The organism is Chryseobacterium sp. T16E-39 (assembly GCF_002216065.1).
GTDB lineage: Bacteria > Bacteroidota > Bacteroidia > Flavobacteriales > Weeksellaceae > Chryseobacterium.
On record NZ_CP022282.1, the window covers coordinates 4,497,561 to 4,555,231 of the forward strand.

The following is a 57,671-nucleotide window of genomic DNA, read 5'->3' on the forward strand; positions in this document are numbered from 1 at the left end:
AAAATGAATAAATTTATTTTAGTAACTTTGTAACTAAAAGTAACAGTAACTTTTGAGTAACAAAGTAACTTATGACAGAAATTAAATGCTCAGATAACGACACAAACAAAAAACAAATTATGGCTGTTCACGATGCAATGGACGTGTTGAATGGTAAATGGAAAATATCAATAATATCGTCAGTCTGTTATTACAACAAACGGCGTTTTTCCGATATTTTGAATGATGTGAAAGGCATTTCTAACAAAATGCTAAGCAAAGAATTGAAAGAACTGGAAATGAATCAGCTCATAAAACGTAGTGTTCTTGACACACAACCAGTGACAGTTCAATATCAACTGACTGAATATGGTATGACTTTAAAAAAAATCATCGACACTTTGGCTGATTGGGGCACTGAACATCGCAAAGTAATTGTTGGGAGATGAACAAATAGTATTTTTTTAATATTTCTTCTTTATATTATACTCAAACTTTGTAAAGGCGAGATTATTTTCGGTAATTTCTTTAAAATTTTTATTGTAGGGCTAATTTTGAAAAACATTCTGCAGAAATTGTTTTCCTATAGAACTTACTCGTCAGCAAATTGCTGATTTAACAGAATTACACATTGAAAAAGTTATTAGAATGGTTAAAAAGAATAGTTGAGGGTAATACGATTAAACTTGAAGGAAGAAAGATTTTATACTGATTTTATTAAATCAGAAACATGCTCAGCCTTATTGATGAAATTAATGTATAGTAATGTATTTTAATAATCTTCGAAATGTTTTTCACCATTAAAATGATAGGTAACTCTTCTTGTAAATATTTTTTACATTTTTCTTTAAAGCTTTAAAAAGCTCTTATTCGCACCATTATTCAACATTCATTTAATTTAAACACTCTACTTTTCTATTTTTGGTTTTTAGTCTTTAATATGCCAATGGCATTTTACATTCTGAACCTCATGTACCATTTATATGCTTAATGAATGAAAGAAATAAGCATTATAATCTATAATAAAAAATAATCTGATTTATCTATCAATAAAATCAGCCATATAGATTTTTCTTCTTAAAGATGTCGCATTTCTACTATATAAGTATTAGATAGCCAATTACTTTTATATTGGATTAGAGACATGTTCTAAAAATATCTAGTTACCATATTTAAAACTCATCAATAAAAATATTATTACTATGAAAATCACAAACTACAGATTTGATATGAGATATTTTATCATATCAGATGGCACAACAAATCACAAAAGAAGTAAATTTTTTTTTAAAGAAACAAATGCTTTTTTTTCCCAGACCATTACAGTATTACTATTCTTTTTATCTTTTCATTTGCATGCCCAAAAATTTTCAAAGGAGCCGTTAGAAAGGGATTTTAATACTCAAATAAAAACTTCAATATATGATGATGAACGGAATGAGTTATCAAAATCCATTAAGCAAAATTCAGTGACAAAAACTCTCAATATCCTTAGCGGAACTACAAAAGAAAAAAAAATATTATTGGGTCAGGACTATTTCAATTCCGAGCTTTTCTTGATGGATGATGATGGGAATAGGAAAATTCCGCAGGGGCATGAAAGTAATGTTCAACGCTATGATAGCCGAACAATTTCTTTTGATAACGAATTAAATGATAATTTAACAGTTTATGAGATAAGTGACAAATATGCTTTCCGGGAAAAAAATACAAATATCGATTATCGTTATGATAATACGTATTACCATTTCAAAGACAAAGATAATATAACTACATCGGTATATTATATTACCCGGACTGTAGGATTTTTAAAATCTCAATATAAAATTGTAAATAAAGGTAATTCTTACACCCAATATCCTCTTATTGTTTCACCTAATCCTGCTAAAGATCTTATTAATATTACATATCAAGTTGAAAGGCAGGAACAAAGTAGTCTTAGAATAATTGATATGAATGGACGTGTCGTACTTCTCATTTTTAGCAATAAACAAATACCAATTGGTCGTTATACAGTTCAACAGTTGATTACACTTCCTACAGGCAACTATATTGTGCAATTTATCACAGGTCAAAAATCCAGTACTCAAAAACTTATAGTTCAATAAAAAAACAACTAATCATGAATAAATTAATTAATATATTATTTTTTGTTGTATGTTCAATAACATACAGTTATGCGCAATGTCCTAATGGAGATGTTGAAATGAATGATTTTACTAATTGGCAAGGATATACTGGAAGTAATATAGGGGGAAATCTAAATTTGCCTACTTTTACCTCTGGTATTACACCTACACAGCATATGATTACAGGTGTTGGTAGTGATCCTATTGTTGGCCCATCACTACCAACTGTAGCAGAGGGCAGCCATGCTATTCGTTTGGGAAACACAGCAGCAGGTAGGGGGGCAGAAGTCTTATCTTACACCTTTACGGCTGGCAATTCATTATCATTTATGTATGCAGTGGTATTGCAAGGTGCACATTCTGATCCCGAAATAAATGGGTTCTTTGGTTTTTGGATTAGTACATCTAATACCCTTGCTAACAGTGCAGACCCAGGAAATCTCATATATGCACCTACCAAGATAAATGCAAATATTTTCGATTCATATTTTCGAACAATGACATATGCCGGAGAACCTCTTGCTTGGAAGGAGTGGCAGACGGCATGTATTTCTATACCTCCTCAGTATGCTGGGCAGCAGCTCACTATTTATTTTGCCACAGCAGACTGTAGAGATGGGGGTCATTTTGGATATGCGTATATTGATGGATTGTGCAAATCGATTCCTCCAACTCCTGTGATTACGGGACCTACTTCAACATGTAACATTGATGATTCTCTTCTATTTGATGGCAGTACTACCACAAATGAATCTCAATATTATTGGACAGCCCAAGAGTGTGATATTGTAGGCAATCCAATCGGTAGTGAAACTTTAGGAATTCTTACTAATGGACCAGTGCGAAACTTCAGTCTTAGGGGAAATTACACTGGCTTGAAAAGTGGACACTATTATAAGGTTAGGCTCAGGGTTCGTAACTGTGGTAGTGCCTGGATAGAAACCTATAAAATAATTAAAATAGATTATCCTGTACTTGCAGTTGGGAACAAAGTTATATGTTGTGGTTCTACAGTCAGGCTAAAGGCTTCAACAACTAGCCCAGGCAATTCAAGTGAGGCAAATTATAAGTGGTATGATGAAAATGGTAATTTCATAGGCAATGGAATGGTATCGTTTTCAGGTAATATTGGAGGACCATTTGTCTCGAATAATCAAATTCCCGTAACTCCCACAAAAAGCACTAAATATAGAGTCGTATTTGAATATAACGGTTGTAAAAATGAAGAATGGATCTATGTTACATTAGTTCAGACTACCACTAGAGGAGCATTTAGCTGTGTAAGTTACAATAATTGCACAGGATCTGGTACGGTTAAATATACTCCGCTCGTAATTATATGTGGCACTGAAAGTGAGCTTGGAGCAGATTATAATTTTCATATGCAACAAGCAATTAATTCCGTGAAGTATTCATGGAGTACAGGAAGTACTTCTGACACCTCATATGTTACAGGAAACGTTCCTAGCACTGTTACAATAACAAGTGTTTGTGGAAGCAGTACCTCAACAGTAAATCCACCTATTTTGACTGGGGCCTTTCCAAACTTGTTTATTCCAAACGCAATGTCTATGACTAATCCATTTGTAATCTACAATACCATGATGAATCAACTTGTTAGACCAGCTTATAACGCCTTTTCTTATGAATTGAGTGTTTATGATCGATGGGGAACTCGTGTATATTATAAGTATGAAGCTAATTGCTTGGGACTTTATAATGGGCAGATTTTTTGGAATGGCAGATATACACCTGATGCAAATGGTAATCCGGGCCCATATGTCAATATTCCCGGAGTTTATTCCTGGTATTTAAAACTGACTAACTGCAGTGGGGAGAAAACTTTTCAAGGAGATGTAACCTTTTTGCAGTAATAACATTTTGAGATTCCCTTTATTTCGTAAAGGGAATTTTTGATAGTATGACCTCAATAATTTAATATAAGCATATTAAAATTTAAATTACTTGCTTCATAGGTTTCGTATTCATTTTTCTATACTATAAAGAAAGCTTTACCTTAGGAAATAGATCGATAACCAATATTTTAACTTTTAAAAATGGGAAATTTGTTTCTATTGAACAAAGACAGAAATTAGAAAGCAATCCTTCAATTGTAATTCATCCCTAATCGAAATTTTGTTTTGAAAAGAAAATTGAATTATTGAACTCTCATATAAGTACATTCTTTATGAGAGTTTTGTTATTAAAATTCTCCAAACTGAGGACAATAAAAATTAAGTTATAAATTGCATTTTTACAATTTTATAATTTATGCATTTTCTATTTTTATTAATCATACAACCATAATTAATATATGAATCCGTTTACTTATCTACCAATTCATCAAGCTTTAAAACAAGTTATACAATCAATCGTTATTGTTGACATAGATTTATTGGCTTACAATCTAGATACTGAATATTGTTATCCCTGGACTGCTACTACAAGTATTTTTTTCACCTTAAGTAATGATCCTCTTTATTTGAAACAAAATAATCAATATTATTCCCTTCCGTTATGTTATGTAGTGGGGCCAAGATTAGTGAATGATGTTATCAATTTTGGAAACAAAAGACGTACACTTGGCATAACTTTTAAAGCGGGAGGTTTTCAGCGTTTAATGGGAGTACCTGTTAATTTATTAACAAAAGAAAACGTAGATCTGCACCAAATTTTTGGAAGAGAAACTCAAGAAGTTGAGGAAAGGCTTAAAGAGGCTGATAGCAATATTGAAATACTGATTATTATAGAAAGTTTTCTTTTAAAAAGATTATATCTTATGGGGAAATTTTCTTTATTTGATTTATCAATTGAACAGTGTGTTGAAGCTAACGGAAATACACAAATTAGTAAACTTGCTTCTGTTGCTGGGCTTAGTATAAGACAATTTGAAAGAAAGTGTAAAGAAAGATTGGGATTATCCCCAAAACTTTTTTCCAGGCTAACACGTTTTGGAAATGCCTACAGACTCAAAGAACTTAATCCAAATTTAAATTGGACGTACATAGCTTATGATTCCGGATACTACGACCAGATGCATCTTATACATGATTTTAAAATGTTTTCCGGTTATAGTCCTAGTATGATAAATAAGATTGAATCTTACAATATTAAAGTAATGTCATTTTTACAAGGTAAATACTAAATAGTAAATTGGAAAATTACTATTATCTTCACCATTGTAACACGGTAATTTTCCAAATAGTGGTCGTACCAATCCATTCTTTTTTTGTTTTCCAAACCAGAAATGTTTAATAATGAATCCTGCACATACATTACCTATAAAAGTAAAGATGCCAGCATTCATATTTTTACGGATTTGCTCAAAAATGGAAAATTCCCAGGATCAATAAAGATTTTGAATTATTCGGGTTGAATAATAACGAACCTTACGAATGGAAATTCATTTTTAATATGGTCACGAATAAGGTGTATGGCCTCAGTGATTTCTTCTGTATCAAGATGATCTTCGAAATCAATGATCAGCATCAATACCACTTCTTCAGGTGACTGGTAGGTAGAGAGTATAGTTTTTGTTCTAACTACAGCAGTATCTTTTTCAGCCAGTTTAGCAATCTTTTCTCTTGTTTCAGGTGCTATTCCTTCGCCCATCAGAAGGCTCCTGCTTTCCCTTGCCAGGATAAGCGAGACAAAAACCAATATTAATCCTACGATTACAGATGCCAGCCCGTCCAATTCCGGAATTTGGAAAGAGTGGCTGACCCCCATTAATATCATGACAACAAGCAGACCGGCTACTGCGGCACCATCTTCAAAAACCACAAGAAAGCTTCCCGGATCTTTGCTTTTGATGATCGCATCCCACCATCTCAACCCATTACGGGTTTTGTTAAATTCTTTTACAGCGATAAACAAAGAAGTACCCTCGAAAATAAGTGAAAGTATTAGTACAATATAATTCCAGAATGGATCTTTCATTACCTCAGGTTCCATAATGTGTAAAATTCCCTGATAGATGGATAAAGCTCCCCCTAAACCAAATATAAGAATTGAAACCACAAATGACCAGAAATACAGTTCCTTGCCATATCCAAATGGATGATACTCATCTGCAGGCTTTCTGCTCCTTTTGATTCCATACAAAAGCAGCAGTTGATTCGCGGTATCTACTGTTGAATGGATTCCTTCAGATATCATCGAAGAACTGTTTGTAAATGCTCCTGCAATAAACTTTGTTAGAGCGATTAGTAGGTTAGCGGCAAGCGCACTGTAAATTGATTTGCGATTATTGGCCATTAATGATTGATATTAATAAGAGAACAATAAAATTACCTCAATACATCTAAACATATATACTCCCTATGTGAGGTGGTGTATTTAAATCATTACTAAAATATGGTATTAGTTTCAAAATAAAAAATATCTGGATAGATACTTAGAATTGAAATTTCGAATAAAAACAATTTTATCTTTTCCATTATTATTTTATTAGTCAACTTATGGATCGTCATTAAAAGCTATTTAAAAAATAATCAGTAAAAATCTTTTCGTAACTACGAAAAAGTAGTGATTGTATATGATTTCTCTTTTCCAACTTTACATCACCAGCAATCATAAAAATTACTATTATGAATATCGAAAGAACAGAATTTATAGCCTGGATGGAGAGAGTCATGGAAAGATTTGACCTACTGAAAGAGCAAATGATTAAAAACCAATCCAGATTTATAGAAATAGATGGAGAGCAACTTCTGGATAACCAGGATGTTTTACAGCTTTTGAAAATAAGTTCCAGATCATTACAAAGGTACCGGACTGATAAAAAACTGCCTTACTATACCATCAGTGGTAAATTATACTATAAGCTTTCTGATGTCCATCAATTGATTAGGGAATGCTTAAACTCTTGACAGTAATAAAAGACATCAACAGCAAAACCATTCATCATCATTCCAATTTCTAAAAGTCTCTGACTGAGCGTTTACCTTTATTCCATTAAAATGAAATACAATGGAAGATGAATTGATAAACTCTCAGGAACCCAATGAACTCAAACCGGCAACAGACACACTCCTTGTCCTGAACATTCATACCAACCAGGTTGAGATGGTTAAAGGAATTGATCGGGAAGGAAATCTTCAAAAGGTTTCACCGCAGGATAAAAATGATAATGATCAGCTCATCACGGTGGATAAACACGGAGATGTCTTCTCCAACTTCTTTTCCAATTTTTACCGGCAGTTTAAAAATCCCACGCATTTCAACTTTTTCAAAGTTTCGGAATACGATGTTGTTACTACCGCTAACGATCTTCAAAAATATGTCGATCAGGCCTCACCCGAAGAAAAAGAAAAGCTGAAAGACTACGAAGTTTTACCTAAAAATGACAATAATCTAAAAAATCTAAATACAATGGAAAACAACACAGAAAATCAGGAATACCGTTTTCAGCCTGAACAAATAGACTGGAAGACAATGGGAAAATTCGGACTTAACCAGGAAAAGCTTGAAAAGATGAATGCCATGGATTCATTACTCAGAGGTTTTAAAACTAATACATTAATTCCGATAACCATTAATCTTGGCACTGCAGTCAGTAAAATGGATGTTCGACTATCCCTTCAAACAGGAGATACAGGACAGGTAGCTGTTTATTTGCATGGTATCCGTAAAGAACCGAATCTGAATATGAAATTCCTCGGACATGAATTTACCGATGAGGATAAAAAAAATCTTAAAGAAACAGGAAATATGGGTAGAATAGTAAACCTTGTTAATCCTAAGACAGATGAAATTATTCCATCAGTCATTAGCAAGGACCGTCTAACCAATGAGCTAGTTGCCTATAGAGCAGAGTACATAAAAGTTCCTGATGAAATCAAAGGAGTGAAACTAGACGAACACCAGAAACAAACATTATTAGAGGGGGAACCGTTGTATCTTGAAGGAATGATGTCTAAAAAAGGAGAATTTTTTAATGCCACCGTACAGTTCAATGCAGATAAGCGGTATGTAGAATTTCTGTTTGGCAATAACCAGAATCAACAACAAACTCAATCTACGGATCAAGAAGCACCCAAAGTATTCAGAGGAAAGGAGCTGGACGATTCACAGTATGAAAAGTTCAAAGCCGGACAAACCGTATACGTTGACGGTCTTACCGACGGTAAAGGTAAAGCTTATCAGGGCTATATTACCTTCAATAAAGAAACCTCCAAAACAGACTTCTCCTTCAACCATCCCGATAAATTTAAACAACAAGCTACACCTTCGGAAGAACATAAAACTCAAACTGCGGTTAATACCCAGGGTAAAACCAATGAAGCTACTAAAAATGTGAATGAGCCTTTAGAATCAAAACAGCAGCAGCCGGCCAATAAACAGCAGGAGGATCAGCAAAAAAAGGTTAGAAAACCCAGAGGACAAAAACTATAATAATCATCTATATCCATCATATGAAAGCAATCATCGCAGAAAAACCGAGTGTCGCAAGAGAAATCGCACAATTGTTAGGAGCCCATGAAAAGAAAGATGGTTATTTATCCGGTAATGGATATTGTGTCACCTGGGCATTAGGACATCTGATAGGATTAGGAATACCAGAAGATTATGGTATAAGAGGCTTTAACAAAGCCTCTTTGCCTATCTTTCCAAAACATTTTATTCTAACTCCCAAAAAACTAAAGAAATCTAACGGCTATGAACCTGACCCTTCGGCTTTAAAACAGCTCAATGTTATAAAACAAGTCATCAATCAATGCGATAGCATCATTGTAGCAACAGATGCAGGAAGAGAAGGAGAGTTGATCTTCCGCTATATCTATCACTTCATACATTGCAATAAACCTTTTGAAAGACTCTGGATCAGTTCCCTTACCGAAAAGGCAATACAGGAAGGTTTTAAGAATCTTCAGTCAGGCGATACCTTTGACAGTTTGTATGAAGCTGCTACAGCCAGAAGCGAAGCGGACTGGCTGGTAGGAATCAATGCCACCCAGGCATTAACCATTGTAGGAAACCAAGATGTTTATTCATTAGGCAGAGTGCAAACCCCAACTCTTGCCTTGATCTGTTATCGGTTTCTTCAGCATCAAAACTTCACTAAGCAAAAGTACTTTCAGATTCAGCTGAGTCACAGAAAAGAATATAAAGACTTTACCAGCCTCTCACTATTACAATGGGAAGAGAAAAAGCAGGCAGAACAAATCCAAAAATCCATAGAACGGGAGGGTAGAGCTGTTGTAGAAGATGTATCCATTATAACAGTGCAGGAACAGTCTCCGTTACTTTTCGACCTCACGGAATTACAGAAAGAAGCCAACAGAAAGCTTGGTCTTTCTGCCGATGAGGTTTTACAGATAGCCCAAAGTTTATATGAAAAGAAATTCATTACCTATCCCAGAACCGGCAGCAAGTATATTAGTGAAGACTTATGGCCTGAAATTCCTGAACTGGTCAGAATTCTCAATGCAACCGATTATTTCAAGTCACCCATATCTAATTTAAAGTTCGGAAATTTCAACAAGCGGATTGTGAATGATCTAAAAGTGACAGACCATCATGGTTTACTCATCACTACGAAAGTTCCATCCGCACTTAGCGCTACGGAAAAAGCCATTTATGATACGATTGCTTACCGTTTATTGGAATCCTTATCCCATGCCTGTACCAAACAAGTCAGTCACATCACCATCAAAGTACATCATTATGAATTCCAGATCAAGGGATTAAAAATACTCAACAAAGGTTGGCGAGTCATCAAAGGAATTCTATCAGACAATGAAAATTCCAATAATAAAAATGAAGCCCTTACTGAACTTCCGGAATTCAAAATCGGAGATGAGCTGAAAATATCAAAAGGAGAATTATTGGAAAAAGCAACACAACCTCCGAAACTATATACAGAAGCTGATCTCTTATCAGTTATGGAAAATGCAGACAGATCTATTGAAAATGAAGATGAAAAGCAGGTTATTTCCAATATTGGTATTGGAACACCAGAGACAAGAGCGTCTATTATAGAAACCTTACTTAGCAGTAACTATATTACCAGAACAAGTAAAATACTCTGTCCAACAAATAAAGGCTTACAAGTTTATGAACTTGTCAAGGATAAAAAAATAGCTAATGCTCAGATAACCGCAGAATGGGAAATGGCATTGGATAAAATTGAAAAAGGTGAGCTCAACCAAAATCAATTTATAGAAGGCATCCAAAACTATACGGCAGAAATAACAAGTGAACTTTTATCAGTTAGCATTGTAGAAGGAGATATATCTGAACTACATTGCCCAAAATGTAAGCAACGAAAATTGATTATCAAAGGTAAGACCGTAAAATGTCGTGATAAAAAGTGCAATTGGATTTTATTCCGAATGGTATGTGATGTACAGCTGAGTGCTAATCATATTACTTCCTTACTCACGAAGCAAAAAACGCCATTAATAAGAAATATGAAAAGCAAAAACGGGAAAAAATTTGATGCATACATATGTCTACAGGATGACTATAGCACAACATTTGAATTTCCGAATAATAATAAATACCAGTATAACAATTAATACACAAATAGGACCATTGGGAAATATTACGGCAATTTTGTTGCAACCGTTGGGACTCGCTATTTTAGGTAGACCTGAAAATAGGATCATTAAGGTAAATTAACAATCTCATCAAATAAGAAATTGACACTGATCTCGGCTATATGATCAGATATTTGAAATGTGTTTATTTCTATCGACTATACCTCAAGTTAACCTTAGGCTTTTCATTTTTATCTTATAAACTGACCAGTCTGGCTAAAAATTTGAAAAAATTATAAAAAGAATAGAAACCAAAAAATTCATTAAAACCTTTTCTTTAATACGCAAATAAAATTATTACTGAGCAATGGCAATATAGATCATTTTGCGAAAAGCTGGTAGTTCAAGTGATTAATCTTTTTGTTAAAATGCAGCTTTATATAGAGCTTTTAAAAAAAGATAAAATTCAATATATATATTGAATTATATCTCAAGAATCTGTTCTAATTCCAAATTCAAGGTCTTTAGTTTCTAATTTTTTGATGATTACGCGTCGCAATATTTCTTCATTTGCATCACCCCATTGTCCTAGTGCTTCAATAACTGGAATCAGCGATTTTCCAAAAACAGTTAAATTATATTCAACTTTTGGAGGTACTACCGCATATACCATCCTGTCAATCAGTTCATGTTCTTCCAATTCTTTTAATTGAAAATTTAAAACCCTTTTTGATGCATCAGGAATTTTTCTTTGTAATTCACTGGGACGTTTGTAGCCTTGGTCAATAAAATATAACAAACGAATTTTCCATTTACCATAGAGCACTTCTCCAATAAGATCAAGACCGCAATTTAAATTAGGTATTGTTTTTCTCTCATACATACTGCAAATATAAAATACCTTAGATAGCTGTACAATAGGTGATAAATTTATCACTATGTGATTCGTAATTCCCTACTTGTGTGCCCCGGTTATACGCTGCAATTTTGTAGACAGATTAAACAAAACATTATGGAAGCAAAATTTGATTATCAAAACGAATTATCTGGCAAGGTTGCCTTGATCACCGGAGGAACAAAGGGGGCAGGTAAGGCAATTGCAGAGCGCTTAAAAAATGCTGGTGCCCAAGTGATCGTAACGGCAAGAAATGCACCCGACAATAATGAGCATGGATTTATATTTATACCGTCAGATTTAAGCAAACCACAAAGTAGCCAGAAAGTTTCTGAGGAGATTCTGGATAAATTTGGTAGACTTGACATTCTGATCAACAATATGGGAGGTTCGGAAACACCAGGCGGTGGATTTGCGATTTTAAATGACAACCATTGGGAAGAATCAATCCAAACAAACCTTCTGGCACCTGTTAGATTGGATAGGGCATTTTTACCGCAAATGATTGCTAATAAAAGCGGAGTCATTATTCATATTGCCTCTATTCAGGGTAGTTTGCCGTTATATGATTCAACCCTTCCTTACGCTGCTGCAAAGGCGGCTCTAATCAACTATAGTAAAGGTTTATCGAAAGAAGTTTCCCCAAAAGGTGTACGAGTACTTACCGTTTCGCCAGGCTGGATCATGACGGAATCTGCTAAAAGGATGATGGAAAGGATTGCTTCAAGTTCGGGTTCAACAATTGAAGAAGCTACAGAAAGTGTTATGTCAGCGCTGGGTGGAATTCCATACGGGAGACCTGCTCAGCCAGAGGAAGTTGCTGAACTGGTCGGATTTTTGGTAAGTCCTAGAGCTAATTATTTAACAGGGACTGAATATGTTATAGACGGTGGGACTATTCCAACCACCTAACCAAAAAAATCATAATTTTAAATATTTGTATTATGCCGGCATATATAATTTTTACACGAACAAAAACTATTGACAGGGGAGAATTAGAGAAATACTGGTCAATGATCAAGAAAACAATGAATGGTCACGCTATCGAAGTACTTGTGTCTTATGGTAATTTTGATGTTTTGGAAGGTGAGGATATCGAAGGAATCGTTGTCGCAAAATTTCCCGATATGGCATCTGCGAAAAACTGGTATTACAGTGATTCGTATAAAGCAGCAGCAGCACACAGGATAAAAGGGGCAATTTATAACGGAGTCCTTGTAGAAGGAATTTTTTAATAAGTATAAAAATTAGAAGATATGTATCTTAAACAAAAAGTATTACGTAACAATCGAAAACAATATTGATTAAAGGGAAGGGCTGGCATTGTGTTAGCCTTTACCTATAATCTTTCAAAAAAAAATAACAGAATGATTATTAAAACAAAAGGATTATTTACTAAAAACAATCCTTTTGTATAGTCGATTAGTACTTTTTGAAGAAGTCATTAACTTTATCCAGAGCTGGGTCGAGGTATTTGTCAATATCGTATAGGTCCATATGTGAAGCTCCGTCTACAACAAACCATTCTTTTTCCCCGGCTGCCATGTCGTAAACCTCTTTGTCCATGTCATGGGTAAATGCTTCACTTCCTGCAATGACCAAAAAAGGTGTGGTAAAATATTTTGCTTGCGTCATAAAAACCCTTGATGGATCAACGGGGAGGCCTATTGTAGGGTAATTAGGGGTATAGTTAGGACATTTGTCCTGTCCGGCTCTAAGAAAATAATATCCGTATGCATCTTTCATCGCTTTTGAAGCAGTGTCTGGTGGAGGTAGTGGTATTCCTCCAAACATGGGTGCCATTTCATAATTTCCGGTTTCATAATATTTCTGTTTAGCTTCTGCAGTTGTTTGTAGCATTTTATCCAGCATTTCTTTCGGATAAGCGCCAAAAAGGCTTGCAGCCGCATCAAAATTACCTACTAATGTTGCTACAGCTTTAATACGTGCGTCACTCATAGCAACATTACAGATGTAAGGCGCGCCTGCACAAGCTCCCAAACCATAAAACTCATCTCTATTGACAAATTTTAAAGTCCTTAAAAAGCTAATGGCATCTGTGGTATTGGGGACCATATTATGAATGCTTTCATAATTTCTCACTTCTCCTTCACTGTCTCCAAAATTTTTGGGATCAAAAACAAAGAAGGCGTAACCTTTAGCCGAAAGCTTCTTTCCATAAGTAGCACCTGTTTGCTCCTTTACCTGCGTACCCACCCGGGTATAGATAATGGTTGGATATTTTTTTTCAGCATCAAATCCTTTTGGAAGATATAAATCTCCAGCCAGTTTGTAGCCTTGGCTCATAAAGTAGAGCCTATTTTTTCCTGTTTTTAGCTGCCCGTAATCAACAGGCAGAACATTTTGATGATTTCTCATTATATTTTTTTTAAATATGATATAAAATTGAACAATCTCAAAAATCTGTTCATATCCAAATCTCTTAAAATTACATTCAGGATCTTATTCAAAATTTGTTGAAAAGCTTAATGCTTTCAGCTGCTCTAGATTTTCAATTTGGGATTTGTAATAGGTAATAGCTCTTTCATAGGCGTCACCACCCATCAACAAATGTAAAGGTGCATCTTCTTTTCCTGCAGTATCAATTAAAACCTTTACTAGTTTATCAGGATCACCAGGTTGCTGCCCATTATATTGGTTCATTGTATCAATTAGGTGTTTCGTCCCGTAAGCTTCAATTTTATTTTGGGCTATTGGAAATGCGCCCAAGAAATTTGTTCTGAAAAGTCCCGGAGAAACGATGGTTACTTTTACATTAAATTGTGCTACTTCCTTCGATAATGCTTCTGAAAGACCAATAATAGCCGATTTTACGGCATTGTAACTTCCGGCACCAGCATCTGCTGAATAGCCGGCTGATGAAGCGAAATTAAAAATATGTCCGCTTTCCTGTTTACGGAAATAAGGCATCACGCTATGGATTACATTTTGAAAAGCAAATAAGTTTACGGCAACTGATTCCTGAAATTCTTTGGAAGAAACCTCTTCTAAAGCACCAAGGAGCATATAGCCGGCATTGTTCACTGCAATATCGATTTTTCCGAATTTTTTTACTGTTTTCTCAATTGCTGATTTTACATCGCTATTGCTGGTAATGTCAACGGTAAGGGCCAATAGATTTGGATGTCTTCCTGTTTTTTCTTCAATGCTGATTTTGTTTCTTGAAGTTGCCGCAACCTGATGTCCCTGTTCCAGCAATTGTCTGACCAGACTTAATCCGAAGCCATTTGACGCACCTGTAATAAACCAAGTCTTTTTCATGTTTGAATATTTAATTATGATATCAAAATTATGCTAAAAAAGATATACATTTGATACCTGTATACAAAAGGATACTTAAATAAAAATGGAAGAGTTTAATTTTGAAGATAAAATCAGATTTGTACAGGATACACAATATGTACTCGGGGGTAAATGGAAATTGCCGATCATTATTTCCATATATCATGGAAATAAGCGGTTTAATGAGATCCTGTCATCGATTCCACCGATAACGAATCGTGTACTATCAAAAGAACTAAGACATCTGGAAGAAAATGAACTTATTGCAAGAAAAGTGTATAATGATTACCCTATAAAAATAGAGTATTTGCTTACGGATTATTGTCACAGCATTACCGAAGTATTACAGGCAATGGAAAAATGGGGAAAACAGCACAGGGAGCAAATTAAAAAGAAATGATAGGTTGTTGAACGAATTGTTTAAAATTTAAAAATGTATTTTTAAAGTATATGGAACTCATATTAAATACTATAAATGAATTCCATATGTTTCTGGATAAATGTAATTTGTATTACCACTCTCTTTTAAATAGTATAAAAGAGAATGGATTTAATTATTAAATACTACAAGTAATAGCCACCTGAAACTTCAATACGCTGCGCATTAATCCATTTTGCTTCATCAGTACATAGAAAGGTAACAACACTACCTATATCACTAGGCAGGCCAACGCGACCTAATGCTGTTTGTGATGCAATAATTTGATTCAGATCTTTATTATCTCTAACGATACCACCACCAAAATCCGTTTCAATAGGACCGGGAGCAACTACATTTGAACGGATACCTCTGAATCCAAGTTCAGCGGCTTGATATTTTGTAAGTATCTCAACCGCTCCTTTAGCAGCTGCATAAGCTGCATAACCTTCTGTGCAGAAACGGGTCAGGCCACTAGAAATATTGATAATAGCACCCTCGTTATTCATTATTTCAATGGCGGATTGCGATAAAAAGTATACTCCTTTAATGTGAATATTAAACATGGAATCAAATTGATCTTCTGTAGTTCCTTGGAAAGTAGCATAAGTACCAGTTCCGGCATTATTTATTAAAAAATCAATATGATTGGTTTGGAATTTATCTCTAAGGCAGGTTTCTAGTCTTTCAAAAAATTGTTTGAAACTACTGGTATTCTGGATGTCCAACTGTAAAAAAGCAGTACGTGTCCCATATTTTTCGATTTCCTTTGCTGTTTCAATGGCATCTTCTTCTTTTGATTGATAAGTAAAGAGAACATCGATTCCCTTCTTTGCTAAATTTATAGCCATATTTTTACCTAATCCTCTGCTTGCACCTGTGACAAGTGCGATTTTATTCAGCTTGTTCATATCTAAAGTTTTTTAATTTATTCAGCAAATTTACGCCTGCCCAATCCTTTAAAATAATGTAAACTTCAGAAAATGTACATGCTAATCTTGATTTCCAACATTCATTTCCCTCTTGCGAAACTGAAGAGGTGTAACTCCAACAATACCTTTAAAAAATTTAATAAAGTTGGTTGTATCTCTATAAGCAAATTGATGGCTGATATCAGCAATTGAAGAATCCGTTTGTATCAATAAAGTTTTCACTTCATCGATAATGCGTTTTTCAATAACTTCACATGGGGAAATATTAAGAGTCAATTTAAGAGTATTGCTTAGATGCCTTGGAGCAAGATGTAATGAATTTGCAAAATCAGAAGTAGAAAGTTGTTTTTCTATTTTTTTCTCAAGAAGATCAGCAATATATCGATCGACCAATAATAAGAATTTTTGAGTTATTTCCTCATTTCTTGATAATTGTTCTTTATTTTTCATATGTAAAGCTATAAAAAATAAAGTAATGAAAATTTGCTACAATTATCGGGCTGGTTTGTGATTTAAAGTATGAAGACTTCCATGTGAAATATAAGTAATTACGTTGTTCATAAATAATAAAGGTAATAAGGTACCATGTTACCTTATTACCTTTATTATATTTGAACGTAGTCCCGATATACATCTTTTTGCCAAAAGTTCTTTACACTATCTTTATTATTAACCATATGTGGTACGACAGAAAATTAGTGAATTTAAATCATTACAGTAATTCAGAATTTTCTAAAGATATCGCTGAACAAATTTTGATTTCCTTAATAAGAAAGTGAGGTACCAGCTTACAGAGAATGAAATACAGAATGTAATCATAAATTTGCCAAATGCAGGGATATTTGCATCCAATAATTCATATTGACACCATAGTACAAAAATATAGTGAATTAGGTAGATGCCGTAGGCATTTAAGGAAAGCGATTGCCACCACTTTGTAGGATAATTAAAAAATCTTTTAAAAAAAATTAAAAATGTTAAACAACTTAAACTGCAAGAAAAGGTCCAGACGGAACGATATAGCAGAGTCGCCTGAAAGTTTGTAAGTATATTTCTCGAAATCATACTTTCAAGTGGTTGTTCTATAACTTTTACTATGGCGTAGACTGAAATGCAACTTAATATCCAAAGAATTGGATTACGAAATAATTCTGAAGTATCCCCAAACAAACCTTGTTCTATCTTAATGCCACCTATTATAACACCTAAGGAAAAATAGCCAAAGTACAGTAATATACGACTTACCTGAAAATCAAAAGGTCCTATTCCTTTCCAGGTTCCTGATCCGAAACTGAGGATCATTGGTAGATATAGTATCCACGTTAAAGAGTAAAATATAAGTAATACGTTTAATGGACTGTTTTTAAGTTTGTTAAACTTTAATGATAAAGATGTTATTCTGTCTTTTAGATATGGATATAATAAGGTTATGATAATATTGAAAGCAAACAAAACCCAAATGAACCAAGGTGGTCCAACAGGCCAGGACTCAACTGTAAAAAAATCGACTAAATAATCTTTTAAATCACCCTTCCCATAGGCCAATAGAAATGCCGGATAATGTGCTATAACCATTAAGATGCAAACACCTATTAAAAAAGGAATGAACAATCTGTAAAAACGTTCTTTGAGATAGAGTTGAGTTCCTTTGTTAAGACCTTTTATTACAAAAATTCCACTTATTAAAAACATTAATGACATAAAAAAGATATCATTAAAATCTTCAAATATGTCAAGACCGACCCATCGGTAACGATCTACAATTGGATGAGTAGAATTACTGTAGGCTGCTTTATCAAAGGAGGCAAATGTTGTATATGCTAACGAGGAGTGATGGGCTACCACCAGTAAGGTAATAAATCCGCGGAGGTAATCTATCCAGACAGCACGGTTGTTATTTTTCATACTATGTAATATTTATTAATGATGCAAACATACATTAGGAATAAGTATCTAACACAGTATTTGTGACGAATGGTTAATTTTTGTGATGAGGGTTAAGGCTGTCCAGAATATATTCAATTGATGTTTTTATTTTGCGGATAAAGTTCATGGAACATTTTTATTTTTGCTCTCGAAACAGGCACTTTTTCTGTTGTTCCTATAAGCGTAACAAAGCAATTTTGGGAGTTGCCGGAAATACTATTTATATAACTGACATTTAATAAATAGGTGCGATGACACCTAAATAGGGATTTATACTCCATAATTTGGAGTTCGAACTGTCTTAATGTAATTCTTTTGACTTCTTTTTTTATTCCGTCTGATGTCTTGAAGGTAATTTCTGTATAATTACCATCAGCTTTTGCAAAGATTAATTGCATCGGCTCGAAATTAAAATTATCTGCCTTTACTTCAGTTCTAATAAAAATCAGTTGTTTCTCGCAAGGAATTTGCGACTGAATGAGAGGATATTGATTCACATCGTGCATTCTTTTTTTCTTATTCCTGAAATAGAAATCTGCAAAAATGAAATATGAAAAAATTAAACCCCCTGCCAGATAAGTATTTCGTAGTTCTTCAATATAATAATGCACAGACCAATTGCTTTCATTCTTATATAATAGATCACGCATCAAAAAACTGGCTGTCCCATAAAGAAAAAGTAATAACAAGACCGACAGTCCCCACTGAAACTTAAAAAACGTGTTTGTATCAGTTTTTGTTTTGTAAAAACTTATGTTGGTATTGAAATAGGCAAAGGTAATTAAAGCAGGAGATAACGAATGAAAAAAGCATATAAATAAAAAAGGATATTTGAGCTCTGCTTCATTTACAGTAAACGGCTTGAACAAAAACAGAAATAGAAATACAATAATGAACAATATAAGAGAATGCCTTTTAAACTTTATCTTTTGCTGTACCTCTGTATTAAGATCTCTAATATTGAAAAGCTGGCTTAAAATTGTGCTTAATTTTGTGTTTTCCATTATCTATATCCATATAGAATGTCTACAAATATACTTAAATAAATTTTTCACTCCTTCTTTAGGTTTACTTACTATGGTGAAGATTTTAAAACTACCGAAGATGGAAATGTCCTTATAAAATGTAAGCTTCAATCAGATAGTGAAACTATATATAATTATCAAATAAAGTGTTAAATCTTAACTGGCAAAAATCTAAATAAAGAAAAAGGTTGTCTAAAAAGACAGTTTTTTTTGTTTCAAAGTCCAGCTGCCGAGTAGTTTTATCCTTCCTTTATTAGAGATTAGGTATCCCTTTTCAACTTTTTTTATGGGTTTCCATTTCTCCCCAGGAAGATCTTCAAGAGATAAATTCATGAATGGAGGAGGAGTATTTTTATCAATTGATGTTTTACCTGGCTTTTGCCAAAGGGATTGGTTTAATGATTTACCCTTGTTTTCGGAATTATTCTTTTATGAAAAGATCTTCTTTTTTAGGAAGGTAATCCTTAAGAATCACCTGAATCCTCTTGCTGTAGGCGCTTTCTTTCTAATGCATGAAGAATATTTCTACTGGCAACACAGGGTTCTGCTGGCAGCATAAATAGTTTCAAATGTGGCTATAAGCTCACCTTCAACACTATATTGGTTTACTGCTTTTTCATAAATATTTCTGCTATTTGAAACCCTATTTGCCTCAACTCTTTTAAAATGATTTTCGCTCACAGATAGCTTTTCTAAATTATCAGATGCAGGTGAAATCTGTTGCCGTTTTTAAATTAAATTAGAAAGATTTGGTATTTGTATTAAGATCTTCGACAAAATGATGATATACTAAACGAGATACTGGCTTCCTGGATCTCTTTCCTTCTGATGATAATAAACAGGTAACCTTATAAAAAGATTTGGAGTTCATAAGATTATCATCACTGGAATTATCATTTATTTATTCACATTACAATTGCATTAACCCGAAGTGATTTTATGCATTTCATTTCAGGTTTGATTCTATTAGGAATTGGGTGGAATTTTATATTTATGGGAGGCTCCACATTATTGACTAGTGTATATCGGGTTGAAGAGAAAGAAAAAACTCAGGCATTTCACGACTTTTTTGTTTTTGCAGTGATGAGTACTTCAAGTTTTGCAGCTGGTGCACTATTGAAATACTGGGGTTGGGAAGGTGTCAATATTGCCGCAATTCCGCTATTAGGCATAGTACTTTTGTTTGTACTTTTGATAAGAAAGAAAATTTAATCTGAAAATATAAATTAGGTTATCATATTATTCCGATAATAAAGGAGGTCTCATTTCTTTATCTTAAATTTGCGCGGTGAAATTTTTTGCTTTTATATTCGCTGTTTTTATTATGCTCCTGTCAATATCTTCGGGAGTTGTCGAAGATGAATGCAATGATGATATATCTTATACAAGAAATCAGCAAGACAGTAAGGAGCATGATAAATGTAATAGTTGTTGTCCTTTTATGTGCTGTCACACTTGTTGTAGCTTTACTATTTCAATGAAAATTGACTTCAGAGTCGATGATGATGAGGTTAAACATATTTTTGCTAAGATATTTAGCAATTACAAATCTTTCAAAACTTCAGAATTTTCTTCTTCAATTTGGGAGCCTCCCAAAATAGCTTAATGTTTTTTCGTGACGTAAAACGTCATTTTTTTTCAACTTTATAACATTAAGAATCAATAAAAAATGAAGTCAAAATTTATTTTGCTGCTTTTGGTAGCAATAAATACCGTTGTATTCGGACAAAATACATTTAAAGCAATTATCCAGAATGAAGAGACTAAACAACCCTTAAGCGGTGTTACGGTTCAGTTAATTAATACTACAATTTCTGCTACTTCTGATATAAACGGACAAATTATACTGACTAATATTCCTAACGGACAACAAAACATAGAGTTTAGTTTTTTGGAATATGAAAAGAAAACGGAAACTTATCAATTTCCTTTAACATCATCGGATCCCCTTATTATCTATTTGAAGTCCAGTGAACATGAACACGATCATGAGGACGAAATAGAAGAAGTTCAGATTTCTTCAACACGAAGTAACAGAAGTATTAAAGATATTCCAACAAGAATTGAATTTATTGCAGGAGAGGAGCTTGAAGAAAAAGGGAATATGAAAGCGGGAGATATAAGAATGCTTTTGGCTGAAAGTACAGGTATTCAGACCCAGCAAACCTCTGCAACTTCTGCCAATGCTTCGATTCGTATTCAAGGACTTGATGGTAGATATACCCAAATTTTAAAGGATGGATTTCCCTTATTTTCAGGAGCTGCTAGTGGATTGGGTTTACTACAAACTCCACCACTAGATTTAAAACAGGTAGAAGTAATTAAAGGGTCTGCTTCAACTCTTTACGGTGGCGGAGCCATAGCCGGTTTGGTCAATTTAATTTCTAAAACTCCAACCGAAGAACGTGAGCTACGTTTTCACTTGAATGGAGTTTCAAACGGTGCTTTTGATATTAACGGTTTCTACGGTCAGAAATTTGGAAAAATTGGGACAACGGTTTTTGCATCGCACAACAGAAATTGGGCTTATGATCCTTCAAATACAGGATTTACAGCCATCCCAAAATTTGAACGATATGTTTTAAACCCGAAATTGTTTGTTTATTTTAATGACAATACAAAATTAAATTTTGGGATCAATACAACCGTTGAAAACCGTATCGGAGGAGATATTCAGTACATTCGAGGAAATGGAGATGCTGTTCACAGTTATTTTGAAGAAAACAAGACGCAGCGTTATTCTACACAACTATCGTTTGATCATAAAATTGATGATAAAAACTTTATCAACGTAAAAAATAGCATAAGCTACTTTAATAGAATTATCAATGTTCCCAATTACACTTTTGATGGAACACAAACGGCAACATTCAGTGAAGCGAGTTACACCCATAGGCAGGAAAATACAGAATGGGTAACGGGTATAAACTTGTGGACGGATAATTTTAAGGAAAAACAATTTTCAACATTCCCGTTAAGAAACTATAATCAGACAACTTTTGGAGCTTTTGCTCAAAACCTTTGGAAAGTAACAGATTGGCTGAATCTTGAAACAGGATTAAGAGCAGATTATGTGATTGACTACGGAGCTGTTTTTCTGCCAAGAATTTCTGCATTATTTAAAATTACAGACAAATTCTCTTCAAGAATCGGGGGTGGATTCGGATATAAATCTCCAACTATTTTTACAGAAGAAAGTGAGCGTATCCAATATAGGAATGTATTGCCTGTTGATAGGGATGTAAATAAACTTGAAAGAAGTTATGGGGGAAATATTGACTTCAATTACCGCACAAAACTATGGGATAAATTTAGCTTCAGTATCAATCAACTTTTCTTTTATACCTATTTGAATAATCCTTTGATGCTGGAAACGCAATCAAATAATGCATTTCAGTTTGTTAATTCTTCAGGACATATTGATACCAAAGGAACGGAAACCAATATTAAATTGGGGTACGATGATTTTAAACTTTTATTGGGTTATACCTACACAGATACGCAGTTGAATAAGAATGGTATTACGTCAGCAAATCCATTAACACCGAAACATCGTATCAATTCAGTTTTAATGTATGAAGTAGAAGATAAATGGAAAATAGGTTTGGAAGCTTATTACTTTAGCAAACAAAAATTGAATGATAATGCAATCGGGAAGCAATATTGGTTGTACGGTTTTATGGCTGAAAGAATTTTTGGAAATTTTTCAATCTATATTAATTTTGAAAACTTCTTAGATTCCAGGCAGACTAGATTTGACACTATTTATACAGGAACTGTTACCAACCCTACCTTCAGAGATATTTATGCACCGCTTGATGGATTCCTTATCAATGGAGGAATTAAATTGAGTTTAGAGTAATCTACTTTTTAGATGTAAAAAAGTTGTCTAAAAATGTATCTTTTTAAACACTTTTCGGTCTACATAGTAAGAACTAAAATAAATTAATTATGTCAAAATGTAAATGCACCAATTGCGACTGCAAAAAATGCAACTGTACAAATTGCGCAGAAAATAACTGCCAATGTTCAAAATGTGAATGCACAAAATGCAGTTGCTGCAAAGAGTAAAATGTAAAAGGTTGATTTTAAATCAGCCTTTTATTATATTTACATATTATGACAACTGAACAATTGTTATCCCAATATCAAAACGAACTGTATCACTTTATTTTAAAAAAAGTGAAGGATCGCTTTGTTGCTGAGGAAGTTCTTCAAAACAGTTGCCTGAAAATCCATCAGGGAATCAGTGTGCTTAAGGATGAATCAAAAGCGAGAGCTTGGGCTTATCGAATTGTTAGAAATGAAATTATTAATTTTTTACAACAAAACAAGAATATTTCCCGATATCTTATCGATGAAAACATAAGTGATACTTTTGATAATGTTCAAGCATGTTGTTTGGATCATTTTATCAAAGCTCTTCCTGAAATTTATAAAATGGTACTAGTTAAAATTTATGTTGAAGGAAAGAGCCAAAATGAAGTTGCTAAAGAAACAGAATTATCGCTTGCCAATGTTAAGGCCAGGCTTCGAAGAGCGAAGGATCTGCTAAAAAATAACTTTGTGCAATGCTGTAAGTACGAGATCAATGCGAGTGGTAAACTTAAAGGAGAATCAAAGTGTACAATATGTAATTAATACATTATCATAGTATTTTAATAAAATAAGATTATTTCATTTTACTTCTTGATTTGAGAAAAGATATACACATTTCAGAACCAATCTATAACTTCTTTCAAGGTAGACTTTTTGTTTGTTGTGAAGTATCATCATAAATTTTTGGATCTTCAAAAGTTCTCGGAACATACTGATCTGCTTCTGGAATAAAAGGGCTCCCTTTATACCATAAGCTTATGAAGATATCATAACAGCATTATCCAATGTCAAGATTATATCTAAGTTCTAATATATTGTGCAATCATTATGCTGTTTATCAAATATTTTGATCAATCTTTTTCATTATTTATCTTTTCTTTAAGTAAGGAAATTCTCGGGCGTAATCTAAGCTTGGATATATCAAGGTTCCATAATGGCTCATTGTTATTAATCACAATAGGTGTTTTGTCATTCATGTCAAATTCTTCTACCCAGGAATAATACAATAATCTGGTAATTGATAACATATTTTTTTGACCATTACGATTGATCACAATATAAAAGTATGGATTATGCCCGCCATCCTTATTGTTTAGATTAATAGACATAATCGTTTCTTGCCAAAAGCTTTTATTCTTGCTTTTAGTCCAGCTGCCGAGTCGTTTTATCCTTCCTTTATTAGAGATTAGGTATCCCTTTTCAAAGTTTTTCACGGGTTTCCATTTCTCCCCAGGAAGATCTTCAAGAGATAAATTTATGCATGGGGGAGGGTTATTTTTATCAATGGATGGTTTACTTAGTTTTTGCCAAAGGGATTCATTTAGTAATTTATCCTTGCTTTCGGACTTTCTTTTTATAGGTGTAAAATCTTCTTTTTTAGGATGGTAATCTTTAAAGAACCATCTGGATCCTTCTGCTGTTAAGCGCTTCTTATCTAGTGCATGAAGAATATTCCTACTGACAACTCCCAGGGCTCTGCTGGCAACATCAATAGTATCAAATGTGGCTATAAGTTCACCTTCAACACTATATTGGTTCACTGCTTTTTCATGCATTCCCTGCTATTAGTAACCCTGTTTGCCTGAACTCTTTTAAAATGGTCTTCACTCACAGATAACTTTTCCAGATTGTCAGCGTGTAGGTGGAATCTGTTACCATCTTTAAATGAAATCAGAAAAGATTTGGTATTTGTATTAAGATCTTCAACAAAGTGATGGTACACCAAACGGGGTACTGACTTCCTGAATCTTTTTCCTTCTGATGATAACAAGCAGGTGATATTGTAAAAATCTCTCTCCAGGTATTTATTGAAAAATTTCATGAATTGTAGCTTCATAATAAGCTCCGGCGCTTTACGTTTTTTTCTATCTTTAGATGTAATCAGGCGCTCCAGACTCTTCACACGGCCATAATTTGAAATAGCATAGTTTTCAAAATTTTCAATAGGTTTCCATTTTTCACCTGTCAGATTCCTGAGTGAAGTATTGTAAAGTACTTCATTTAAGTAACGGTCATTTATATAGTTAGTCAAGTTCATTAAAAATTTGTCAGAAGAAAGAATAGTATGGTATCATGAAAACAAAAATATAAAACTCAAAATATAAATAAAAGGAATGTGGTATGATAGAAATACAAGCTTTTAAGTAAACTATTATGATCCCATGAAATGAACATATAATTTTATTTCAAAAAGATCAGCATTCTTATGGTAATCCGTAATAAGGTATTCTTTGATATTGGTATTTTTGAAACATTTCTAATTAAAAATTTTGCATTTAAAATTTAATACGACATATTCTGTCGCTTATCTAAAATACCTTTGTATTATATAGATGTAACAGTTTAAAAATGAGAAAGTAAAAACATGATGTAATTCATATTAAATGTTTTTAAAGTGAAATTAATGAATGCTTAAAAGCGTTAAATTTGCACGATTTTAAATCAACCTAAATAAAATTAAAAATATATAACATAAGCATGAAAAAACTCTACTTGAGTGCATTTACTTTATGCATAGGCTTAGGTCTCTCAGCTCAAGATATAGTGTGGGAGAAAAACATTGAATCCAGTACTCAGGATTTTCTAAGCCAGGTTACAACAACAATCGATGGACAGTATTTAATTACTGGGAGTGCTATACAATCTGGAAGCCAGAAGAAAGAAGCTGGAAGTAATACCAAGCAAAATAATGGGTATGATTTTCATTTGGTGAAACTGAATCAGCAAGGAGATCAGGTTTGGGAAAAGTACTTTGCGGGAAGTAATCACGACTATTTATCTGCTACTGTAGCTACACAGGAAGGGGGCTTTTTAGTTTCAGGGACATCTTACTCTGGGAAATCTTTAGATAAAAAAGATGATTCCAAAGGAGGATCAGACATTTGGCTCATTAGACTTAATGAGTTTGGAGATGAATTATGGCAAAAAACTTTAGGTACAAGTGCTGATGAAGAAGCAAGATCAGTTATTCAAACAACGGATCTCGGATTCTTTGTGGCTGGAAATGTGCAAAATGCTGTTAAAGGTTATGGTTCAAAAGATGTTTTAATTATAAAGCTTGATAAAAACGGAAAAGAAATTTCACAATTGGTTTTAGGTGGCAGAGGATTAGACGAGGTTGAAAAAATGATTCCAACGAAGGACGGGGGAGCATTATTAGGAATTTATTCGAGAAGTTCCGGGTTTCGGGTTTCGGGTTCCGAAGATCAAAGCTCAACTCCAGAAACCTCGAACCGCGTATCTCGCTATCCCAAAACCACTAATAATGAAGGCGAAGGTGATTATTGGATCGTAAAACTCAGCAAAGATGGAAAAGTAGAATGGGAAAAGAATTTTGGGGGTAAAGGAGATGATCATTTGAGAACCCTGGCTTTGACTTCAACTGGTTACATTATTGGCGGTGAATCCAGATCAGAAAGATCAGGAAACAAGACCGTTGGAATTGAAGAAGGTACAGATCTTTGGCTGATCTCCTTAAACGAAAAAGGCGATGAGCAATGGCAGAAATCGTACAATTTCAAAAACAGAGATGTTTTGATGGGAATGAGTGTTATTGCTTCTGGTGATGATAAAACTTCTAAAGGAATATTATTAGGAGGTTATACTCAAGCAGAAGGAAGGATAGAAACCGATGATGAAACTTTTTGGATGTTGTACCTGAATCAGGATGGTAACGAACAGTGGAGAAAACATGTGAGTGGAGACTCGAGACGAAGAGAAGAGAGACTTTCTGATATAAAATTAAATAGAGATGGTTCTATTATTCTAGCGGGAACTAGTGCAGAGGAATTAGGAAAAGAAAATTGGAAAATTATCAAGTTAGGAGATAAACAATTGGATCAGTTGATCGAGAAACATGATATCAAGATTTATCCGAACCCGGTATCAGATTATGCTTATGTTGAAATAGGTTTTGATTTCAAAGACGCTGATATTACCCTTTACGATATGGGAGGAAGGCAGTTGCAAAATATAAAAACAAAAAATAAAGTTACGAAGATCAATACTCAATCATTAATCCAAGGAGCTTATCTAGTATCCATAAAAACAGACACTAATAAAACGGCTAACGCTAAATTAATCAAGAAATAATGAAGAAGCTAACACTATTGGCAATTACATTGTCTGGTATCTTAGGTAATGCTCAATCTGCTAAAGACTTAACCAACTCATTTAGTAAAAATACAAAAAGCCCACAAGCTACAGACTTTATAAGATATGGTAATATCCCTATCAAAAAGAATATAGGAGAACTTGATTTAAACATCCCTTTATTATCAATTCCTACACAAAATGGAGGTGCTGTAAGTTTGAATCTTAATTATAATGCATCAGGTTTTATACCTGACAAGAAGTCTGGTATTGTAGGATTTAACTGGAATTTGACGTCAGGAGGAGTTATTACACGAAGTGTTGTAGGCGAAGCTGATGATCAAGCAGGATCTCCACAAACGGGTGGTGGTATGTATGGTCATTATGAGCATGGATATCTGGTCGGAATAAAGCAATTCGGAACCAATATCTCTGAGCTTCCAACAGATAATGATTTATCAACCATGAATCCTAATAAATTATCTGCCGCAGTAGACAATTTGACGGACGATTTTTTTGAAGTCCGATTAAATGGCTATCCAAATACTAATTCTACACGATACGAAACAACATCTGATAAATATTCATTTAATTTTAATGGTATTTCTGGAAGTTTCTTTATAGCCCCCGATGGTAAAGTCGAGGTGGTTACCAGTGAACCTCATAAACTTAAAGTAGACCTTTCGGGAATGAATTCCCAGCCTTATAACAGTGTTTGTAGTCCGTTAAGTGAATCAGAAATCATCATTACAGATGAAGTAGGAAATAAATATTACTTTGGGAAAGAAAGTAAAAATTTAGAGTATAATGTTTTTTTAGGAGCAACTGCAACAGGTAGTAATGCTCAAACTCCTGTAATCAGCAGCTGGTATCAATATAAAACAGAATATCAGAATGGGGATGTTTTAAAATATAATTACCAGGCAGATAATATTGCTCCCAATAATGTTTATAGCAGTTTTTGTATTATAGATCAAAATAATTTCTGGAAGCCACTTCCACAGTACAGTGATCTGAAAAAGTTTCTGGATCTTCATTCTATGGGAGATAGCAATTCGAAGCACGTTTTTAACGTGGTGAAAAAGACTTATCTATCAAATATTGAATATAAGGATTACAAAATCGTTTTCTCCTACTCTGATCAGGATAACCTTTATAAAAATGTAGACATTAGTGGTAGCCAGTTTGGAAAAGTGCCTCAAAAGAAACTGGACAAAATACAGTTATATAATCAAACCAATCTGACTAACACGATTGATTTTGGATATGAAGTATACAATACCCAATACCCAAGAATATTTCTTAAAACGGTAAAAGAAATGGGAAAAGAGCCCTACGAATTTTCGTATGACACCAGCAGTGCGGCTAATACACCAAGCCCTATGACTTTTGCTGTCGATTACTGGGGGTATTATAATGGAAAGACTTCTAACGATGCTCCTTTTACTATTTTTCCTTCGGTAAATTACTCAAGTAATGGGGATTATCAGTATACTTCAGATGTAAGGGAGTCTAATTTTTCTTATTCAAAGATGTATGCCCTTCAAAGTGTTAAATACCCCACAAAAGGAAGCTCTTTCTTTACATATGAACCACATAGCTACAGTTTTAGATTAGAACGAAGATCTGATAATAGTTTCCTCCCTAAGCTTTACGCAGTAAATGGGATCGTTGGAGGAACAAGGTTACAGAAAATTTATGATTATGATCTTAACGCGAATCAAAATACCAGGGAATTTATATACACAAATGATCTTGACCAGTCCTCCGGTATCCTTACCGAGTGGCCAAGATATTTCTTTTCCTTCAACGCACAGACAAGTGGTGCACTCTGTTCAGGAGGTAGTGGTTGGTTAAACTGTGTTCCATGGGCATTTAATGGCACAAAAAACATTCAGACTGCCTCAGGTTATTCAAGAAGTTTAACGGAAGGAGCTGTTATAAGTTATTCAAGGGTAATTGAAAAGCTCTCTGGTAATGGAAGCACTACTGATTATTTTACAAGTTATATAGATAAGCCAGACGTGCATTTTGATAATTCAGTGCAACTTACAGCAGGGGATTACAGTCCATTGCCAGCCGTCAGGAATCTTTTATTCATGCCAGCAAGCAGGAGTATTGAAAGAGATAAGCTTTCTAAAAGACTTATTAAAGATGAATCAGGAACACTTTTGGAAGAACAAGTTTATTTATATAATGAAGACCCGTCAAGGCTGGATAAGTATCATATTTCAATGAACATATCAAATGCATGGATGAACCCTTTAAGGAACTATTATTACAATAACTTCATGAGTTCTAATGTCACTAAACAGTATTTAAACAATAATTTATTATCATCTAAATCAGAAAATTTCTATCAATCGGCCAATGGAGTGAATTTGTCCAAAGTTAAGAATACAAGTCCTGATGGAAAAGTCACAGAAACGACTTACCAATATGCCAATGAAAAAAATAATCAATTAATGATTGGTAAAAATATGGTAGGAATTCCGCTGGAAACAATGACTACCCAAACGGATAATGGGGTTACAAAAACATTATCAAAGGTAGAAACTATTTATCCCACTTCACTCCCTACTCCCGAGGCTGGGAATTTAATATTACCTTTATCCCTAAAATCCTATGATGTTCTTGACAATACACCTTCTATAGAGGTGAGCTATAATCAATATGATACTAACGGAAATCTGCAACAATACACTTCAAAAGATGCAGTCCCGACAGCGATTGTTTGGGGATATAATAATACCCAGCCTATTGCAAAAGTACAAGGTGCAACTTATGCTCAATTGGCAAGCTTAGGAATTATCACAGCCATCGTTGATGCCTCAGATTTGGATACAGAAAATCCAACTAATGAACCTGCCTTAATTACAGCATTAGATAATTTCAGAAAGAACTCTGCTTTATCTTCCTATCAGGTAACAACCTATACTTATGATCCTTTAATTGGAGTGACCAGCATAACGCCTCCGTCAGGATTCAGGGAAGTCTATATCTATGATACAGCTAACAGGTTAAAAGAAATACGTCAGCAGGAAAAAGATACTTCTGGAAATATGGTATATAAAGTGGTTAAAGAGTTCAAATACAACTACAAAAACTAAGACATGATGAAGAAAATAAAACAAATAATCGCTGTTAGCACGATACTTATTGTTGGGATGGCTCATGCTCAGCTTTCCACTACAGAAAATTATATTTATTCAAAAACCTATTTGTCAGACCCTACGCTTCCTAATGTTAGAACCGCAGAAACTGTTCAGTATTTTGATGGATTGGGAAGACCTAAACAGGTAGTCAATATAAAAGCATCCCCTTTAGGAAGAGATGTTGTGACCCCTATTGTGTACGATGGATTTGGAAGGCAAACAAGGGATTATCTTCCTGTTCCTCAACAGTCAACAACCAATGGAGCGATATATGGACAGAATCCAGGATTGGTTCCATTACCAATCTCTGATCCAACAGGTGTTTACCCTGCTGCAGAAAAAGTTTATGCTGAAAAGGAATTGGAAAAATCTCCTTTAGAAAGAATATTGGAACAAAGGCAGGTAGGAACAGCATGGGCTACAAAACCTGTTTTGTTTGGATACTTAGCCAATACTACTACAGATGTTCGAAAATATATTACTACCACGACTCCTTTGGATGGAAGAACAAACTCTGCATTGAGAGTTGCTCCAAATGATACAAATACAGCAAGTGGATTTTATAAAGCTAATCAGCTTTATAAAAACTCTGTGAAAGATGAGGATGGAAATGAAACGATAGAGTTTAAAAATGGACAGGGACAAACCGTTTTGGTGAGAAAAGTAATTAGTACTACGGATAATGCTGACACCTATTATATCTATAATGAATATAATCAATTGGCTTTTGTAATTCCACCAAAGGCTTCTTTTGCCCTTAAAGGCTTGAGTGCAGGAACGCAGATTGTCGAGACTGATCCTACTTTAAATGATCTTTGTTACCAATATCGATACGATGGTAAAAACAGGTTATTGGAGAAAAAACTCCCTGGAAAAGGTTGGGAATATATGGTATATGATAAAGCTGACAGGCTTATTATGACACAGGATCCTGAATTAAATAAGAAAAAGAAATGGCTTGTTTCCAAGTATGATCGATTTGGGCGTGTGATTTATACAGGTATTTTCCCATCTTTAGAAAGCAGATCCAGTCTGCAAAGTTTACTTAATAATTATGTAATTACAGAATATAGAAATGCTCAGGGTTTTAGCAAAAACGGGATACAAATTTTTTACAGCAATGATTTTGTGGATATAGAAACTGTTTTATCGGTTAATTATTATGATAGTTATCTTCCGGGAGACCCTTTTCCTACACAGGTATTTGATCAGACTGTACTTCCTTCGGATGTACAACAATATGGGAGAAATACAAAAGGGTTACCTGTTTCTAGTTTTGTAAAAAATATTGAAGATGACAACTGGACCAAAACCTATATGTATTACGATCTTAAAGGAAGAGGTATAAGAGAGTTTTCATTTAACCACCTGGGAGGATATACTAATGTAGAGAGGCAGCTAGATTTTTCAGGAATACCTCAAAAAATCATTACGACGCATCAAAGATTAAGCAGTGATACTCCAAGAACTATTACTGAAATATTTACTTATGATCCTCAGAATAGACTTCTTACACATACCCACCAAGTAGACAATAATCCTGTTGAAGTCTTAACACAGAATAAATATAACGAGCTTTCGCAATTAGAATCTAAAAAAGTGGGTGGTAGTATAGCCGTTCCATTACAGCAAATAGATTATCAATACAATATCAGAGGTTGGATGACAAAGATCAATGATCCGACAACTCTCAACGGAAAACTATTTGGATATGAAATTAAATACAGTAATCCTGTTAATTCCAATATTGCTCCTGGAAAATTCAATGGAAACATAGCAGAGGTTGATTGGAAAAATGCTTCGGAAGATATCTTGAAAAGATATAATTATGAGTATGATCCATTAAATAGACTAAAAAATGCTTTTTATAAAGAACCTACTACAGGAAGTAACGGTAAGTTTGATGAATACCTTACTTATGATCTAAATGGGAATATAAGCAACCTTAAGCGAACAGCTGTTCCAATAGGTCAGGTAACTCCTACTGTTATAGATAGTCTTGACTACCAGTATACAGGAAATCGCCTTAATAAAGTAATTGAAAATTCATTAAATGATACAGGATATGAAGGTGGAAATAACACAATTGATTATGATCTGAATGGGAACATGATTAATATGAAAGATAAAGGTATTAATACTATTTCTTACAATCACCTTAATTTACCTGATTCCTATTCAATTACTCAGAATGATCCATTTGGCGGAGTCACCAGTTTTGAATTGGATTATTTATACCGATCAGATGGTGTAAAAGTTCGTAAAACGAATACCACTGGGGGAAATAAAGGAAATCCTACAATAACAAAAAATGTAACAGATTATTTGGATGGCTTTCAGTATAAGTATTCTGAAACCACTCAATGTACTTGGTGTCGTACAAGTGTGGCATTTGAGCAAGAAGCATATAAAGATGCTCCTATTAATGACCTAACAAAGCCTATAACAGCACAATGGATTCTTGATTTTGTACCAACTTCAGAAGGTTTTTATAGTTTCACAGAAAACCGTTATATTTACCAATATAAAGACCACTTAGGAAATGCTAGGGTCAGTTATGCAAAAAACAGCGCAGGCGTTCTTGAAACAATTGATACCAATAACTATTATGCCTTTGGATTAAACCATATAGGAGCAAATAAAGGATTGTTAGGAGGATATTTAAATTACAAGTACAACGGCAAGGAACTACAAGAGACCGGGATGTATGATTATGGAGCTAGGTTTTATATGCCGGATATTGGAAGATGGGGCGTTGTAGATCCGCTCGCGGAAACTTCTCGTCGTTGGAATCCGTACACATATGCATATAATAGTCCTATAAATTTTGTAGATCCAGATGGTATGCTATCGCGATCTTTTATAGACCAGTTAATGAGTTCTGCTAGTGGTACAACGTGGACAAATACTGGAAATGGAAATTTTTCTGATGGAAACGGAAATACAATTAGTGATAATCCTCCAGATGATTATGTATTTAATGAAAATGGCAAATATGTGAGAACAGATAAAACTGGAAAGCCTGATCAACTAGTAATTGAAAATTCAAAAACAAAAAAACAAACAACTTATCAGTTTAATGACCCGAAAACAGATGTTGCAGCAATAAATTATAACATTAAAAAATTTGGGAATAATTTTAAAAACCATCAATTTGTTTTTTCCGTATCTAGTTCTTGGATGTCTTATTTTCAATTCGATTCTGGAGCTTATGAAAAGAGCACAATAGGAAAGTATTTTGAGACAGCTTGGGGATCAATCGGAAATGAATTAGATCCAGCTATGTATAATTTATCTGATTTTTTACTCCAACAAGGAGAAGGAGATACTTGGTCTTCTAAAGAAATCTTAGGAGACAAAGGTCCACTATATATATTTCAGGGAGATGGTTATCAAGCTTATAATCATATGGATGCAGGTAATTTCATATGGGGCTATTTTATGAACGCTATGAAATACGATTATAGTACCACTATAAAAGCCGCTAAATTATATAACTCCAATGATTCTGGTGCTGACCTACGTTCTATTAGAAATGGATTTTTTTTAAACAATTTCAGTAAAATTTTTAAATATGTTCCGATAACCAATCCTACTAAATAAAGTATATGAAGAAGATAAAGAATATTGTAATAGTTTTGTTCGTACTTATTATTAGTTTTATGCTAATAAAAAAGTTAATTTTTTATTGGAATTATGTGTGGTTTAAGGAAGAAAGACAAGAAAAAATTTGGAATGAAAGAGTAAATAATAAAAATAGTCGCAAAAAAATAGAAAACAAAATATATACTGAGCAAGATAAAAAATAATTTAGATGAAAACACATCTGCTAATTTAATAGATAACCCGATCTCGCAGATTTGTAATCCGTGAGCAATGATAAATAACCCTCGCTTTGCGAGGGTTTTGTGTTTTATAGAGCGACATTTTGCTTTACAAAATCTTTAAATTTTTTCTGGTTAATAAAAGTATCAATCATTTTAAAAACCATAGATCTTTCATCGGGTTCAAGTTCCTGTATTGGTTTTACCTGTTTGGCAAAAGAAAACATTGTATGCTAAACTTCAACTATCTTCTTTGACATTAATTGTTTTTATTTTTTTCAATTGAAAATAAAAACAGTCATAGATATATTTTTACTTTAAATCGATTAACAAAAGGAAAAGCTGATAATACTAACATTAATCTCATTCATAAATGTGATATAAAATATGTAGTTTTGCTATACTTTAAAAAATTAATAACAATAACTCAAATATAGACGCTAAGTATGAAGAAATTCTACCTAGGGGCATTATCATTATGCTCCGTCTTGAGCGTATCTGCTCAAGAAGTGATCTGGCAGAAAGATATTAAATCCTCGACACAGGATTTTCTTTCACAAGTCACTACAACTTTCGACCAGCAGTATCTGGTCTCAGGAAGCTCGATTCAATCGAAGAAACTTTCTACAGAAAACAAACAAAATAATGGCTACGATTTTCATTTGATTAAATTTAACCAGCAGGGAGAAGAGGTCTGGGAAAAGTATTTTTCAGGAAATAACCATGATTTTCTATCTGCAACAGTCAATACCCAAGAAGGAGGATTTCTTTTAGCAGGTTCTTCTTACAGTGGGAAGGCACAGGATAAAAAAGAAGAATCTAAAGGCGGATCTGATATCTGGCTCATAAGAATCAATGAATTTGGTGATGAAATGTGGCAGAAAACTATTGGTGGAATTTCTGATGAAGAAGCAAGATCTGTTATTCAAACTACAGATTTAGGATTTTTTGTTGCTGGAAATGTTCAAAACTCGATAAAAAGTTACGGATCTAAAGATGTTCTGATTGTAAGACTGGATAAAAATGGTAAAGAATTATCACAAATCATTTTAGGTGGAAAAGGACTTGATGAAGTTGAGAAAATAATTCCTACAAAAGATGGAGGAGCTTTATTGGGAGCCTATTCAAGAAGCAATGCAGGAGGGACAAAGAAAACTGAAAACTTTGGAGAAGGAGATTACTGGATCATTAAACTTTCAAAAGAGGGAAAAGTAGAATGGGAAAAGAATTTCGGAGGAAAGGGAGATGATCATCTAAAAACACTTTCCTTAACATCAACAGGATATTTAATTGGCGGGGAATCAGGATCAGAAAGGTCAGGAAATAAAACTGTCGGAATCGAAGAAGGAACAGATTTGTGGCTTCTTTCTTTAAATGAAAGAGGTGAAGAAATCTGGCAGAAATCATTCAATTTTAAAAACAGAGATGTTTTAATGGGAATGAGCGTTTTGCATTCTTCAGATGAAAAGTCTTCAAAAGGAATTTTACTCGGAGGTTATACTCAGGCTCAAGGAAGAATTGAAAAGGATGATGAGTCGTTCTGGATGCTGTACTTGGATTATAATGGTAATGAACAGTGGAGAAAGTATATAAAAGGAGAATCCAGAAAGAAGGAAGAAAGGCTTTCCGATTTAAAGGTCAACAGAGATGGTTCCATTATTCTGGCAGGAACGAGCGCAGAGGAATTAGGTGAAGAGAATTGGAAGATTGTAAAGCTGGGAGACAAGCAGGTTGATCAGTTAATCGAGAGGTATGATATCAAGATCTATCCAAACCCAGTTTCCGATTATGCCTATGTAGAAATTGGCTTTGATTTCAAGGAAGCGGATATTACGATGTATGATATGGCGGGAAGACAGCTTCAACAAATCAAAACTAAGAACAGGGTCACCAAGATCAATACACAGCCTTTGATACAGGGAGCTTACCTGATTACGATAAAAACGGATACCAACAAAACCGCTAATGCAAAAATTATTAAACAGTAAATTATGAAATTTTATTTTCTATTTTGTCTTATTTCAGTATCATTAATAAAAGGACAGTTTAATGGTGAGGAAGGCTTTTATAGTCCTGAATTTTCTAAAAGTCCAAACTCAAGTGAATTTAAAGTATATGGAGGAACTAATTTAAATCTTTCACTAGGTAAACCTGATATTAATATCAGCTTGCTTTCTTTAAAAATTGATCATATAAACAATCTTGATGTAAATATTAATTATGATGTTGCTCTGAATAAGCCCGATACTTACCCTTCATGGACGGGTTTAGCATGGAATTTAGGCGTTTCAGGAACTATAACAAGAAATTTAAGCGGTATGGCAGATGAGTCTGATCCAGAAGCTTATTATTATAAATATGGCCTTTTGAATTCAGGTGATTGGAATTCGTTAGATAAGCTAAAATCCTTTTCGTCTCGTTTTGAATATGAAAATAATGAAAAAGCCTTAAACCCTGATACTTTTAGTTTTTCTGTGAATGGAATATCAGGTACTTTTATTAAAAACCATGAAGGAAAATGGATTGTAAATTCGGATACACCTAACTTGTCCGTTACCAATACGTTAAAAAATAATGAGTTCGATATGGGTTCTTTCATATATTCCTTTATCATTACGGATGGTTTCGGAAACAAGTATACTTTTGGAAATCAATATTCGGCAATTGAGGTGTATAGAAGTAGAAAAAAGAATCAGAATCCAAAACTCGCCGCGGAAACTTATAAATATGTTAAAAATTGGCATTTAACTAAAATTGAGTATTCAACTGGGAAAAATGTTGATTTCAGCTATAATAAATCTACGGAACCTATTTATTTTAGAAGTTCATATTCGGGGTACAAACAATTTACATATGGTGGTTATGATATTAGTGGCTGCGTAAAGGATCTAGATAAACACAACTGTTTTAACCTTTCAAGTTTTGAAGAAGGGCAGTTTAGTTATTTGGATAAAATTAATTTTGATAATGTTGAGATAAAATTTAATAGATCTTTGGCAAATAGCCTTGAATTTACCAATGAGAATGTATACTTAATTGATGGAAATGAAATTAAAGCTCCAGATAGTTATTATAATTCTAAGCATTGGTATAAACTTGATAATATTTCCTACAGCGCAAACAATAAAAATGTTGAAAATATATACTTTGAGTACGATGAAAACCCTGGAAGGCGATTAAAATTAAAGAAAATAAGAATTGGTGAGGCAGTAAACAATAAATACGAATTCCAATATAATAATAACTTATTTCCAAAATTTAATAGTGGAAGTACCGATCATTGGGGTTATTTCAATGATAAGACATTTAATTTTTATGCAGTAAATTCTACAGATATTAATGCTATTGCGACAGCATACCAACAAGCAAAAGAACCGAATTTTAAGTTACACGAAATTTTGGAAAAAATCTCTTATCCAACTGGAGGAAGTACCCGTTTTTATTATGAACCTCATGAATATATAAAAGTAACTAATTATAATAATGATTTTTACATCGGTGAGGTTACCCCTAGAAGATTAGCCGGAGGATTCAGGGTTAATCATATGGTTGATTATGGTTTTTCAAACGTACCAATCCAAAGAAAGTTTTACTACATTAAGGATTTTATTGGCAATAATATAAATTCTAGCGGAGTATTGTCAAATACGACAGATTACAATCATAATCAATATGTTTATAGAGAAATTTCACCAGTAGGTTGGCCATTAAATTACACAAATGGGTCACATATTGTATATTCAAAAGTTTATGAAGAAAAAAGTAATGGTGGACTAACTGAATATGCATTCAGCAATCAAGATAATGGCTTTATTGATCAAAAAGCTGATAACACAGTAATGTCTACTGCGCAAATGCAAAGAATCACACAAGGAACCAATAATTATGTATGGATTGGCCCATATAATGAATATTTTGAAAATAATGGTACTAGAGTAAATTCTTTCAGCTCTCTCCAAAAAGAAAGGATGAAGATATTATTTAAAAAAGAGTATACGAACACTAAGACATTATTATCTGAAACAACGTATAATTATAATAGTACACCCACAAGATTTTCGCAATATGCGAGAATAGTCGAAATTAGTGGACGTCCTTTTGGCCCTGTCCCAATGGGGTGGAATGCACAAGGTCAAGCCTTAGATAACACCTGTGATGTCATTAATGCTTCGGCTTATAAACTTTACTTTTACAATCATTATTTAGATTCTGAGACGAGAAAAGATTATTTCGACAATGGAAACGTCACCACTAATACAAAGTATTTTTATGATAACTCTAATGATGACCTTCTAAGAAAAGAAGAAACGACCTATCCAGATAATAAAGTAATTTCTAAAACATATCAATATGCGAATGATGCTGCAATAAATAATCAGTATTTGATTGGCAAGAATATGGTGGGAATTCCATTGGTTACAGAGACAACAAAAATAGATAACCCTACAAATAAAATTCTAACGAGGTGGGAAACTGTTTATCCTGTTTCTCAAGCAGATGCTAATATAAATACTGGTGGTATGCCTCTGCCAAAATCGGTAATATCACATAATCTTAAAGATTTGAATAGTCCTTCTCCTATTCCAACAACACAAGTTACCTATGACTTATATGATCCGAAAGGTAATATTCTACAGTATACCAGTAAAGATGGTAAACCAAACACAATTATTTGGGGGTATAACCAAACTTTACCTATTGCTAAAATAGAAGGAGGAACATACAGCAACATCATGTCTGTTTTAGGTGTAAACGGTTCACCTTCAGGATATACAAATCTTCCTATTTACATAAAATCCAATGAAGATATTGATGTGCCTTCTGAGCAGTTGCTAATTGAGGCGCTGGATAATTTTAGAAAAAAACCTGCCTTTGCAAACTACAGCATAACAACGTATACTTATAATCCATTAATCGGGGTGACAAGCATAACTCCACCAACTGGAATAAGAGAAAACTACAGTTATGATTTGGCCAATCGGTTAGAGAAAGTTGTGGATTATAATGGAAAATTGATTAAAGAATATAAATATAATAATGCCCCTATAAGATATAGTAATAATGCGTTAAGCCAAACATTCTATAAAAATGACTGTCCAAGCTGGAAAGTCGGATCATCATATGAATATAAAGTTCCGGAATATAAATATATGTCTCTTATTAGTCAAGCAGATGCAGATCAACAAGCTCAAAATGAGATTAATTTAAATGGGCAAAGTGCAGCAAATGCAAATGCAGATTGCGGATTTATCAGTTGTAATTTCACCCCCAATTATTATGTAAATGCCAACTTTGTTTCAATACAACAAACAGCGCCTAATCATATTTCAATGATATTAACTTACAGTGCTAATCCACCGTCGGGAATGACATATTTAGGAGGTGTTTCATTAGGGTATATTGGTTCTTTCTGTAGACCTACAACTACTAAAACTCTTTATAGTGGAAGTTACAGAATTACAATTACTACAGACGGGTATGTTGTCGTAAATTCTAATACAGGATCTGTCCCACCACCTAATTCTCCAGGGGGATTCTCAGTTGAATATGATAAATAATAACTAATTACATGAAAAAAATAATAATTCCTATAGGTGCTTTACTCTTTTCAAGTACCACATATGCACAGCTAAGCACAGTAGAAAACTATGTCTATAGCAAAACTTATCTTGATTATAATGGCAATACTCCTACAAAAAGTACAGAAACCGTTCAGTATTATGATGGATTAGGCCGGCCAAAACAGACCGTCAATATCAAAACATCTCCTTTAGAGAAAGATGTCGTAATACCTATTGTATATGATGGATATGGAAAAAAAACCAGAGAATATCTACCTGTACCACAACAATCGACAAACGCCGGAGCGATCTATCCTCAAACTTCAGGAGACTTTCCAGTAGGTGATCCTACGTCAGCGTACACGAATGAAAAAGCTTTTTCAGAGAAAATATTGGAAAGATCTCCCTTAGACAGAATTTTACAACAAAAACAGGTCGGAATTGCTTGGCATGACAAACCTGTGCAGTTCGGTTATGACACCAATACTACAGGAGATGCCGTTAAAAAATATACCACTGTTACCAATTGGGAGAACGCAGCAACCATAAGTACTGTCAGCCAAACTATTAATTATGGAGCAGCGCAGCTGTATAAAAATACAGTCACCGATGAAGACGGCAATATAACAATAGAATTCAAAAATGGCGAAGGACAGATCTTATTGGTGAGAAAAGTAATCAGTGCTACAGAAAATGCAGATACATATTATGTTTATAATGAATTTAATCAACTTGCCTTTGTCATTCCACCAAAAGCTGCTGTTGTTTTAGATCCCAATTCTGTGCTAAGTGATCTTTGTTATCAATACCGTTATGACAGCTGGAATAGAATGGCCGAAAAAAAAGTTCCCGGCAAAGGATGGGAATATATGATTTACGATAAGCAAGACAGATTGGTAATGAGTCAAGACGCTAATATGGGATTATCTAGGCAATGGCTTTTTACAAAGTATGATCAATTTGGAAGAAGTGTTTATACAGGGATCTATATAAGTTCACAAAATTATGAGAGCGCCGGAAGAAAAGCCGAGCAAACTATTGTGGATTCAAAAGGAAGTAACAATGTAGAACGATTATCGACGACCGGATTTACAAATAGTGGTATGGACGTCTATTATAGTAATGATGTTAATACCAGTTATCCAAATTCTATTAGTAAATTATTAAGTGTTAGTTACTATGACTCATATCCTGTGGGAACTCCTACCGTTCCTTTACAGGTTTTAGGTCAGGAAGTTTTATCTCAAGATAGCCAAAACTCATCTATGAGTACCAAAAGTCTGCCTGTAGCTTCTTATATCAAAAATATTGAAGATGACAACTGGACAAAAAATTATACTTATTATGACAAAAAGGGGAGAACTATAAGTACTTATTCCATCAATCATTTAGGAGGACGCACTAAAGTTGACTCTAAGCTGGATTTTACGGGAATAGTTCAGCAATCGATAACAACTCACAAAAGATTAGATACTGGTACGGATAAAGTGATTACTGAAAACTTCACCTATGATCCTCAAAATAGGTTATTAACCCGCACCCATCAAGTTGACAGTAATCCCGTTGAATATTTGACTCAAAATACCTATAATGAACTTTCTCAAGTAACCAATAAAAAAGTTGGAGGAATTACACCTTTTATTTCTTTACAGGATATTACGTATAGTTATAATATCCGTGGTTGGATGACCAAGATCAATAACCCTAAAAACTTGAACGGAAAATTATTTGGTTACGAGATCAAGTATAATCAGGTGGAGGGTGAGCAAACGCCTGATCCTTTTGATACTAGCTTACAGGTACTGCCAAAATACAATGGAAATATTGCCGAGGTTGATTGGAAAACTTCAACAATCTCTAATGATTATTTAAGAAGATATGGCTACGTGTATGATAAACTTAACAGGTTATCAGCAGGGTTTTATGAAAGAGAAGATAATCCTTCTGCAAGAGAGTACTTTGAGAAAATGACATATGACCTAAACGGAAATATCATTAATTTGAAAAGAACAGGCTCTTTAGACGGGAACACAACTTCAGTATTGATTGACAATTTAACATATGAGTATTTTAACAATAATAATAGCAACAGGCTTAATAAGATAACGGAAGGGCAGCAAAATTTATCTGGTTACCCTTATGAAGTAACCCCTTCTGCCATTGTATATGACGACAATGGAAACATGACTATAAATGCAGATAAGGGATATCTCGATATAAGTTATAATTATCTCAATTTACCCAGTACCTTTTTATTTAAAAATGGGTTAAGTACACGAACAGGTATTATACGCGAAAACACTTCAAATCTTTATCGTGCTGATGGAATTAAATTAAGAAAGACCTATAACTTTGCTCCATTTAATCCTCTGGGAATAATTACTAAACTTTCGTCAAAAGTAACGGAGTATCTTGATAGTTTTCAATACGAGAGTGAGATGGGTGGAAAATCAGGAGTCACAACCAACTTAATGTTGAGATTTGTACCTACTGCAGAAGGATATTACAATTTTGAAAATAATAAGTATATTTACAATTATACAGACCATTTGGGAAATGTACGATTAAGTTATTTCAATAATGGTAATGGCATAGAAGTTCTTGAAGAAAACAATTACTATCCGTTTGGAATGAAGCATGAAGGATATAATACTTTGGCAGGAAATCCCACATATAAATACAGTTATAATGGAAAAGAATTGCAAACAGACTCTGGTATGTATGATTATGGTGCGAGGATGTATATGGCGGATATAGGTAGATGGGGAGTGATCGATCCATTGTCAGATAAGATGAGAAGACATTCTCCCTATAATTATGCATTTGATAATCCAATCAGATTTATTGATCCTGATGGAAGAGCACCGAAAGATGATTTTCGAATATATGTTGATGGACGAAAAGAACTTATAAGGCATACTAAAGATAAATTTGATCGTTATTACAATCAAAATGGATCAAAGTCGATTAAGGTTAGTAAGGAATTTACAAAAAACTTTAAGCAAAATGTTGAATGGGCCCCATTCAGAGGGTATTATCCAACAGAAACCAATATAGTTTTGGAAAATCCTGACATTTCCTCAAAACAAATTAAGAACTATTATTATTTCTTGGCTGCAAACACTAGTAAAGAATGGAGTTTTGATAAATTATCAAAAGAGGGAATATTTGGAGACACAACTCTTTACTTAATTCGTTCACAGCATCGCGCAGAGGATGCAAATGATCATGGTGTTGCAGCGGATTTGGCAAGAAATAAAGGATATACGTGGTTAGAAACTGGGCATGACCATCCTATGGGTACTCTCATGAGGGAGTCTACTACTTATGAAAATAATTGGCCGTCAGGATTTAATCGTGATGGAACTCTAAACTCTGATAGTGGTGACAGAAAGACTTATGAACAAGACAAAGATGTAATGCCTGATAAAGCTTGGATTTTTATACCAACTCAAAAACATCCAAATATGATTTATTATAATGACCAAAGGTTTTGGTTTCCAAATCAAAATAAGGAAAATGTTCATCAATAAATATTTAAATATGCATAAATATTATATTATATTTTTATTGTTACTAGTTTCTTGTAAAGAAAAAATATCTTTTCAAGAAATATCTCTTCCGCACAATATTATAAAAGAAATAGAGAAAGAATCAATTTCTTCAAAAGAATCGGGAGTCTATATAGTTAGCTTATTTACTGATAATGAAAAAAATATTTGTGAAATAGTAAAATATAAAGAGGTCTTACCAGCTTTAAATTTTAAAGGATGTCAAATAATTAATAAGGATACTATTTTTTTATTTACAGACAAGAAGAATAATTTTTCAAATTGCTATCGATTTGAAAATCGAAAGATTCATTTCGATAAGAGAGAGCCTATTATAGGGAATAAAAAGATTATAGGGTATTATAATGTAGACACATTAAATTGTAAGATAATAAAATATACCTCTGGTGTAGAAAAATAAGATTTTTTAAGCCTGCACAAATTTTATTACTTTGGTACAGAAACTTGTAAAACCATCGCAATGCGATGGTTTTACAAGTAAAAACAATATTTTTTTTATAAGCAGAAAAAATAAAACTTACTTTTCCAGAGTCTTTTATTTTACTTGATTTTAGAAATGACTTGCAACTATTTTTGAGACAAAATTTGTACACTCTTTATGCTGGAGCTGCTAACTTTGTTAGGACGCAATTTTTATATTTTTATCTTTAATAGTAAGCCAGAAAAACCTGTGATTTTTCATTTAAATGTATTAAAGTTTAAAGCGAAGCAAAGACAGCTAATTCAAAAATAGATCCTAATAATCAAATTCAAACTACACCTTTATATAAAGTTTATAAAGAATTCGTTAGATAGCAGAATACTTTAGATATAATATACTGCAATATTTATAGGAAAAACAAAGAAATAAAGTATGAGAAAAATTTTATCAATAATTTATATATTAATCATGACAACAGGTTGTCATAGTATTTTGCTATCACAGAATAAATATATATATGAAAGTATCATCTCAACCTATGTCGAAGATATGACTTCAAAGAAAAATATTGATCCTTCAAAATATGTTTTAATAGTCGGAGCCCAGGATGCTGAAAATAAGAAAGGAGAATATTATATTGTTGCTTCCTTTTATAATAAGTATATATTGTCAGGTTTTGATTATACCAAAGTATATAACTTTAAAGGATATAATGTAATCACAGATGAAAAAATGAATAGATCAAAGATATTTGAAAGGTTTTTAAAAAAGAGTAAGTATGAAAATTTCAACTTAGGAACAAGTGTTGTTGAATATGACCCAATAACATGGGTAATTTATTTTGATTCTAAAAACTATATTGAAAGAATTAGCCCATTAAACGGAAACAAAGACATCAGGCTAAAACTGATGAAAAAGGGACTAAAATTTTCAAAATATTATAATCCAGATGTTTTGAACTATATAAGTCTAAAATAGTTAAAAGCTTCTTTAATGGCGTGCAAATCACGCTTATATCCGACTAAAAAATAATTTATAATTAGATTCGAGAAAATATATTTTATCGAATCTTTGTTCGGCTTTGCAAAAATGAATTATAATGATAATATCTCTAATAGGATTAAGACTTATAATTATAAAGGTTCTTTAATAGTCTTTGATTTGGGTGAAGAAAAAGATAAACAGATTATTGACTTTTTCGATTCTTTTTTTGAAAAGATAAATCAAGATATATCTAAGCTAAAGAAAGGTAGGCAATCAATAATTGATAGAACTGAATAGCTAATTTTGACTTTTATCATTAAAGAATAAATAGACTCCTAAAGTATTTAGTAACAAAAAGTGTCACTCATTTTATGGAAATAGATGTTAGTGGATCTCACCTTTCATTGCCAAACAATTCTACATTATACTTAGATATCCCCATTTATATCCTCTGTGTATAACTTTATACACTTATGTAATGAAGATATGCAACGAGAAAATAATATAAACGAGTCTGTAGAAAAAATAAGGGATACTTTACTGGTATTAAATAATACGATCAATACTATTGGACTTGTTCAGGGTGTTGATAAGGAAGGTAATATTAAGGAGGTTTTGCCTGAAGGTGAAAACTCAGGTTATGCGATTCGTATTGATACTGACCAAGATTCATTCACCAGTTTTTTTACAGATTTTTATAGCCAGCTGAAAAACCCTTCTGAGTTTTCATTTTTTAAAGTAACGGAATATGAAGCGGTGGAAACAGCTAAGGAGTTACAGGAGTTTGTTAATCAGGCATCTGGGGAGGAAATACTGGGTTTAAAGCAGTATGAAGTTTCTATAGACAGAGTAGAGGCTTATAAGAATCAAACTTTGATAGGTTCTGATAAAGATAATTCTTTGTATCGGTATGAGGTAGGGCATATTGATTGGGACACCATGGGAAAGCTTGGGCTCAACAGGGAGAAGCTTGAAAAGATGAATGCGTTGGAATCCCTATTAAGAGGATTTAAAACACCGATGCTTATTCCTGTTACCATTAACCTGGGAACAGCAGTAAGTACAATGGAGGTAAGGCTTTCTTTGTATGTACAGGATTCAGGAGGGGTGGGTGTACGCCTGCATAGAGTCCGTAAAGAGCCCGATCTTACTTCAAAGTTCTTTGGCCATGAGTTTACCAGGGAGGATAAGAGGAATCTTCTTGAATCAGGGAATATGGGTAGGGTGGTTGATCTTATTAACCCCAGGACTGATGAAGTTATTCCCTCTGTGGTTAGTAAGGACAGACTGACCAATGAACTTATTGCCTTACGGGCTGAATTTATAAGGGTTCCGCTGGTGATTAAAGGGGTGACTTTAGACATGGAACAAAGGAGGACGCTGTTGGAAGGGAAAGCTTTGTTTATTGAGAATATGCTTTCTAAAAGGGTAACACTATTTAATGCTATTGTTCAGTTTAATGCTGATAAAAGGTATGTGGAGTTTTTGTTTAAGAAGAATATTAAGAGCCTTAGGTTGCGGGATTTGGATGGTAATGGGAAAGCAGAGGTTCCGGGTGTATTTAGGGGAAAGAAACTGTATTCATGGCAGATGGATAAATTGAATGCTGGGGAGACAGCTTATATTAGCGGGCTTGTGGATAAGGGAGGGAAGAAATACCAGGGATATTTGAGATTTGATAAAGGGGTGGGGAAGTTTGAGTTTTCGTTTAAGAATCCGGGTAAGGAAGTGAGTAATGCTCAGAAAAAATCTAATATATCAAGAGGTAAAAAGCTTTAGATTGTTTTATATGAAAAATTAAGCTATACTATACTTAATTCTAATTGCAGAATTATAAAGTTAAAATTAATACGCTAAATAGTAAACTTAAACCGCAATATTTTATAATCTTAAACAAACAAATATTGAACGAATGGTTTATGATTTGCTAGATTCTCAAATTCTAGATTTTAATTTTATATGAATAACATAAAGCTATTTTGTTGGTTGTCAATTATTACCCAATTTGGAAATACGATCACTTTATGCGATCAACCTTAAGCTATTTCCTTGCACAAACTTTTATACTCTTGAAATGAATTTGCAAACTCTTGGGCGAATTCGAAATTACTTATTTGATATTCCTCATTAACACCATTGCTGGAAGAAAACCTTAGCCTTGCGTATTGAACAACAGGTATCTGATAATTGCTTTTGAATCTTTTGTCAGGAGTTCCGTTTTTATTGACTTTCGCCCATGTTTTTCTAATAACTTTTGAATCACGAGGAACACTGCTGGTTTCTGTAAAACTTACAGAAGAAAATGTAACATTAAGTTCATCAAGCCCAATAATTGCAAAGTTGTGATCATTTTTATACATCAGTATAAATGTTGGATAGAAATATAAATCCGCCCCGTTCACATTTTGAAAATATAGGGCTTCATAGTTTGATGTGATGATGGGAAGTGATTTAAAACCAATTCTTGCATCTTTTCTGTTGACCAACGTGCTGGCACTAGACCGGGCAGCCACACGATCTTGAAAATGCGCTCCGGTAATATCCCATATTTTATGCGCTGTGGTTAGATTTTTAAAAGAATGCTGTAATTGTTCATACTTTCTTTTAGAGGGATCATCGAACTGTATGTCTATATTAACAGCCGAGTTATCAATTACAATCTTGGTTTCTTTAAGAGCTTCTTTTTGTGCTTTAATATCCTCATTTATCTGTTGTACAATATTTTTATTTACCAACCCATATATAAAGATATAACTTGCAACTTTCTTGGTCTTGGTAAAGATTAACGCTTTTTTTATTTTCTTCAAATCCATCTTTAATTCCACTTTTTGCTGTTGAGCCATTAAGATAGATTCTTTGATACCTGTCATATTTTGAGATGTGATCTCATGAATATCGGCACTAAAAATGTTATCTGATAACTCAGTGTAAAAAGGTTGTGGATCAGGATAAGATTGCAAGGGAGTCCTTGGTGATGAAGAACTGGAAAGACTATATGAATTTGAAAAACCTGAAAAATTGGTATTAAGTCTCGTGCCTAATGAACTAAAATTTACACTCATACCTTTAACCCCAATACTCGTTGAAATTCCTCTCTTGCTGAAATTCAAATGTACACCGGGAATTATTTTGATTCTCTTTCTGTATGACCAAGCCATGATATAGTTTTTAAAATGATTGTAGTCACAAATCTAAACTACTACAGACAGAAAAGTTTACGGGAAACCGTAATCTTATCAAGAATTATACTTCATTTCATTGAGTTTGCTAATCAACCTCTCTTTCTCACCACTTCCCGTAGTAGAAAACCTTAACAAAGGTATTTTATACTTTTCCAAGATTTCATTCTTCATAACATCTCTTTCGGCTTGACGGCTTTCTATTTTATGATATTCATACCCATCAACTTCTATGGCTAATACAGGATTTTTCCCCAGCTTATTATAGATCAGAAAATCGAGATGCGTTGCGTGATGTCTGGCGTATCGTTCTTCTTCAGCAGTTAATTTGGAAAAATCTAACAGTAAATTTCTCAATGGATGATGCAGAATAACGCCATATTTTGAAAATTGATCGTCGGACAATATTTCCCTGATTAACGCATACATAAGATTCTCACTGTCAAAAACAGAAATCTGTTTTTGATCCGATAAAAGGGCTCTTCTTTTTTCTTCATAGCCTTTGTACAGATAATCAAAAATAGAATGTACCTCACTGTTGATCGTGGTGAAATTATTGTAATCAATATAACGGATCAGATCTGAGATATTCGTTTCATTATCACTTTCATTTCCGTTCACCAATAGAATCAGCTGATCTTTGGCTCTAGAAATGGCTACATTCAGTCGGTTCGGGTTGTCGGTAAATTCAGAGATCTCATTATCTACTGTAGAAAGAATGATCACATCATTTTCCCTTCCCTGAAATTTATCTACTGTATCTGCTTTGATATCTGTTCCCTGAAAGGTTCTTTGCAGTGCGATGGTCTGATTTCGGTAAGGTGTTACAATTCCGAGATTCACACCTTCCAGCTTTTGCTGTGGAATGATTTCCTGAATAATCACATCAATCTGCCGCTGATTCTCTCTTTGTCGAGCATGGTTACCTTCGGTTGTTTTATAGACTAATAAAGGTTCTCTTTCCGTCTGTCCTTCCGAAAGTATTATTAACTGATCATTATAAAACTTACGGTTACAAAAATCAATGATTTTAGGATGACAGCGATAATGTTCTTTTAACAGTGTTTTTGGTACTTCCGGGAATACTTCTGTGATAGAAGAAAGCAGGCTATGATTGGAATACCGATAAGGTTCCGGGATATCATAGTTTTTAAAGATCTGATCTGTATTTTCTGCTGTTTCAGAATCCACTACATTAGGAAGCTGTTTTAAGTCTCCTACAATCACGGCCTGTTTTGCGCACGATAATGCGAGTATACCTGTTGCAAGATCCACCTGTGAAGATTCGTCAATAATGACATAATCATAGACTACATTTTCAGCAAGGCTTCTTCTTAATGAGTAGGTGGTGCTCATAATGACAGGATAATCTTTAATAAATTCCTCTGATTTAAAACGAAGATCCCATTCGGTATATTCTGAACGTTCTTCTCCCTTATATTTTTGGTAGAGTTTGTTTTTAAACAGCTGCATCGATCCTTCCGTATATTCTTTCATTTTATCATGGAAGGAAAAATGTTTTAACGTATTGTGCAACTTATGCTTTCTGAGACTAAGCTCTGAAATTTTTACCCCATAGTATTTTGACTGAACAATCCTGATCATCTCTTCATATGATAAGGTATAAAAAATCTTATCTCTTACTCCATACAGAAAAGGAAATATCAATTTGCGCCACCAGTAAAATTTCTTGCCTGTTTTCTCATAGTCTTCCAAGATAACCCATAAAGAAAGCAGCTGATCTGAACTAACATTCTTTTTAAAACGGATTTCGGTTGTCAAAGCAACATCATCCGTAAAATGCTGATGCTCTGTTTTGATCTTATCGATTTCCAGCTCAAGTAGAGCTAGCTCATTCTTTAGTTCCAACTTTTCAGCAAGCTCAGCAAAAAGAATGGGAGTACATTGAATAAGGGATTGTTCCTGTTCTTCCTCTAATCTAAAATCTGCTAGATCCGGGATTTCAGTCTGAGCATCGATAAATTCTTTTTTGTTCTGGCTACTTCCCAACAATGCCGCTATAAAAGAAACGCCATTGCTCTCCAGCTTCTCAAAAACATTTTTTGTCGCCGAATTATTGCTTGAAACAACAGCCACACTTTGATTATTCATCACTGCATTAGCAATAATATTAAGAATAGTCTGGGTCTTTCCTGTTCCGGGAGGACCTTCTATAACACTTAAAGGATTTGAAAATGCATGGTCAACTCCCGTTTTCTGACTCAGATTAAAACCAAAAGGGAAGATTTCTACAGGAGAGGCGTTATAATTCTTATTGGGTTCTTTCTCGTTAAGGAAATTGTAAAGAATAGAAGTTTCAGGAATAAAACGGATACTGCCGTAGCTATTAGCAAGAATGTTATTGCCTTCCTCGGTCTTCAAACCAACACTTTCTGCAATCTCTTTTAAATAACTGAAAATACTTCCTGCTCTCTCACTTTGAATAGCTGATCTTACAATCTTAATTCTATGTTGAGGATAAGAATAGGCTTTATCACTGCTTTTATACACCACTACAAACTTATTGGCCTCAAAAGAATAAGAGTCTATCTCATCCGTTCTGTCTCTACCATCAATGTAGATTGCTTCTTTTCTAAAGTTATTTGCAGTAGATTTTTGCATAATCAATGGTTATTTACAACTATTGCAAGTTAATTTGAAATTCTGAGACGATGGATAATCTATAAATTGCATCAGTATTTCCGTTTTAATATTATTCCTTTCTAATATCTTTCTAAAAATCGTCTTTGTCTTTCCCAATCAGCTCGTTTCAATGAATATTCAATCTGTTCATTTATATATCTTTTAATTGGAATTAAATTTATTCCTACGTTAGATTTTTCAACTATGGAAAGAATATTTCTCCAGTCAGTTGCTTCGATATCTCCAATATTCACATTACCAGAATAAGTCCCTCCATTTCCTCGCCACCAAATTTTATCAAAAATATTCTTGTCTTGCGTCAGTGTTAGAAACAATAAAAGAATATCATCGAACAATTCCCGCATGGAATGCCTTGCAATGTCAACTACAATATTCATTTTGTTAGAATTTGCATAATTTGTTTTGATGTAATTAATAATAAATTGACTTGCTTTTTCTTTTTGATCGCTTTTTAGATTTCTGAAAAATGAGTTACAGAAATGTTCTCCAAAACCTAAATATGGCTCTTTTTCAACAATTAAATCAAAAACTTTTAACAACACATTTTCTATCCCTTCAACTTGCCAAATAAATTCAAGATGTTTGCGGTCGCCTGAAATACCAAATTGTTTTTCGTTATATAAACTGTTTATGTATTCAAGTAGAAAGTCGGGGTCTTCTTTCAAAATATTCAGCATTCCTTTTCCTTCGTAATCAAAGTGGTTTGAAATTTTGTCTTGCTGTATATATGCTTTTTTTATAAGTTCAATATCGTTTCCTAATTGATCAAAATATTCAATGAAAAAGTCCATCCATAGTTGTAGTTTTGTTCCATCTTTTTCATTTTTTTGAACTATAGTTTTTAAAATGATTTGAAATAAGTTTTGTTCAATCATCAAAAACCTTTTCAATCTGTCAAAATGAATAGTGTATGAATCATTCATACTCCTTACTGTGTTCAATAATGAATGAACATATTTTGAACTCAGAAGAGAATCGTCAAGATAATCGTAAAAAGAAAGTTCCCATAATGGTTTATGAATAAAATTATTTTGTTCTATTATTTTCCAAATAACTTCAGCTTTTTGCTCCTCTTTTAAATGATTTCTAAACACTATTCTTGGAACGTAGTTTATTTCATTATTATGTTCAATTATAACTTGCAGTAAGCTACAACCAACCTTAAAGTTTTTTGAGCAATTTTCATCAATTACGTGGTCAAGTGTTGTCGTATAGTTCCACTCGTTTTTAGTCAGTTTTTTTAAATAAACAAATGTTTTGTAAAACTCTAATGCTTGATCTTTATTAGTAAATACAAATGAACTTCTTATTTCTGCTTCTTTAAGTTTTTCGTATTCTCTATAATCATCAAATTCATACATTTCTTTATCACGTAACCTGTCCCAATCAATTTTCAGGAATGTATCGTATGTACTATTTCTAAAGTTCTTTAGCAGTTCGGGAAATGAAGAATGGAAAACAGAATTTCTTTTGCACCAACTTATCTGCTCTTGAACATATTTGCAATGTTCGAATGAACTTGGCGTCAAGTGCTTTTGAATAATTTCTACTAGCATTGTCACATCGTATTGCATTAGCTCTTTTGATACGTCAGGGTGTATATGTGAGTAGCTCTCCAACAATTCAAATGCTTGCTGATCCGAATTTTATCCCTGACACCTCTAATACCGTCTATATCATTTATATGATTATTGGAATCATCGGGTATTTTACGGTACCTACGGTTACCGGATGGGTTATTCAGGCAGGTGGTGCCGGAAACTTTATGCGTAATGTTACCCAAATGGCACAAAGATCAGGAAATGTGGCTGGGTCAGCAGCGGGTTCCGCAGCAGGAAATATTTCAGGTAGACTTCTTAAATAATAAAATCATAAACAATGGAATTTAAAATCTTAAGAAATATAGAAAACAGTTTCAGGCAGATCAGGTTGTTCACTTTTGTATTTACACTCTTGTGCTTTGGTGTGGTCAGTGTCGTTGTCTACAAATCCTACAGCTTTGCAGAAGAACAAAGACAAAAGATTTATGTATTGGACAATGGAAAGTCATTGATGGTCGCACTTTCTCAGGATATGTCAATTAACAGACCTGTGGAAGCAAGGGAGCATGTCAGAAGGTTTCACGAACTGTTCTTCACTATAGCTCCTGATAAGAATGCAATTGAGAGCAATGTCAAAAGAGCATTTAACCTGGCAGATCAATCTGCTTTCAATTATTATAAAGACCTTTCTGAAAAAGGATACTATAACCGGATTATCAGTGGGAATATTCAGCAGAGAATTGAAGTCGATAGTATGGTGGCTAACTTCAACAGCTATCCTTATGAAGTACAAACTTTTGCCAAACAGTACATCATTCGATCGAGTAACCTTACTAAAAGGAGCTTAATTACCAACTGTGTTCTTGTTAACTCAGTCCGGTCTGACAATAATCCTCAAGGATTCACGATCGAGAAATTCAATGTCATTGAAAATACAGATATAGAAACGGTAAAGCGCTAAAAATTAACTATGGAAAAATTCAAAAAGAAAATTGACAGCAATATGCATCAATTAGAAAAGCGTTGGAACTCGTTAAGCAATAAGCGGCAGAGAACATTAACAAAGTTACTACTAGTGGTTTATTTTCTGTTAACAGTCATTACGGTGATGTATTTATGGTCAGGAAAATGCGGTTCACTTTCAATAAATCATATTGATGGAATTCCTAAAAGTACAACTCTAAAAAATGCAGTACCATGAATTCAGAAAACAGAAACAGTATTAGGATTACTGAGGGTAGTTCCAAAAATGATGTGAGCGAGCAACAGTTAAACTCTAGTAAAAAACGTGAAAAATTAAAAAAAACCTTGATCTACTTTTTTATGGCAATGGTCTGTTCAGGTTGTTTGTATCTCATTTTTAAACCGAAAAAGCAAGATCATCCTACAGACAATGTCGGATTTAATTCTGCAATACCAGAGGCTGCCGCTGACAAACTGCAATCGGATAAACAGAAAGCGTATGAGCAGCAGTTGCTCGAGCAGAAAAATGAAGGGAAAAGAAATGAGCTTACTTCATTATCTGATTATTGGGCAGCTGCCAATTCAACAAATGCTTTCAATGATCAGTCCTCTATTGCGGGGAATACTACCAAAATGATAGAATCAGATCAAAATGCACTTGGCAGTTACAGGAATGCTCAACAGACTCTTGGGAACTTTTACGTTAAGGACAATACTGAAGTAGATAATCTGAAAAGAGAAATTTCAAGATTAAAAAATGAGGCTGTACAAAATAACTCAGAGCCGAAAAATACTACGGTGGAAGATCAATTGCAGCTTATGGAAAAGTCTTATCAAATGGCTGCAAAATATCTGCCTGCTTCAAAGCCTCAGGATAAAAATGAAACAGAAAGAAATCCTGAGATAGAAGAAGTAGCAAAGGTTAATCTAATAGATGTAAAGCCTATGAAACGCACTATTGTTTCAAGATTATATAGGGAACCTTCAGATAGTTCTTTTTTAACTTCAATGGATTACAATCAATTTTACGGTCTAGAGGCAAATCAGACGCCTATCACTGAAAAGAAAAACTATATACGTGCGGTCATTCATGAAACCCAAAAATTAACGGACGAGAGCAGCATTTCTTTGAGGCTTGCTGAACCGATGATGCTTGGGAAATCAGTGATTCCTTCAGGAACCATCTTAAAAGCAACAGGAAAGGTTCAAAATGGGAGACTGTTTTTAAAGATATCAAGTATATCATATAATGGTAATATTAGCCCTGTTGAAATCAATATCTATGATAATGATGGACAGCTTGGATTGTATATTTATTATTCTCCAGAGCAGAATGCTATAAAAGATATCGCTATCAATATGGGACAGAATTCAGGAACCAATATTATGATGACCCAGTCTGCGGGACAACAGATTGCCGCAGATCTAACAAGAGGTTTAGTTCAGGGTGTTTCAGGGTACTTTCAAAAAAAGATTAAAGTTTCCAAATTTACTGTGAAAGCAGGACATCAGGTTTTTCTGGGTCAAAAAAAATAATTTATTAACAAAAATAATGACAAAACAATGAAAATACCATTCAAAATATTTTGCTCAATTTTCTTTTTCATGCTTACCATTATAGGTATTAAAGCTCAGGTAAATACTGGATTTGCTTCTCTTGATAAAGCGAAGCTTGAGCCATTTAAAATGGAAGTGACCTATAATAAAACCAGCCATCTGTTATTTCCCTCACCTATCCGATACGTCGACTTAGGAAATGAAAGTCTGATTGCCAGTAAGTCTGAAGATGTTTCCAATGTTCTGAGAATCAAATCCTCTGTAAAAGGGTTTGAAGAGGAGACTAATTTTTCAGTGATAACACAAGATGGTAAATTTTACAGTTTCGATGTTTTTTATAGTGTTTCTCCTGATGCGTTAAATTACGATCTTTTAAAGCTACAAAGAAAATATGAAAAAGATTATTCTACAGAAGTATTGTTTGAGGAACTTAAAGGTAAGTCATCATCGCTCACTGAATTGTTAATTAAAACATTAAATGAATTACCTGCTAGGACAATAAAACATATTAGTTCAAAAAGCTTTGGAATTCAGTTCCTATTAAAGTCACTGTATGTTCATGAAGGAAAATTCTATTTTAACTTTCAGATCAAAAACAAAAGCAATGTTTCTTATGATATTGACTTTATCAGTTTTAAGATTATTGACAAAAAGAATCTTAAAAGAACAGTAGTTCAAGACAAAATCCTGTCACCACTTCGTACCTATCCGTTGAATTCAAAAGTAGAATTCCAATCTAACAGTGAATTTTTATACCTGTTGGATCAGTTTACGCTTCTGGATGGGCAGGTTCTGGAAATTGAGCTGAGGGAAAAAGGAGGAGGTCGCTATCAGACCATACGGGTTGAAAACTCAGATTTGATCCATGCGAAAGTTGTTAAGAATATTCATCTCCAACTCAAATAATATACTGAAATTATATAAGAGGTCAGATTTTGGCCTCTTTTTCTTTTTTTCACTTCGGTACAGTCCCGAAAAATAGTTATTGCAAATATTATTGTTATTCAATAGATTTGAACAAGATCAGATTCAATATTGCAGAGATCATCAACAAAAACTAAAACCGAACTTATATTATGGAAAAGAAAACTTCCTTAATCAATTGTCATACTCATATTTTTACAGGAGATCATGTTCCCCCTTATTTAGCCAAAACATTTCTTCCCTGGCCTTTATATTATATTTTATCTCTATCAATAATAGTTAAAGGCTTTAGGATATATTATGATACATTAGGAAAGTGGAGATTTAAGCCAAGATACAAGCGTGTTGAAGCTGTGTTATATAATATTAGAATTCGGACTGGTAGAACGATAATAGGAAGAGCTATTGCGTTTTTATTAGGGATAGTACTGGCGATAAATGTCTTTTATATTATTTATGACTGGATTAGCTTAATAGGCTTTTCACCTTCTATATTAGGAAAAGAATTGATAACAATTAGGACTTTGCTTGTTTCTTACCATTTAATACAAAATTTCCAACCATTTTACATTCAAATTATATTGGTTCTTATTTTTTTAATACTCTTTCAAAGTGGGCGAAACTTTATTTTTTTCATCTTCAAAAAAATATATTCTTTTTTAGGAATTCTTCCCGGCAAGCAGACCAAAGAACTTTTGGAAAGATATTTAAATATTGGGAGGTATGCTTTTCATACACAGCAAAGTTCTACCTACATGGATCTGAGGGACCAATACCCTAAAAATACAGGTTTTATTATTCTTCCGATGGATATGGAATATATGGATGCTGGAAAGTTAAAAAAGGGTAGTGGTTATCTTGATCAAATGGCTGAACTTATAGATCTAAAAAAGAATGCAGAGTTTTCAGAATATGTATTTCCATTTGTTTTTGTAGATCCAAGACGTATTGAAAAGCAAGATGACTATTTTAGATGTAAGATCTCCAATAATCATGTTGAACTTTTAAACTGTCATGTAAAGGATTATATCATCAATAATAATTTTAGTGGCTTTAAGATTTACCCGGCTTTAGGATATTATCCATTTGATGAAAGATTGCTGCCATTATGGAAATATGCTGCGGATCAAAATTTGCCCATTATGACACATTGCATAAGAGGTACTATTTTTTATAGAGGAGCCAAAAAGAAAGAATGGGACAGGCATCCTATTTTTCAACAAAGTATTGGGAGTGACCTTTATGAACCTCTTTTGCTGAAACAAACTAAAAATATTGATTTTATAAATAATTTCACACATCCTTTAAACTACTTGTGTTTACTGGATGAAACACTTTTAAGAAAGATAGTAAAGAAAGCGAAAGATCCCAAAATTCGCGAGTTATTTGGATATACTAATGATGACACAGAACTTACGTGTAATTTAAGCCAACTAAAAATTTGTTTTGCTCATTATGGGGGAGATGATGAATGGAAAAGATTTCTTGAAATGGAACGTTATGATTTTAGTAAACAAATTATTACAAACCCAGATAGGGGGATTAAGTTTTTCCCAACTAAGAATGAAAAACCTACCCCAGGAAAAATGGAGCAATTATGGAAATATGTGGACTGGTATTCACTTATTTCAAGTATGATGTTGCAGTATGAAAATGTTTATGCAGATATTAGCTATATAATTCATAGCGAAGATATTAATCCATTGCTGAAACATTCTTTAAAAAATCCAAAGCTTAAAGATAAAATACTTTTTGGAACTGACTTTTATGTTGTAAGAAATCATAAAACGGAAAAATATATGCTCGCGGAATGTTATCATAATCTTGGTGATGCGGAATTAGATACAATTGCTTATGTTAACCCTAAGCGTTTTTTGTTTAACAATATTCATGGTGATATTAAAATTTAGAACACTATATCAATTTCTATTTTTCAATTGAATAAATCTGACTGATAATTATGTCAACTACAATTTATGGACTATAAGAGATAGTCGACTTTATATTGCAACATTTTTGACGACAATGTAGACTAAAGTTTGGGTG

General features: G+C 33.5%; 42 protein-coding genes and 1 pseudogene. 29 read left to right on the forward strand and 14 right to left on the reverse strand.

All coding sequences use genetic code 11. The annotated features are described in order from the left end of the window. Nucleotides 1-71: 71 nt before the first annotated feature. From CEY12_RS20570 to CEY12_RS20585, 4 genes are all read left to right on the forward strand, one after another. A complete protein-coding gene (locus CEY12_RS20570) occupies nt 72-428 on the forward strand; it encodes a winged helix-turn-helix transcriptional regulator (protein WP_089029435.1) in 357 nt (118 codons plus the stop codon). A gap of 753 nt (nt 429-1,181) precedes the next feature. Then, nucleotides 1,182-2,087 carry a T9SS type A sorting domain-containing protein gene (locus CEY12_RS20575; RefSeq protein WP_089029436.1) on the forward strand — a complete coding sequence of 302 codons (906 nt, stop codon included), beginning with the start codon at nt 1,182-1,184 and terminating at the stop codon, nt 2,085-2,087. A gap of 14 nt (nt 2,088-2,101) precedes the next feature. Further along, entirely contained in the window at nt 2,102-3,982 is a 1,881-nt protein-coding gene (locus CEY12_RS20580) for a hypothetical protein (RefSeq protein ID WP_089029437.1), read from the forward strand. A 440-nt stretch (nt 3,983-4,422) separates the two neighbouring features. After that, nucleotides 4,423-5,253 (forward strand): helix-turn-helix domain-containing protein, encoded by an 831-nt coding sequence (locus CEY12_RS20585; protein ID WP_089029438.1) that lies wholly within the window; start codon nt 4,423-4,425, stop codon nt 5,251-5,253. A gap of 218 nt (nt 5,254-5,471) precedes the next feature. Here CEY12_RS20585 and CEY12_RS20595 read toward each other — a convergent pair whose 3' ends face one another. Continuing rightward, a complete protein-coding gene (locus tag CEY12_RS20595) occupies nt 5,472-6,365 on the reverse strand; it encodes a cation diffusion facilitator family transporter (RefSeq protein ID WP_089029440.1) in 894 nt (297 codons plus the stop codon). A gap of 332 nt (nt 6,366-6,697) precedes the next feature. On the opposite strand from CEY12_RS20595, the gene CEY12_RS20600 reads away from it, so the two are divergent. The 3 genes from CEY12_RS20600 to CEY12_RS20610 all read left to right on the forward strand — a co-directional run bounded on the left by CEY12_RS20600 (nt 6,698) and on the right by CEY12_RS20610 (nt 10,630). Then, nucleotides 6,698-6,979, forward strand: a complete 282-nt coding sequence (locus CEY12_RS20600) for a helix-turn-helix domain-containing protein (RefSeq protein WP_089029441.1) — start codon at nt 6,698-6,700, stop codon at nt 6,977-6,979. Between the two features lie 100 nt (nt 6,980-7,079). After that, on the forward strand, nt 7,080-8,504 hold the full coding sequence (locus CEY12_RS20605; RefSeq protein WP_089029442.1) for a DUF3945 domain-containing protein: 1,425 nt from the start codon (nt 7,080-7,082) through the stop codon (nt 8,502-8,504). Between the two features lie 20 nt (nt 8,505-8,524). Continuing rightward, nucleotides 8,525-10,630: a type IA DNA topoisomerase gene (locus CEY12_RS20610; RefSeq protein ID WP_089029443.1), complete on the forward strand. Its 2,106-nt coding sequence runs from the start codon at nt 8,525-8,527 to the stop codon at nt 10,628-10,630. Between the two features lie 451 nt (nt 10,631-11,081). Here CEY12_RS20610 and CEY12_RS20615 read toward each other — a convergent pair whose 3' ends face one another. Further along, a complete protein-coding gene (locus tag CEY12_RS20615) occupies nt 11,082-11,474 on the reverse strand; it encodes a winged helix-turn-helix transcriptional regulator (RefSeq protein ID WP_089029444.1) in 393 nt (130 codons plus the stop codon). A gap of 129 nt (nt 11,475-11,603) precedes the next feature. On the opposite strand from CEY12_RS20615, the gene CEY12_RS20620 reads away from it, so the two are divergent. Together CEY12_RS20620 and CEY12_RS20625 are read left to right on the forward strand one after the other, a co-directional pair. After that, entirely contained in the window at nt 11,604-12,398 is a 795-nt protein-coding gene (locus CEY12_RS20620; RefSeq protein WP_089029445.1) for an SDR family oxidoreductase, read from the forward strand. Between the two features lie 32 nt (nt 12,399-12,430). Then, nucleotides 12,431-12,721: a DUF1330 domain-containing protein gene (locus CEY12_RS20625; RefSeq protein WP_089029446.1), complete on the forward strand. Its 291-nt coding sequence runs from the start codon at nt 12,431-12,433 to the stop codon at nt 12,719-12,721. Nucleotides 12,722-12,908: 187 nt separating this feature from the next. On the opposite strand, the gene CEY12_RS20630 is transcribed toward CEY12_RS20625, so the two are convergent. After that, the gene (locus tag CEY12_RS20630; RefSeq protein ID WP_089029447.1) at nt 12,909-13,865 is read right to left on the reverse strand and encodes an alpha/beta hydrolase; all 957 of its coding nucleotides are present in this window, start codon (nt 13,863-13,865) and stop codon (nt 12,909-12,911) included. Nucleotides 13,866-13,949: 84 nt separating this feature from the next. After that, nucleotides 13,950-14,768, reverse strand: a complete 819-nt coding sequence (locus CEY12_RS20635) for an SDR family oxidoreductase (RefSeq protein ID WP_089029448.1) — start codon at nt 14,766-14,768, stop codon at nt 13,950-13,952. An 85-nt stretch (nt 14,769-14,853) separates the two neighbouring features. Between CEY12_RS20635 and CEY12_RS20640 the strand changes: the two genes are divergently transcribed. After that, entirely contained in the window at nt 14,854-15,189 is a 336-nt protein-coding gene (locus CEY12_RS20640) for a winged helix-turn-helix transcriptional regulator (protein ID WP_089029449.1), read from the forward strand. 164 nt (nt 15,190-15,353) lie between these two features. On the opposite strand, the gene CEY12_RS20645 is transcribed toward CEY12_RS20640, so the two are convergent. From CEY12_RS20645 to CEY12_RS22905, 5 genes are all read right to left on the reverse strand, one after another. After that, nucleotides 15,354-16,118 carry an SDR family NAD(P)-dependent oxidoreductase gene (locus tag CEY12_RS20645; protein WP_089029450.1) on the reverse strand — a complete coding sequence of 255 codons (765 nt, stop codon included), beginning with the start codon at nt 16,116-16,118 and terminating at the stop codon, nt 15,354-15,356. A gap of 81 nt (nt 16,119-16,199) precedes the next feature. Next, the gene (locus CEY12_RS20650) at nt 16,200-16,589 is read right to left on the reverse strand and encodes a helix-turn-helix domain-containing protein (protein WP_089029451.1); all 390 of its coding nucleotides are present in this window, start codon (nt 16,587-16,589) and stop codon (nt 16,200-16,202) included. Nucleotides 16,590-16,871: 282 nt separating this feature from the next. Then, nucleotides 16,872-18,044, reverse strand: coding sequence for an acyltransferase family protein (locus CEY12_RS20655; RefSeq protein WP_089029452.1), 1,173 nt, complete (start codon nt 18,042-18,044; stop codon nt 16,872-16,874). A gap of 113 nt (nt 18,045-18,157) precedes the next feature. After that, nucleotides 18,158-18,571, reverse strand: coding sequence for a LytTR family DNA-binding domain-containing protein (locus CEY12_RS22385; RefSeq protein ID WP_157676865.1), 414 nt, complete (start codon nt 18,569-18,571; stop codon nt 18,158-18,160). Between the two features lie 711 nt (nt 18,572-19,282). Then, nucleotides 19,283-19,423, reverse strand: a complete 141-nt coding sequence (locus CEY12_RS22905) for an NUMOD4 domain-containing protein (RefSeq protein WP_089029454.1) — start codon at nt 19,421-19,423, stop codon at nt 19,283-19,285. Here CEY12_RS22905 and CEY12_RS20670 point away from each other — a divergent pair. From CEY12_RS20670 to CEY12_RS20685, 4 genes are all read left to right on the forward strand, one after another. Beyond that, entirely contained in the window at nt 19,377-19,649 is a 273-nt protein-coding gene (locus CEY12_RS20670) for a hypothetical protein (RefSeq protein ID WP_172820997.1), read from the forward strand. The genes CEY12_RS22905 and CEY12_RS20670 overlap by 47 nt on opposite strands. A gap of 380 nt (nt 19,650-20,029) precedes the next feature. Beyond that, complete coding sequence (locus CEY12_RS20675; RefSeq protein ID WP_089029456.1) at nt 20,030-20,302, forward strand: hypothetical protein; 273 nt, start codon at nt 20,030-20,032, stop codon at nt 20,300-20,302. Nucleotides 20,303-20,759: 457 nt separating this feature from the next. Further along, a complete protein-coding gene (locus tag CEY12_RS20680; RefSeq protein WP_089029457.1) occupies nt 20,760-22,952 on the forward strand; it encodes a TonB-dependent receptor domain-containing protein in 2,193 nt (730 codons plus the stop codon). 257 nt (nt 22,953-23,209) lie between these two features. After that, nucleotides 23,210-23,731 carry a sigma-70 family RNA polymerase sigma factor gene (locus tag CEY12_RS20685; RefSeq protein ID WP_089029458.1) on the forward strand — a complete coding sequence of 174 codons (522 nt, stop codon included), beginning with the start codon at nt 23,210-23,212 and terminating at the stop codon, nt 23,729-23,731. 308 nt (nt 23,732-24,039) lie between these two features. Here CEY12_RS20685 and CEY12_RS20690 read toward each other — a convergent pair whose 3' ends face one another. Together CEY12_RS20690 and CEY12_RS20695 are read right to left on the reverse strand one after the other, a co-directional pair. Beyond that, nucleotides 24,040-24,744, reverse strand: coding sequence for an NUMOD4 domain-containing protein (locus tag CEY12_RS20690; RefSeq protein WP_089029459.1), 705 nt, complete (start codon nt 24,742-24,744; stop codon nt 24,040-24,042). Beyond that, on the reverse strand, nt 24,726-25,226 hold the full coding sequence (locus CEY12_RS20695; RefSeq protein WP_089029460.1) for an NUMOD4 domain-containing protein: 501 nt from the start codon (nt 25,224-25,226) through the stop codon (nt 24,726-24,728). Before CEY12_RS20695 ends, CEY12_RS20690 begins: the two co-directional genes overlap by 19 nt. A gap of 440 nt (nt 25,227-25,666) precedes the next feature. Between CEY12_RS20695 and CEY12_RS20700 the strand changes: the two genes are divergently transcribed. The 10 genes from CEY12_RS20700 to CEY12_RS20745 all read left to right on the forward strand — a co-directional run bounded on the left by CEY12_RS20700 (nt 25,667) and on the right by CEY12_RS20745 (nt 46,576). Continuing rightward, on the forward strand, nt 25,667-27,280 hold the full coding sequence (locus CEY12_RS20700; RefSeq protein WP_089029461.1) for a T9SS type A sorting domain-containing protein: 1,614 nt from the start codon (nt 25,667-25,669) through the stop codon (nt 27,278-27,280). Then, on the forward strand, nt 27,280-30,390 hold the full coding sequence (locus CEY12_RS20705) for a hypothetical protein (protein ID WP_089029462.1): 3,111 nt from the start codon (nt 27,280-27,282) through the stop codon (nt 30,388-30,390). Before CEY12_RS20700 ends, CEY12_RS20705 begins: the two co-directional genes overlap by 1 nt. Nucleotides 30,391-30,393: 3 nt before the next feature. Beyond that, nucleotides 30,394-34,038 carry a DUF6443 domain-containing protein gene (locus CEY12_RS20710; protein WP_228409746.1) on the forward strand — a complete coding sequence of 1,215 codons (3,645 nt, stop codon included), beginning with the start codon at nt 30,394-30,396 and terminating at the stop codon, nt 34,036-34,038. Nucleotides 34,039-34,043: 5 nt separating this feature from the next. Beyond that, nucleotides 34,044-34,244: a hypothetical protein gene (locus CEY12_RS22390; RefSeq protein WP_157676866.1), complete on the forward strand. Its 201-nt coding sequence runs from the start codon at nt 34,044-34,046 to the stop codon at nt 34,242-34,244. Nucleotides 34,245-34,705: 461 nt separating this feature from the next. Then, a complete protein-coding gene (locus CEY12_RS20715) occupies nt 34,706-36,247 on the forward strand; it encodes a T9SS type A sorting domain-containing protein (protein WP_089029464.1) in 1,542 nt (513 codons plus the stop codon). 3 nt (nt 36,248-36,250) lie between these two features. Continuing rightward, complete coding sequence (locus CEY12_RS20720; protein ID WP_089029465.1) at nt 36,251-39,817, forward strand: DUF5977 domain-containing protein; 3,567 nt, start codon at nt 36,251-36,253, stop codon at nt 39,815-39,817. Nucleotides 39,818-39,828: 11 nt separating this feature from the next. Continuing rightward, nucleotides 39,829-43,353 carry a DUF6443 domain-containing protein gene (locus CEY12_RS20725; RefSeq protein WP_089029466.1) on the forward strand — a complete coding sequence of 1,175 codons (3,525 nt, stop codon included), beginning with the start codon at nt 39,829-39,831 and terminating at the stop codon, nt 43,351-43,353. Further along, a complete protein-coding gene (locus CEY12_RS20730; RefSeq protein ID WP_157676867.1) occupies nt 43,340-43,792 on the forward strand; it encodes a hypothetical protein in 453 nt (150 codons plus the stop codon). Before CEY12_RS20725 ends, CEY12_RS20730 begins: the two co-directional genes overlap by 14 nt. A gap of 453 nt (nt 43,793-44,245) precedes the next feature. Next, complete coding sequence (locus tag CEY12_RS20735; RefSeq protein ID WP_089029468.1) at nt 44,246-44,791, forward strand: hypothetical protein; 546 nt, start codon at nt 44,246-44,248, stop codon at nt 44,789-44,791. 492 nt (nt 44,792-45,283) lie between these two features. Beyond that, entirely contained in the window at nt 45,284-46,576 is a 1,293-nt protein-coding gene (locus tag CEY12_RS20745) for a DUF3945 domain-containing protein (protein WP_089029470.1), read from the forward strand. 257 nt (nt 46,577-46,833) lie between these two features. Here the strand turns inward: CEY12_RS20745 and CEY12_RS20750 are convergent, their stop codons facing one another. From CEY12_RS20750 to CEY12_RS20760, 3 genes are all read right to left on the reverse strand, one after another. Then, the gene (locus CEY12_RS20750) at nt 46,834-47,955 is read right to left on the reverse strand and encodes a DUF4236 domain-containing protein (protein WP_089029471.1); all 1,122 of its coding nucleotides are present in this window, start codon (nt 47,953-47,955) and stop codon (nt 46,834-46,836) included. A 78-nt stretch (nt 47,956-48,033) separates the two neighbouring features. Next, nucleotides 48,034-50,598: an AAA domain-containing protein gene (locus CEY12_RS20755; RefSeq protein WP_089029472.1), complete on the reverse strand. Its 2,565-nt coding sequence runs from the start codon at nt 50,596-50,598 to the stop codon at nt 48,034-48,036. A gap of 101 nt (nt 50,599-50,699) precedes the next feature. Further along, on the reverse strand, nt 50,700-52,196 hold the full coding sequence (locus tag CEY12_RS20760; RefSeq protein WP_157676868.1) for a hypothetical protein: 1,497 nt from the start codon (nt 52,194-52,196) through the stop codon (nt 50,700-50,702). A gap of 65 nt (nt 52,197-52,261) precedes the next feature. On the opposite strand from CEY12_RS20760, the pseudogene CEY12_RS20765 reads away from it, so the two are divergent. The 5 genes and pseudogenes from CEY12_RS20765 to CEY12_RS20790 form a co-directional block, all read left to right on the forward strand. After that, nucleotides 52,262-52,504, forward strand: a pseudogene (locus CEY12_RS20765) (conjugative transposon protein TraJ); the annotation flags it as partial. Nucleotides 52,505-52,518: 14 nt separating this feature from the next. Continuing rightward, nucleotides 52,519-53,142, forward strand: a complete 624-nt coding sequence (gene traK, locus CEY12_RS20770; protein WP_089029474.1) for a conjugative transposon protein TraK — start codon at nt 52,519-52,521, stop codon at nt 53,140-53,142. A 236-nt stretch (nt 53,143-53,378) separates the two neighbouring features. After that, nucleotides 53,379-54,680 (forward strand): conjugative transposon protein TraM, encoded by a 1,302-nt coding sequence (traM, locus tag CEY12_RS20780; RefSeq protein WP_089029476.1) that lies wholly within the window; start codon nt 53,379-53,381, stop codon nt 54,678-54,680. A 27-nt stretch (nt 54,681-54,707) separates the two neighbouring features. Continuing rightward, nucleotides 54,708-55,607 (forward strand): conjugative transposon protein TraN, encoded by a 900-nt coding sequence (traN, locus tag CEY12_RS20785; protein ID WP_089029477.1) that lies wholly within the window; start codon nt 54,708-54,710, stop codon nt 55,605-55,607. A gap of 170 nt (nt 55,608-55,777) precedes the next feature. Further along, nucleotides 55,778-57,535: an amidohydrolase family protein gene (locus CEY12_RS20790; protein ID WP_089029478.1), complete on the forward strand. Its 1,758-nt coding sequence runs from the start codon at nt 55,778-55,780 to the stop codon at nt 57,533-57,535. The last annotated feature ends 136 nt before the right edge of the window (nt 57,536-57,671 follow it).

Excerpts from the sequence above, each read along its gene's own strand:
- CEY12_RS20715 (WP_089029464.1), top strand. The coding sequence starts at position 34,706 with ATGAAGAAATTCTACCTAGGGGCATTATCATTATGCTCCGTCTTGAGC.
- CEY12_RS20605 (WP_089029442.1), top strand. The coding sequence starts at position 7,080 with ATGGAAGATGAATTGATAAACTCTCAGGAACCCAATGAACTCAAACCG.
- CEY12_RS20580 (WP_089029437.1), top strand. The coding sequence starts at position 2,102 with ATGAATAAATTAATTAATATATTATTTTTTGTTGTATGTTCAATAACA.
- CEY12_RS20625 (WP_089029446.1), top strand. The coding sequence starts at position 12,431 with ATGCCGGCATATATAATTTTTACACGAACAAAAACTATTGACAGGGGA.
- CEY12_RS22385 (WP_157676865.1), bottom strand. The coding sequence starts at position 18,571 with ATGCACGATGTGAATCAATATCCTCTCATTCAGTCGCAAATTCCTTGC.
- CEY12_RS20570 (WP_089029435.1), top strand. The coding sequence starts at position 72 with ATGACAGAAATTAAATGCTCAGATAACGACACAAACAAAAAACAAATT.
- CEY12_RS20790 (WP_089029478.1), top strand. The coding sequence starts at position 55,778 with ATGGAAAAGAAAACTTCCTTAATCAATTGTCATACTCATATTTTTACA.
- CEY12_RS20575 (WP_089029436.1), top strand. The coding sequence starts at position 1,182 with ATGAAAATCACAAACTACAGATTTGATATGAGATATTTTATCATATCA.
- CEY12_RS20630 (WP_089029447.1), bottom strand. The coding sequence starts at position 13,865 with ATGAGAAATCATCAAAATGTTCTGCCTGTTGATTACGGGCAGCTAAAA.
- CEY12_RS20600 (WP_089029441.1), top strand. The coding sequence starts at position 6,698 with ATGAATATCGAAAGAACAGAATTTATAGCCTGGATGGAGAGAGTCATG.
- CEY12_RS20700 (WP_089029461.1), top strand. The coding sequence starts at position 25,667 with ATGAAAAAACTCTACTTGAGTGCATTTACTTTATGCATAGGCTTAGGT.
- CEY12_RS20745 (WP_089029470.1), top strand. The coding sequence starts at position 45,284 with ATGCAACGAGAAAATAATATAAACGAGTCTGTAGAAAAAATAAGGGAT.
- CEY12_RS20585 (WP_089029438.1), top strand. The coding sequence starts at position 4,423 with ATGAATCCGTTTACTTATCTACCAATTCATCAAGCTTTAAAACAAGTT.
- CEY12_RS20685 (WP_089029458.1), top strand. The coding sequence starts at position 23,210 with ATGACAACTGAACAATTGTTATCCCAATATCAAAACGAACTGTATCAC.
- CEY12_RS20760 (WP_157676868.1), bottom strand. The coding sequence starts at position 52,196 with ATGCTAGTAGAAATTATTCAAAAGCACTTGACGCCAAGTTCATTCGAA.
- CEY12_RS20695 (WP_089029460.1), bottom strand. The coding sequence starts at position 25,226 with ATGAACTTGACTAACTATATAAATGACCGTTACTTAAATGAAGTACTT.
- CEY12_RS20650 (WP_089029451.1), bottom strand. The coding sequence starts at position 16,589 with ATGAAAAATAAAGAACAATTATCAAGAAATGAGGAAATAACTCAAAAA.
- CEY12_RS20690 (WP_089029459.1), bottom strand. The coding sequence starts at position 24,744 with ATGCATGAAAAAGCAGTGAACCAATATAGTGTTGAAGGTGAACTTATA.
- CEY12_RS20705 (WP_089029462.1), top strand. The coding sequence starts at position 27,280 with ATGAAGAAGCTAACACTATTGGCAATTACATTGTCTGGTATCTTAGGT.
- CEY12_RS20710 (WP_228409746.1), top strand. The coding sequence starts at position 30,394 with ATGATGAAGAAAATAAAACAAATAATCGCTGTTAGCACGATACTTATT.
- CEY12_RS20655 (WP_089029452.1), bottom strand. The coding sequence starts at position 18,044 with ATGAAAAATAACAACCGTGCTGTCTGGATAGATTACCTCCGCGGATTT.
- CEY12_RS20720 (WP_089029465.1), top strand. The coding sequence starts at position 36,251 with ATGAAATTTTATTTTCTATTTTGTCTTATTTCAGTATCATTAATAAAA.
- CEY12_RS20610 (WP_089029443.1), top strand. The coding sequence starts at position 8,525 with ATGAAAGCAATCATCGCAGAAAAACCGAGTGTCGCAAGAGAAATCGCA.
- CEY12_RS20645 (WP_089029450.1), bottom strand. The coding sequence starts at position 16,118 with ATGAACAAGCTGAATAAAATCGCACTTGTCACAGGTGCAAGCAGAGGA.
- CEY12_RS20640 (WP_089029449.1), top strand. The coding sequence starts at position 14,854 with ATGGAAGAGTTTAATTTTGAAGATAAAATCAGATTTGTACAGGATACA.
- traM (WP_089029476.1), top strand. The coding sequence starts at position 53,379 with ATGAATTCAGAAAACAGAAACAGTATTAGGATTACTGAGGGTAGTTCC.
- CEY12_RS20750 (WP_089029471.1), bottom strand. The coding sequence starts at position 47,955 with ATGGCTTGGTCATACAGAAAGAGAATCAAAATAATTCCCGGTGTACAT.
- CEY12_RS22905 (WP_089029454.1), bottom strand. The coding sequence starts at position 19,423 with ATGAATTTATCTCTTGAAGATCTTCCTGGGGAGAAATGGAAACCCATA.
- CEY12_RS20670 (WP_172820997.1), top strand. The coding sequence starts at position 19,377 with ATGGGTTTCCATTTCTCCCCAGGAAGATCTTCAAGAGATAAATTCATG.
- CEY12_RS20675 (WP_089029456.1), top strand. The coding sequence starts at position 20,030 with ATGCATTTCATTTCAGGTTTGATTCTATTAGGAATTGGGTGGAATTTT.
- CEY12_RS20635 (WP_089029448.1), bottom strand. The coding sequence starts at position 14,768 with ATGAAAAAGACTTGGTTTATTACAGGTGCGTCAAATGGCTTCGGATTA.
- CEY12_RS20680 (WP_089029457.1), top strand. The coding sequence starts at position 20,760 with ATGAAGTCAAAATTTATTTTGCTGCTTTTGGTAGCAATAAATACCGTT.
- CEY12_RS20615 (WP_089029444.1), bottom strand. The coding sequence starts at position 11,474 with ATGTATGAGAGAAAAACAATACCTAATTTAAATTGCGGTCTTGATCTT.
- CEY12_RS20595 (WP_089029440.1), bottom strand. The coding sequence starts at position 6,365 with ATGGCCAATAATCGCAAATCAATTTACAGTGCGCTTGCCGCTAACCTA.
- traN (WP_089029477.1), top strand. The coding sequence starts at position 54,708 with ATGAAAATACCATTCAAAATATTTTGCTCAATTTTCTTTTTCATGCTT.
- CEY12_RS20755 (WP_089029472.1), bottom strand. The coding sequence starts at position 50,598 with ATGCAAAAATCTACTGCAAATAACTTTAGAAAAGAAGCAATCTACATT.
- CEY12_RS22390 (WP_157676866.1), top strand. The coding sequence starts at position 34,044 with ATGAAGAAGATAAAGAATATTGTAATAGTTTTGTTCGTACTTATTATT.
- CEY12_RS20725 (WP_089029466.1), top strand. The coding sequence starts at position 39,829 with ATGAAAAAAATAATAATTCCTATAGGTGCTTTACTCTTTTCAAGTACC.
- CEY12_RS20730 (WP_157676867.1), top strand. The coding sequence starts at position 43,340 with ATGTTCATCAATAAATATTTAAATATGCATAAATATTATATTATATTT.
- traK (WP_089029474.1), top strand. The coding sequence starts at position 52,519 with ATGGAATTTAAAATCTTAAGAAATATAGAAAACAGTTTCAGGCAGATC.
- CEY12_RS20735 (WP_089029468.1), top strand. The coding sequence starts at position 44,246 with ATGAGAAAAATTTTATCAATAATTTATATATTAATCATGACAACAGGT.
- CEY12_RS20620 (WP_089029445.1), top strand. The coding sequence starts at position 11,604 with ATGGAAGCAAAATTTGATTATCAAAACGAATTATCTGGCAAGGTTGCC.